General features: G+C 68.3%; 38 protein-coding genes and 6 pseudogenes (2 of these 44 cut by a window edge). 19 read left to right on the top strand and 25 right to left on the bottom strand.

The window, feature by feature from the left end; all coding sequences use genetic code 11:
* The 3 genes from ACNPQM_RS09785 to ACNPQM_RS09795 all read left to right on the top strand — a co-directional run.
* Nucleotides 1-47, top strand: partial view of a DEAD/DEAH box helicase gene (locus tag ACNPQM_RS09785; RefSeq protein WP_418083705.1) — the final stretch only. The gene continues 6,661 nt to the left of window position 1, outside the view; 47 of the gene's 6,708 nt are visible here — the last part of the coding sequence; its start codon lies off the left edge, out of view; its stop codon occupies nt 45-47.
* Nucleotides 44-2,353, top strand: a complete 2,310-nt coding sequence (locus ACNPQM_RS09790; RefSeq protein WP_418083706.1) for a UvrD-helicase domain-containing protein — start codon at nt 44-46, stop codon at nt 2,351-2,353. The genes ACNPQM_RS09785 and ACNPQM_RS09790 overlap by 4 nt, the downstream gene beginning before the upstream one ends.
* 158 nt (nt 2,354-2,511) lie before the next feature.
* Nucleotides 2,512-2,685 (top strand): helix-turn-helix domain-containing protein, encoded by a 174-nt coding sequence (locus ACNPQM_RS09795; protein ID WP_418083707.1) that lies wholly within the window; start codon nt 2,512-2,514, stop codon nt 2,683-2,685.
* Nucleotides 2,686-2,726: 41 nt separating this feature from the next.
* On the opposite strand, the gene ACNPQM_RS09800 is transcribed toward ACNPQM_RS09795, so the two are convergent.
* On the bottom strand, nt 2,727-3,851 hold the full coding sequence (locus ACNPQM_RS09800) for a tyrosine-type recombinase/integrase (protein ID WP_418083708.1): 1,125 nt from the start codon (nt 3,849-3,851) through the stop codon (nt 2,727-2,729).
* A 577-nt stretch (nt 3,852-4,428) separates the two neighbouring features.
* On the opposite strand from ACNPQM_RS09800, the gene ACNPQM_RS09805 reads away from it, so the two are divergent.
* A complete protein-coding gene (locus ACNPQM_RS09805) occupies nt 4,429-6,195 on the top strand; it encodes an FUSC family protein (protein ID WP_418083709.1) in 1,767 nt (588 codons plus the stop codon).
* 36 nt (nt 6,196-6,231) lie between these two features.
* Here ACNPQM_RS09805 and ACNPQM_RS09810 read toward each other — a convergent pair whose 3' ends face one another.
* Entirely contained in the window at nt 6,232-8,565 is a 2,334-nt protein-coding gene (locus tag ACNPQM_RS09810; RefSeq protein WP_418083710.1) for an FdhF/YdeP family oxidoreductase, read from the bottom strand.
* Between the two features lie 144 nt (nt 8,566-8,709).
* Here ACNPQM_RS09810 and ACNPQM_RS09815 point away from each other — a divergent pair.
* Both ACNPQM_RS09815 and ACNPQM_RS09820 read left to right on the top strand, forming a co-directional pair.
* A pseudogene (locus tag ACNPQM_RS09815) lies at nt 8,710-8,880 on the top strand (bacteriocin); the annotation flags it as partial.
* 41 nt (nt 8,881-8,921) lie between these two features.
* Nucleotides 8,922-9,557, top strand: a complete 636-nt coding sequence (locus ACNPQM_RS09820; protein WP_358860250.1) for a DUF1345 domain-containing protein — start codon at nt 8,922-8,924, stop codon at nt 9,555-9,557.
* A 195-nt stretch (nt 9,558-9,752) separates the two neighbouring features.
* On the opposite strand, the gene ACNPQM_RS09825 is transcribed toward ACNPQM_RS09820, so the two are convergent.
* From ACNPQM_RS09825 to ACNPQM_RS09860, 8 genes and pseudogenes are all read right to left on the bottom strand, one after another.
* Nucleotides 9,753-10,751: a helix-turn-helix domain-containing protein gene (locus tag ACNPQM_RS09825; protein WP_418083711.1), complete on the bottom strand. Its 999-nt coding sequence runs from the start codon at nt 10,749-10,751 to the stop codon at nt 9,753-9,755.
* Between the two features lie 323 nt (nt 10,752-11,074).
* On the bottom strand, nt 11,075-11,710 hold the full coding sequence (locus ACNPQM_RS09830) for a hypothetical protein (protein ID WP_358860252.1): 636 nt from the start codon (nt 11,708-11,710) through the stop codon (nt 11,075-11,077).
* Nucleotides 11,710-15,384, bottom strand: coding sequence for a S8 family peptidase (locus ACNPQM_RS09835; protein WP_418083712.1), 3,675 nt, complete (start codon nt 15,382-15,384; stop codon nt 11,710-11,712). Before ACNPQM_RS09835 ends, ACNPQM_RS09830 begins: the two co-directional genes overlap by 1 nt.
* Nucleotides 15,385-15,857: 473 nt before the next feature.
* Nucleotides 15,858-19,607, bottom strand: coding sequence for a S8 family serine peptidase (locus ACNPQM_RS09840; RefSeq protein ID WP_418083713.1), 3,750 nt, complete (start codon nt 19,605-19,607; stop codon nt 15,858-15,860).
* A 468-nt stretch (nt 19,608-20,075) separates the two neighbouring features.
* Nucleotides 20,076-23,024 carry an AAA family ATPase gene (locus ACNPQM_RS09845; RefSeq protein ID WP_418083714.1) on the bottom strand — a complete coding sequence of 983 codons (2,949 nt, stop codon included), beginning with the start codon at nt 23,022-23,024 and terminating at the stop codon, nt 20,076-20,078.
* A gap of 326 nt (nt 23,025-23,350) precedes the next feature.
* Complete coding sequence (locus tag ACNPQM_RS09850) at nt 23,351-27,091, bottom strand: S8 family serine peptidase (RefSeq protein ID WP_418083715.1); 3,741 nt, start codon at nt 27,089-27,091, stop codon at nt 23,351-23,353.
* A 399-nt stretch (nt 27,092-27,490) separates the two neighbouring features.
* Nucleotides 27,491-28,201, bottom strand: a pseudogene (locus tag ACNPQM_RS09855) (response regulator); the annotation flags it as partial.
* Entirely contained in the window at nt 28,198-29,460 is a 1,263-nt protein-coding gene (locus tag ACNPQM_RS09860; protein WP_358860257.1) for a sensor histidine kinase, read from the bottom strand. The gene ACNPQM_RS09860 and the pseudogene ACNPQM_RS09855, both read right to left, overlap by 4 nt.
* 327 nt (nt 29,461-29,787) lie before the next feature.
* Between ACNPQM_RS09860 and ACNPQM_RS09865 the strand changes: the two are divergent.
* Nucleotides 29,788-29,925 (top strand): annotated as a pseudogene (locus ACNPQM_RS09865) (IS5/IS1182 family transposase); the annotation flags it as partial.
* Between the two features lie 48 nt (nt 29,926-29,973).
* Here ACNPQM_RS09865 and ACNPQM_RS09870 read toward each other — a convergent pair.
* On the bottom strand, nt 29,974-30,738 hold the full coding sequence (locus ACNPQM_RS09870) for a GNAT family N-acetyltransferase (RefSeq protein WP_418083748.1): 765 nt from the start codon (nt 30,736-30,738) through the stop codon (nt 29,974-29,976).
* Between the two features lie 502 nt (nt 30,739-31,240).
* Here ACNPQM_RS09870 and ACNPQM_RS09875 point away from each other — a divergent pair.
* Nucleotides 31,241-31,501 carry a hypothetical protein gene (locus ACNPQM_RS09875; protein WP_358860258.1) on the top strand — a complete coding sequence of 87 codons (261 nt, stop codon included), beginning with the start codon at nt 31,241-31,243 and terminating at the stop codon, nt 31,499-31,501.
* 24 nt (nt 31,502-31,525) lie between these two features.
* Here the strand turns inward: ACNPQM_RS09875 and ACNPQM_RS09880 are convergent.
* Both ACNPQM_RS09880 and ACNPQM_RS09885 read right to left on the bottom strand, forming a co-directional pair.
* Nucleotides 31,526-31,630, bottom strand: a pseudogene (locus ACNPQM_RS09880) (IS5/IS1182 family transposase); the annotation flags it as partial.
* Between the two features lie 150 nt (nt 31,631-31,780).
* On the bottom strand, nt 31,781-33,007 hold the full coding sequence (locus ACNPQM_RS09885) for a cytochrome P450 family protein (RefSeq protein ID WP_418083716.1): 1,227 nt from the start codon (nt 33,005-33,007) through the stop codon (nt 31,781-31,783).
* A gap of 107 nt (nt 33,008-33,114) precedes the next feature.
* Between ACNPQM_RS09885 and ACNPQM_RS09890 the strand changes: the two genes are divergently transcribed.
* On the top strand, nt 33,115-34,347 hold the full coding sequence (locus ACNPQM_RS09890) for an FAD-dependent oxidoreductase (RefSeq protein WP_358860260.1): 1,233 nt from the start codon (nt 33,115-33,117) through the stop codon (nt 34,345-34,347).
* Nucleotides 34,348-34,584: 237 nt separating this feature from the next.
* Here ACNPQM_RS09890 and ACNPQM_RS09895 read toward each other — a convergent pair.
* A pseudogene (locus tag ACNPQM_RS09895) lies at nt 34,585-34,857 on the bottom strand (ABC transporter ATP-binding protein); the annotation flags it as partial.
* Nucleotides 34,858-35,107: 250 nt separating this feature from the next.
* Here ACNPQM_RS09895 and ACNPQM_RS09900 point away from each other — a divergent pair.
* Entirely contained in the window at nt 35,108-35,536 is a 429-nt protein-coding gene (locus ACNPQM_RS09900; protein WP_358860261.1) for a VOC family protein, read from the top strand.
* A 416-nt stretch (nt 35,537-35,952) separates the two neighbouring features.
* On the opposite strand, the gene ACNPQM_RS09905 is transcribed toward ACNPQM_RS09900, so the two are convergent.
* Complete coding sequence (locus ACNPQM_RS09905) at nt 35,953-36,966, bottom strand: helix-turn-helix transcriptional regulator (RefSeq protein WP_418083717.1); 1,014 nt, start codon at nt 36,964-36,966, stop codon at nt 35,953-35,955.
* A 150-nt stretch (nt 36,967-37,116) separates the two neighbouring features.
* Between ACNPQM_RS09905 and ACNPQM_RS09910 the strand changes: the two genes are divergently transcribed.
* Entirely contained in the window at nt 37,117-37,803 is a 687-nt protein-coding gene (locus tag ACNPQM_RS09910) for an alpha/beta fold hydrolase (protein ID WP_418083718.1), read from the top strand.
* A gap of 97 nt (nt 37,804-37,900) precedes the next feature.
* Nucleotides 37,901-38,083, top strand: a pseudogene (locus ACNPQM_RS09915) (IS5/IS1182 family transposase); the annotation flags it as partial.
* Nucleotides 38,084-38,099: 16 nt separating this feature from the next.
* Here the strand turns inward: ACNPQM_RS09915 and ACNPQM_RS09920 are convergent.
* Nucleotides 38,100-38,687 carry a histidine phosphatase family protein gene (locus tag ACNPQM_RS09920; protein ID WP_418083719.1) on the bottom strand — a complete coding sequence of 196 codons (588 nt, stop codon included), beginning with the start codon at nt 38,685-38,687 and terminating at the stop codon, nt 38,100-38,102.
* Between the two features lie 215 nt (nt 38,688-38,902).
* On the bottom strand, nt 38,903-39,631 hold the full coding sequence (locus tag ACNPQM_RS09925; protein ID WP_418083749.1) for an SDR family oxidoreductase: 729 nt from the start codon (nt 39,629-39,631) through the stop codon (nt 38,903-38,905).
* A gap of 1,762 nt (nt 39,632-41,393) precedes the next feature.
* On the opposite strand from ACNPQM_RS09925, the gene ACNPQM_RS09930 reads away from it, so the two are divergent.
* Complete coding sequence (locus tag ACNPQM_RS09930; RefSeq protein WP_418083720.1) at nt 41,394-42,221, top strand: hypothetical protein; 828 nt, start codon at nt 41,394-41,396, stop codon at nt 42,219-42,221.
* 199 nt (nt 42,222-42,420) lie between these two features.
* Here the strand turns inward: ACNPQM_RS09930 and ACNPQM_RS09935 are convergent, their stop codons facing one another.
* Nucleotides 42,421-42,876 carry a MarR family winged helix-turn-helix transcriptional regulator gene (locus ACNPQM_RS09935; RefSeq protein ID WP_358861464.1) on the bottom strand — a complete coding sequence of 152 codons (456 nt, stop codon included), beginning with the start codon at nt 42,874-42,876 and terminating at the stop codon, nt 42,421-42,423.
* A 157-nt stretch (nt 42,877-43,033) separates the two neighbouring features.
* Between ACNPQM_RS09935 and ACNPQM_RS09940 the strand changes: the two genes are divergently transcribed.
* On the top strand, nt 43,034-44,491 hold the full coding sequence (locus ACNPQM_RS09940) for an MFS transporter (RefSeq protein ID WP_418083721.1): 1,458 nt from the start codon (nt 43,034-43,036) through the stop codon (nt 44,489-44,491).
* Between the two features lie 93 nt (nt 44,492-44,584).
* Here ACNPQM_RS09940 and ACNPQM_RS09945 read toward each other — a convergent pair whose 3' ends face one another.
* A complete protein-coding gene (locus tag ACNPQM_RS09945) occupies nt 44,585-45,727 on the bottom strand; it encodes a site-2 protease family protein (protein ID WP_418083750.1) in 1,143 nt (380 codons plus the stop codon).
* Between the two features lie 303 nt (nt 45,728-46,030).
* Here ACNPQM_RS09945 and cpt point away from each other — a divergent pair, with 303 nt between their 5' ends.
* Together cpt and ACNPQM_RS09955 are read left to right on the top strand one after the other, a co-directional pair.
* Nucleotides 46,031-46,564: a chloramphenicol phosphotransferase CPT gene (cpt, locus tag ACNPQM_RS09950; RefSeq protein ID WP_358861462.1), complete on the top strand. Its 534-nt coding sequence runs from the start codon at nt 46,031-46,033 to the stop codon at nt 46,562-46,564.
* Between the two features lie 233 nt (nt 46,565-46,797).
* On the top strand, nt 46,798-46,974 hold the full coding sequence (locus tag ACNPQM_RS09955) for a CsbD family protein (RefSeq protein WP_418083722.1): 177 nt from the start codon (nt 46,798-46,800) through the stop codon (nt 46,972-46,974).
* A 401-nt stretch (nt 46,975-47,375) separates the two neighbouring features.
* Here the strand turns inward: ACNPQM_RS09955 and ACNPQM_RS09960 are convergent, their stop codons facing one another.
* The gene (locus tag ACNPQM_RS09960; RefSeq protein ID WP_358861460.1) at nt 47,376-47,783 is read right to left on the bottom strand and encodes a DUF2795 domain-containing protein; all 408 of its coding nucleotides are present in this window, start codon (nt 47,781-47,783) and stop codon (nt 47,376-47,378) included.
* Nucleotides 47,784-48,466: 683 nt separating this feature from the next.
* On the opposite strand from ACNPQM_RS09960, the gene ACNPQM_RS09965 reads away from it, so the two are divergent.
* The 3 genes from ACNPQM_RS09965 to ACNPQM_RS09975 all read left to right on the top strand — a co-directional run bounded on the left by ACNPQM_RS09965 (nt 48,467) and on the right by ACNPQM_RS09975 (nt 51,145).
* A complete protein-coding gene (locus ACNPQM_RS09965) occupies nt 48,467-48,598 on the top strand; it encodes a hypothetical protein (RefSeq protein WP_358861459.1) in 132 nt (43 codons plus the stop codon).
* Nucleotides 48,599-49,048: 450 nt separating this feature from the next.
* On the top strand, nt 49,049-50,125 hold the full coding sequence (locus ACNPQM_RS09970) for a glycerophosphodiester phosphodiesterase family protein (RefSeq protein ID WP_418083723.1): 1,077 nt from the start codon (nt 49,049-49,051) through the stop codon (nt 50,123-50,125).
* 492 nt (nt 50,126-50,617) lie between these two features.
* Nucleotides 50,618-51,145 carry a hypothetical protein gene (locus ACNPQM_RS09975; RefSeq protein ID WP_418083724.1) on the top strand — a complete coding sequence of 176 codons (528 nt, stop codon included), beginning with the start codon at nt 50,618-50,620 and terminating at the stop codon, nt 51,143-51,145.
* A 509-nt stretch (nt 51,146-51,654) separates the two neighbouring features.
* Here the strand turns inward: ACNPQM_RS09975 and ACNPQM_RS09980 are convergent.
* The 5 genes from ACNPQM_RS09980 to ACNPQM_RS10000 all read right to left on the bottom strand — a co-directional run.
* Nucleotides 51,655-52,578, bottom strand: coding sequence for an RNA polymerase sigma-70 factor (locus ACNPQM_RS09980; RefSeq protein WP_418083725.1), 924 nt, complete (start codon nt 52,576-52,578; stop codon nt 51,655-51,657).
* Between the two features lie 153 nt (nt 52,579-52,731).
* The gene (locus tag ACNPQM_RS09985) at nt 52,732-53,205 is read right to left on the bottom strand and encodes a carboxymuconolactone decarboxylase family protein (RefSeq protein ID WP_358861455.1); all 474 of its coding nucleotides are present in this window, start codon (nt 53,203-53,205) and stop codon (nt 52,732-52,734) included.
* A gap of 781 nt (nt 53,206-53,986) precedes the next feature.
* Nucleotides 53,987-56,359 carry a SpoIIE family protein phosphatase gene (locus ACNPQM_RS09990; protein WP_418083726.1) on the bottom strand — a complete coding sequence of 791 codons (2,373 nt, stop codon included), beginning with the start codon at nt 56,357-56,359 and terminating at the stop codon, nt 53,987-53,989.
* 719 nt (nt 56,360-57,078) lie between these two features.
* On the bottom strand, nt 57,079-57,336 hold the full coding sequence (locus tag ACNPQM_RS09995; protein ID WP_418083727.1) for a hypothetical protein: 258 nt from the start codon (nt 57,334-57,336) through the stop codon (nt 57,079-57,081).
* Between the two features lie 99 nt (nt 57,337-57,435).
* Nucleotides 57,436-57,671, bottom strand: partial view of an alpha/beta fold hydrolase gene (locus ACNPQM_RS10000; RefSeq protein ID WP_418083728.1) — the final stretch only. It continues 601 nt past the right edge of the window; the window shows 236 of its 837 coding nt (coding positions 602-837); its start codon lies off the right edge, out of view — the gene reads right to left on this strand; its stop codon occupies nt 57,436-57,438.

The following is a 57,671-nucleotide window of genomic DNA, read 5'->3' on the forward strand; positions in this document are numbered from 1 at the left end:
ACGCCACCACCCGCCCCGACTCCGAAGAACAGGGTGCCGCACGATGACCGCACGCCTCAGCCTCTACCAGAAGGCCGAAAACGAGCTCTACAAGATGGAGTCGTCGGTCAAGACGAAGTTCTACGACTTCTGCCACCAATTCCGCCTCGACCCCGACCACCCCAGCCTCGACCTCAAGCCCCTCAAGGGCGACGGCCGGATCTTCCGCGCCAAGATCGACCGTTCGTACCGGGCGCTTCTCGCCCGGGCCGGTGTCGGCGCCGATGGCATCCCGCAGTGGCTGATCGTCGCCGTCCGCCACCGCAAGGACGTCTACGAGGAACTCACCGTCGCCATCAACCGGATCACCGGTGAGATCGAGTTCGTCGACCTCGGCGTCGTCGGTCAGAGCGTTCTGCAACGCGCGGGACTCCTGCTCACCCCGGCTCCGGATGATCAGGCCGTGCCGGCCGAGCCCACGCCTGCACCCGTCGTGATGCCGGAACCGGCCGTCCCTGCCGAACCGCTCCTCGCCGGCTGCACCCCCGAAGACCTGCGCCGGCTCGGTGTCGCCGACGCGCTCATCGACCTCGCCCTCACCGTCACGATCGACGAGGAACTCGACCAGCTCATCGCCGGCGCCCCGCGCTTGACCGCCGAGGTCCTCACCGGCCTCGGCTCCGGCATGTCCGTGGACGAGGTCGAGCGTGAGATCACCCAGCCCGCCGCCACCGAACTCGAGCCGGGCTTTGAGGACGACATGGCGGCGGCCCTCACCCGCACCGCGGTCACCACGGTCGACGACGACATCCGTAACGTCCTTGCCGAGGGCGACTTCCGCGCCTGGAAGGTCTACCTCCACCCTACTCAGCGCAAAATCGTCGAGCGGAACTACGGCGGTCCCGCCCGCGTCAGCGGCGGCCCCGGCACCGGCAAGACCATCGTCGCCCTGCACCGCGTGGCCCGTCTCGCCGCCGCCCTGCCGCCCGGCCACAACAAGCCGATCCTGCTGACCACGTACACCAAGAACCTCACGGCCGACCTGCGCTCCCGACTCACCTCGCTCATGGACCCGGCACTGCTTGGCCGCGTCGACATCAAGCACATCGACCAGCTCGCGCAGAGCGTCCTCAACGAGAACACCGCTCCCGGCTCGCAGCGCAGCCTGATCACCGACGACCGGGCCCTGGATGTCCTGCGCGAAGTCCTCTTTGAGCACGACGAGCAGCGCTGGGGCGCCGAGTTCCTCTTCGACGAATGGGAACAGATCGTCCTCGGCCAGTCCCTCGCGACCCGCCAGGACTACTTCAAGGCCCGCCGTGCCGGCATGGGGCGGGCCCTGAGCCGCCCCGAACGTGCCGCCATCTGGAAGCTGCTCGACCAGTTCACCCTGCGTCTCAACGGCCTGGGCCGGGAGACCTGGGCACAGGCCGCCGAACGGGCGGCCCGCTATGAGATGGAACGCGCCCACAAGATCAAGATCCGTGCCGAGCGCAAGGCGGACATCGGCGGCGGCGACCTGGTCCACCTCGATGACAACAGCTCCGCCATGCGCTACCTGCGTCATCGCTACCAGCACATCGTCGTCGACGAGGCCCAGGACCTCAGTCCCACCCACTGGAAGATGCTGCGCGCCATGGTCGCGTCCGGTGAGGGCGACCTCTTCATCGCCAGCGACACCCACCAGCGGATCTACGACCGGCAGGTCACCCTCTCCACCGTCGGCGTCCACATCCGCGGCCGCGCCTCGAAGCTGACACTCAGCTACCGCACCACCCAGGAGATCCTCGACCAGGCCGCCAAGGTCGTCCGCGGGGCCACCTATGACGACCTCGACGACGGCACCGACACCCTCGACGGCTACCACTCCCTGCTGCACGGCCCGGCTCCCGAGTACGTGGCCTGCGCCGACTGGACCGACGAGATCGCACAGCTCGCCGAGGCTCTCAAGCAGTGGCGCGCGGACATCACCCAGCCCGCCGCGGACGGCACCGTACGCGACCCTAGCGGCACCATGGCTGTCTGCGTCGCCGACGGCGAGATGGCCGGCCGCGTCGCGGCGGACCTGGAGATGAAGCACGGCATCACCACCGCCACCCTCACCAAGGACGGCCCGCAGGGTGGCGGCGAGGTCCACATCGGCACGATGCACCGGTTCAAGGGACTCGAATACCAGAAGCTCGCGATCATTGGTGCGAGCGACGGCATTCTTCCGCGCACCGCCCTCGTCGAGCAGTACGAGAAGACCGACCCCACGCAGTACGAACGCGAGCTCAAGAAGAGCCGCAACCAGCTCTTCGTCGCCACCACCCGGGCCCGCGACGCGTTGCGCATCTCCTGGCACGGCAAGCCCAGCCCGTTTCTCCCCCTGTAGCCGGCCACGACGATTCTGTCCCGCAGCTGATCGCTTACCGCGGGGCAGAGCACCGAAAGTCGACACGAAGGGCACGTTACGACTGTCTTCCGTATTAGGGGCGGCCGCTTTAGCTCCTTACCATCGGGGCCGAAAACCGGTGAGAGATGAGGTGCCCTATGAGTCGTCGGTTCCTTGGGATCGTTGAAGCGGCCGAGTATCTGGATATGTCCCAGCGCTGGATGTACCGAGATTCGCAGAGGTACGGAATCCCTCGCTACTACTTCGGAGGGCGCCTCAAGTTCAAGGTGGGGGACCTTGAACGGTGGGCGCAGCAGCAGAGGGTTTCGTGAAGAAGGGGCCGGGTCGCAGACCCGGCCCCTTCCGGCTTCTGTTACAGCCCGGCCTCAAGGGCCTTGGCTGCACGGCCGATTGACGCCGGCATCAGGTGGCGGTAGATGCGGTACGTCATGTTGATGTTCGAATGTCCCATCCACTCGGCTACGTCGGTGATGGGGATTCCTTTGGACAGGCAGTTCGAGGCGAAGAAGTGGCGTAGGGAGTACGGGTTCAGCTTCCGTGTGATGCCAGCCCGCTTCCTGGCCGCGCTCCACTGGTACTCGAGCGTCGTGTGCAACCAGTAGGGGCTGCGCTGGGTGCGCAGCAGGAAGCCGTTATGGTCCGCGCCGACGTTGTGTGCGTACCTGAGCAGGGACTCCCGGACCGTGGCGGGCATGGGGACCTCACGGAAGTCGCCAGGCCTGCGGTGCTTGAGCGGGGCGCGCTGACGGGTCTTCCCTTCGATCTGCTCGGTGATGCGGTACACGTCGTCCGCGACCATCCCTTCGATGTTGGCTGCGTACGCCTCTCCGTTCCGGTGTCCACACCCCGACATCAGATCGATGATGACGGCGAGCGACTCGGAGGCAACCGCCTTCAACGCGTGGATCTCCTCCAGCGTGGGGATGGTGATCCGGTTGGGGATGTACTCCGGTGGGACAACACTCTGGAAGGGGTCGTGGGCTATCCCGCCCCTGCGGTGGGCGTCCCGGAGGATCTTCTTGAGGGTGTCGAAGGCGTTCTGCTGTGTGGCCAGCCCGACCTTGCGCTCCTCCATCGACATGATGAAGTCGTCGACGACAGTCGGCGAGAAGCTGTTGATCCGACGGGACTCGAGGGCCGGGAGTATCTGGCGGTCGAGCAATTGCTTGACCGTCCGTACCGTGCCGGGTGCGAAGTGGCGCTGGCGCGGCAGCCAGGCGCCTGCGTACTCGCCGAAACGCTGCTTGCCCAGCGTTCGTTTGATCTCGGACTGCTGCACGGGAGTGCTGCGCTTCTCCCGGTAGACCTGCGTGAGACGGTCGAGGGCGTCGTCCTGCGTCGGGTAGCCCGACTCTTCGCACTGCCTCCCCGTTCCGTCACGGAACCGGATAGCGTAGGGGTGCGCGCATCCGCCCTGCCGTTTGCAGCTGCAGGTCTTGAAGAAACTGCCCATCCCACGGATGAGTTTGGTCGCCACGTACACCGCTCCTGACTCATGCTGGGAGTTTGCTGACCAACGGCTCCACAGCATGGCCCTGACCTGCGGCCGCACCAAATTAGGGCACGTTGATCAGCATCCTCATGGGTACCTCCCGGTGAGATTGACAGGCAAACCGTTCAGCAGGTTTCTTGCAGGTCAGAGCGAAATTCTGGGAATTGTTGATCTCGGTGGTGCGGGACGGTTCCGTGCGGTACCGATGCTGACTCCATGCTGATTCTTCTGGCGATGCGTCAGATAGTCATGGATTCGCCGAGTTTTGCGGGTGCGCATCATGCCGCAATTATCGACACAAGGTCGCGGGCGCGCACGGGTGACGGAGCGGTGGGTTCTCGGGGGCAGGTGCCGCGGCGGCTCCGGCGGCAAGGCGAGGAAAGTGCGCCACACTCCGAGTGGAACGCCTGAAGAAGGCCATCGAGAACGTCCGGGCGGCGAGCGGCGGCTTCATCCTCTTCATCGATGAACTCCACGTGGCCGCCGGCGCGGACCCCCGGCACCCGTGCCTTCAGCGCTCCGTGACCCGCCCGGCACCGGACGCAGGTGATATACACCGCGTATGCCCCGTTTGCGTCTTCTGTTCACTGCTGTGATCGGGAGTAGCCCGAGGCGTTCGGCAGCCCGTGTGGGGCGCGCGCTCTCCCCGCGCGGCGCGCTCGCCCTGCAGAGCGTGGACGGTGCCCTGTCCTTCGCCCTGCGTGCCGCGCTGGCGATGGCGCTGCCCGCGCTGCCCATGGCACTGGCCGGGCGGGCCGACCAGGCTGTCTACGCCATGCTGGGCTCGTTCACCACCACGTTCGGCCGCAACCTGCCCTACGCGCGCCGTGCCCGTGTACTTGCGCTGGTCGCGGCGGCCATGACGGCGTGCGTGGGCTGTGGTTCGGCTCTCGCCGCGTGGGCCCATCCACGGGACGGGGGAGCCGCCGCCGTGGTGGTCGCGGCCATGGCCGCGGTGGCCGGGATCGCGAAACTCGCCTGTGACGCGGCGCGCCTGAGCGGGTTGGGCGCGGTGCTGCTGCTCTTCTCCTTCGCCGTGGCGGCCAATGGTGCGCCGGCCCCTGCGGACGTCCTTCCCCATACCGCCCTGGCCGCTTTGGGGGCGGCGGTGGCCTGGGTACTGGCCGTGTCGGGCTGGTTCGTGCACCCGGATCGCCCACGGCGTTTCGCGGTGGCCGCGGCTCTGCGTGAGCTCGCGGACCTGGTGGAGGCAACCGGCGCGGGGAACGGAAGCAAGCTCGTCCGGCACCGGGCGACGGCCGCTGTTCTACAGGCGTATCGGACTCTGGGTCTCCTGCCTCCGACAGCCGCGGAGCAGGGCGGCCGGGGCGGCACGTGCGTCCGTCTGACCGACCTCTCCTGGTCGCTGCTGATCGGTGCCGCCCGCCGGCCGACGGATGACCCGACCCGCCTGGCGCGGGACCTGCGCCGCCAGGTTCGCCTGCTTGTGAGCAGTCGCCACCGGGTTCCGCGACTCCTGCCCGAGCTGTCGCTCCCGTCCCTGGTTGCCCAGGTCGGCCTGGTATCCGAGCCGGTTCCGGCCGATCCGACGGCCCGGCGCGCCGCCGAACTGCGCGCCGCGGAACTGGTGACGGGGCGGCGTCCCGGCGGCCCCCGCCACGTGTCGGTCCTGGTCGTTCCCGCCCTGCGGATGGTCATCGGCACCGGTCTTGCCGGATGGACGGCTCTTCTTCTGGGCCTCGGCCACGGCTACTGGGCGGCGATCTCCGCCGCCGCGGTGCTGCATTCGATCAACGTCCGCACGGCGGCACAGCGCGCCGTCCAGCGTACTTTGGGAACGGTCGCCGGACTGATGCTCGCGCTCGGTGTGCTGTCCGCGCGCCCCGACCCTGTGGTGCTCGTCCTGGTGATCGTGCTCCTGGAGTTCCTGCTGGAGTACGTCGTGGCGCGCAACTACGGGCTCGGCGTCGTCTTCCTCACGCCACTGGCTCTGCTGCTGTCCGACCTGGCCTCTGCCTCACCTGCCGGAGCCCTGGTCGAGGACCGGGCGCTGAGCAGCCTCCTCGGGATCGCCATCGCGCTGGCGTGCGCGCTGGTGGTGGTCCACGACCACGCGGTGGTCCGAGCGGAGCGCGCGCTGGCTGCCTGCACGGAGGCGTCCGAGCGTGCCGAGCAGGTGCTGAACGACCGCTCGGAGCCGTCGTACCCGATCGTCCAGACTTACCTGGCGGCAGCTGTGGTGGAGTTGCGGGAGGCCGACGACGCCGCGGCGGGCGAGCTCTGGCCGGCGGAGATCGATCCCACCGAACTCGCCGCCGCGGAGCAGCGTGCCTACCTGCTCCTGGAGCGGCTCGTCCGGGGAAGGTGATGCCACGTGGAGTGCCGCCCGTGCGTGCTCCTTGATTCAGGCGGCGGGGCCGATGGTGACTTTGATGTGCTTCATGATCGGCTGGTCGCTCTGGGTGCTGTAGTCGCCGAGCGCGCACAGCACGTTCATCTCGGGCATGTAGCCTGCCGCGCAGCCGCGGGGGATGTTGTAGGGGATGGCGAGGTAGCCCCTGAGGGACCGCTGACTCCCGTCCTTCGCGGTGCTTGTGATGTCGACCGGGCCGAGGTCGGCGATGCCGCGTTCGCGCATGTCGGCCCGGTTCATGAAGACGAGCGTGCGCAGGTTCTTGATGCCTCGGTAGCGATCGTTGTCGGAGTAGATGGTGGTGTTCCACTGGTCGTGGGACCGCATGGTGGCCAGCGCCAGGGTGCCGGGAGCCGGTACGACGTCGGGCAGTTCGGCGGTGGAGAATTCGGCGCGTCCGGACGGGGTGAGGAAGACCAGTTCGCGGGCGGGCTGCTTGATGCGGAAGCCGAGGGGCAGGCGCACGCGGCGGTTGAAGTCCTCGAAGCCGTCGAGGACCTTGGCCATGGTGTCGCGGATGCGGTCGTAGTCCTCGATGTACCACTCCCAGGGCGTGGCGCTGTCGGGCAGGGCGGCCCGGGCCATGCCAGCGATGATGGCCGGCTCGGACAGCAGGTTCGAGGAGGCGGGGCGCTTCATCCCGGTCGAGAGGTGGACCATGCTCATCGAGTCCTCGACGGATGTGCTCTGGATACCCTTGCGCTGATGGTCCTTCTCGGTGCGGCCGAGGCACGGCAGGATGAGGGCCCGGCGGCCGTGGACGACGTGGCTTCGGTTCAGCTTGGTGCTCACCTGGACGGTGAGGTCGCAGTTGCGCAGCGCCGCGTAGGTGTACGGGGTGTCCGGCGCCGCGAGGGCGAAGTTGCCGCCCATGCCGACGAACACCTTCACATCGCCGCTGTGTAGCGCCTTGATCGTGTGGACGGTGTCCAGACCGTGCTCACGGGGCGGCTCGATATCGCAGACCTCGGCGAGGCGGTCCAGGAACTCGTCGGTGGGGCGGTGGTCGATGCCGCAGGTGCGGTTGCCCTGGACGTTGCTGTGCCCTCGTACGGGGGAGGGGCCCGCTCCTTCGCGTCCCAGATTGCCCCGGAGCAGGAGCAGGTTGACGATCTCCCGGACGGTGTCGACGCCGTGCTCGTGCTGGCTGATGCCCAGGCACCAGCTGACGATGCTGCGGTCGGCTTCGCTGTACACGCGCGCCGCTTTGAGGACGTCGGCGAGGCTCAGCCCGGACTGATTCTCGATCTCCTCCCACGACGTGACCTCGCACAGCGCACGGTATTCCTCGAAGCCGGCGGTGTGGCGGTCGATGAACTCCCGGTCCAGAGCCCTGGGGTCGGATTCGGATTGCTCCAGGATCGCCTTGGCCATGCCACGCAGCAGAGCCATGTCGCCGCCGATGCGGGGCTGCAGGTTCAGGGTGCTGGTCCGTGTCGCCTTGGAGAGAGCCATGTCTGTGAAGTCGTGCGGGATGATCGTGCGTGTGGCCGCCGCCTCGACGAGCGGATTGATGTGCACGATCTGGGCGCCGCGGTGGTAGGCCTCGGCGAGGGCGGTGAGCATCCGGGGCGCGTTGGAGGCGGCGTTGACTCCCAGGATGAACAGCGCGTCGGCCGCCTCCCAGTCCTTGAGGTCGACGGTTCCCTTGCCGGTACCCAGGGACGCCTGGAGGGCGCGGCCGCTGGCCTCGTGGCACATGTTGGAGCAGTCCGGCAGGTTGTTGGTGCCCAGTTCACGGGCCATCAACTGGTAGAGGAACGTGGCCTCGTTGCCGAGCCGGCCGGAGGTGTAGTACGACGCCTGATTGGGGTCGTCGAGGCCGCGCAGGGCACGGCCGACCACCTCGAACGCGTCCTTCCAGCTGATCGGGACGTAGTGGTCCGTATCGGGGTCGTAGACCATCGGTTCGGTCAACCGCCCCTGGTTCTCCAGGTCGTAGTCGCTCCACCGGGCCAGCTCCGTCACCGAGTGCGCGGCGAAGAACTTGCGCCCGACCCGCTTGCTGGTCATCTCCCAGGTGACGTGCTTGATCCCGTTCTCGCAGATGTCCAGGTGCAGACCCTTGGTGTCGTCCGGCCACGCGCAGCCCGGACAGTCGAACCCGGTGTTCTCGTGGTTCATCCGCATGATCGCCCGCGGCCCGTCCACCAGCGCACCCTCGCGCACCAGGAAACGGGTCACGCTCTTGGCCGCGCCCCAGCCCGCGGCGGGATGGTGGTAGGGGTGGAACTCCGGATCCTCCTCGGGGGTGGGCCCCACGCGAGGTTCCAGGGGTTCCAGTTCGTCAGTGTTGGCGCTCAAGACTCTCAACCCTTCCACCATGCGGGCATGAGTGGATAAAACGGCACTTTCGGGCAGGCTATGCCCGCTGGTACCCGCTCGCCATTCGACTTTTGGGGGACAGGGCGGTGCCGGCAATTCCGCAGGGGTGTGCCGGACGGCGTCCCGGTCTGAGCGTCGGTCCTCAGCGGTGCCTTCGTCCTGTCCGCCCGCGGAGGCCACTTCGAACTGCGCCTTTCGGCGGATGTGGCGATCGGCTGCACCGGGCTCGACGCAAGCGGTATCGATCTGTACGTCCATGAGACGCTGATGTTCCTGACCTGCACGGACGAGACCGTCGTCGTACTGGAAGCCTGAGACCGTTGACCGAGCTGCCGAGGCATCACTCTCGAGGCCCCATGAACCACTGGCTGATGTTTTCCGCCGTTCCCCGACTCGCGGGCGCGGCGGTCGTCGGAGGGGCCGTCGGCGCGGTCGTCGGCGTCCTGACCCACCCACCCCTGGGAATCCTCGCCGGGATCGCCGCGGCGGAAACGTTCTTCGTCGTGACTGGGTGGATCGCCTTGTGGCCCATGGACGCCGCCACCACCCATCGCAACGTCCGGCGCGAGGAGTTCCGGCCCGTCGTCGAGGAACTCGCCGTCGTCGCGGCCGCCGTGTGCGGATTGGTCAGCATCGTGGCGCTGCTCCTGGTCGGCCACTCTGGCCTGAGCCACGTCGCGGCCGCGACGGCGCTCTGCGGAGTCTTCATGGCCTGGGCGGCACTCCACCTGATGTACGCCGCCCGCTACGCGTACATCTATTACCTGCCGCCCGAGGGCGGGATCGACTTCAACACCGACGACTCGCCGCGGTACAGCGACTTCCTCTACTTCAGCTACAACCTCGGCATGACCTACCAGGTCTCCGACACCGACGTCTCTAGTTCCACGATCCGCGCGGTCGCCCTTCGGCACTGCCTGCTCTCCTATGTCTTCGGCGCGAGCATCCTGGCCACCACGATCAACCTCGTCGTCGGAATCGTCACGGGCTGACACGAGGGGGGTGTCCCGTGGTCCCTGGCGGGACACCCCCTTCGTTCGACGCGGCCGACGGCACGACACCGTCGGCCGTGTCCCCGACGGACTCCTGCTCGATCGTCGTCTCGCTCACTTGGCGTCTCTCCGTTGATCAGCAGTTCCGCCGGCGATTGGACACCCCAGCGCGCCTCACGCTCGACCGCCTCGGGTTCACACGCTGGTATTGCCGTCCTGCTCGGCTTCGAGCCAGCCCAGCCGTGCGGCATGGAAGCCCAGCTGCAGGCGATTCTGCACTTTCGCAGTGTCCATCAAGTGCCGGATCCGGCGCTGCACCGTCCGCAGGGAGGTGCGCAGTTGGGTGGCGATCGCCTGTTCGGTGAAGCCGGTCAGCAACAGGCTGAGGATCTGTACCCCCAGATCATCGATGGCTGGTGCCTTCGGCAACGCACCCGCAGAGGTGACGAACTGCGTTGCTTTCTCCCATTCGGACTCGAACAGTGCAATCAACGCGTCGAGCAGGCTGCTTTCGTGCACGAGCAGGGCTCCCGCCTTTGCGGCATGGGCCGAACCGAGGAGTGGAACAATGGCCAACTCGCGGTCCACGATGAAGAGTTTCAGTGGCACCGCGTCGGCGACCCGGACCTCTTCTCCAGCGGACTGCGCCTGGGCGATCTCGTCGAACGACAGGGATCCCCCGTCGAGCATCGCGCGTTCGAGCAGCACGCGGTAGCGGACGCCGCGCGCGATGACCGCGCCGTCGGTCAAGTTGCCGGACGAAAAGAACGGCGCCTTGACGAAGTTCATCACCTCTTTCCGCGCACCGAGTTGTATGTGTCCGACGCGCTCGCGGATGGTCTCGGTGCCGTGGATCACGTCGACGACCTCCGCTGCGCCGCGCCCGAGGGTGGCCGCGCGGTAGATTTCGTCGAGGGAGTCGAGCTCGAGTTCCGCCAGATTGAGTTCGTTCTGCCGCTGGATCAGGAGCGCCCGCAGCGCCGCCGCCGGTGGGGAGGCGACGAACCGAGTGGTGTCGCCGACACTGCGCGCGGCGAGCCCCTGGCCTTCGAGCCTGCCCAGGATGCGCACCACCAGGAGGGGGTTGAGGCCGACGAGTTCGGCGAGTTCGGCAGGGGTGGCGGAGGCTACCGAGACCAGGGTGCGGTAGGTGTCTGCCTCTTCGGGGGTGAGTCCCAGCACGTCTGACAGCATGATGCTCCTACGCCTGTCTTTCGGTACTTCGGTCGGGCGTTTGTGTCGTGGAAGGAGCCCCCCGCCCTCGATGTGTCACCAAGGGCGAGGCCACCGGAATGTGGACCCGGGCATGCCGCAATCCGGTGCAAGGTGGCACCGGCCCAACGGCCTGACCAAGCGGTGCGTGTGCGGATCAGTTACTCGCAGACGGTCTGCGATCGTCGACCCTGTCCGCATTCGGCGAGGGCTTCGCCGAAAACGCGAGAGAGGGCCGGGGCGAAACTCATGTCTCGCCCCGGCCGTGACCCCTCAGGGTCGGTTCACCGTTTCAGCGGTTCACCTCAGTGCAGTCGGTAGGCCTTGGGAATGGTCTGCTTGACGGTGTTGCCCGCACTGTCGGTCGCGGTAATCCGCAGTGCGACTCCTCCAGGAGCCTGGTCACGCTTCGGCTGCTCGATGCGCGTGGTGAAGGTGTTCTTCCCGTCGGCCTGGGTGCTCGCCGGCTGCCAGGTCTTGCCGCCGTCGAAGCTGGCCTCCGCCCGCAACTCGGTCACGGTCGGCGGCGTGCTGAGCCGATCCTGGTAGTAGCCGGTGACGGTGATGGGGTGGACCCCGCCGGCCTTTACAGTGTTGTCCAGGTCCAGGCCCAGGTCGTACCGCAGGAAGATGAGCGGCTCCGGACGGCACGGACCGGTTTCCTTGAGAACGACGTCCGCGATGCACGGCTGTGACGTCGGCGTGTCGGGCTTGGTCGGCCGGTCGGACGTGTACTCCCACGCGGTCTTGACCCCGTTGGTCTCCGCCTGGAATGTGTAGCGGGCTGATTCCGCAGGCAGGTCGTACGCGATGACGTCGGCCTTGCACCCCACCAGCGCGAGCATCGCTACGGCTGCCGACGCCGCCAGGTTCACCTTCCGGCGCCACCTCGATGGCTCGGCCGCGTTCATCGGAGCAGTCTCCTTTCCCATTTCGGTCATCACCGCCCGCTCCTCGACATCAGGTCCGACGCGTTGCCGGGCTCGCCGAGCTGGAAGACGAACTCGGCCGGGTGGAGCTTTTGCTGGAGTTCGTGGCCGGCGTCGTCGAAGAGGCTTACCTTGCAGGCGGGGGGCTCACAGGCCGGGATCCCGTAGATCAAATTGGCGATACCCGTGTCGTTGAGCATGCCCATCATGGCCTGGCGACCGCCACCGCTGCTGGTCTGGTACAGGGTGGGCCAGAAGCGGTCGCCCTCCCGGCAGCCGGCGCACGGCAGACCGGTGTCGGCGGTGAAGCCCGACTTGGTGCGGACCTGGGGCGCCGCGCCGGGAAGCGACGGACCCGCGTTCCAGGCGATCGTGTTCTTCTTGCCGAGTGCCAGGTCCTGAGTTTCGACCGGGCCCGACGGACTTGCCACGGACGGCGCGAGATAGTCCCTGACGGACATCTCGAAGCGGTCGATCGCGTTGTCGTTCCGCGGCCCGACCAACGTGGTGAACTGCCGCTGACTGTCCGGCTTGGGCAGCATGCTTTCCTCTGTCACCGGGCCGGACTCCGTCATCCGGTTCCAGCTGAAGTGGGGAATCGCGCCGGGCTGGTCGGCGTGGAAACGGTGATCGACGCGGTCGAGATCCCGGGACTGGACCTGGTACGGCAGGTTGCCGGGAATCCGACCGGGGGAGTCGAAGGCCAGAGCGTAGGCCTTGGACACTTCGCGGTTGCCGCCGAGTTCGATCTGGACGCCGGACTTCGCTCCGCCCTTGATCCGCTGGATCAGCGTGGCGGCCTGGGCCGGGGGTACGGTCACGATCGGCAGCGCTGCGTACGGGTCGACCGGCGGGCAACTGTCGGGACCGTCGCACTTGTACTGCCGGAACGACTCGTACTTCAGCAGGGCGACCCGATCGGTTTCGCCGGTCACCAGCACCCCGACCGCGCCCGCGGCGGCAGCCGCCGCCACTCGCGTGCGCAGTGCGGTGAAGTCGCAGGTCTTCCCACAGACGTCGGTCGGCTTCAGCAGCACCAGCGCACCCTTGGCATCGACCTTGGCGAGTTCCTCGGCCGAGCCGGTGCCCGCGTAGACGACGGGCTTTTGCCCGTTGACGGGCAGTCGGGGAATCGTCGACCGCACGAGGGTGGTTACGGGCTTCCCGTCCTTCGTCCACCTCTGGTTTCCGCCGTTGATGGTGGTGTCCGGTGTCGCGTAGCGGGCGTCCAGGCCGAAGGAGTCGCCGTTCCCCGTGACCTTCATCGTCACTGACGGCGGTACCAGGACATGCCGGCTGAAGAAGTCGAGCGTGCCGAGGCTGACCTCACCGGTGGTCGGCAGTGCCCACCAGTTCGGCTCACCGGGACCGTATTCGGCGGCCAACGACGCCGTGATCCCCCAGTCTCCGTCCACGGAGGTCCGCTGGGTCTTAAAGGTTGCCGCGTATGTCTCGGTCGGCTCAGGGGTGTTCACACGGACGGGCTTGAGCTTCCGAAGGTCCAGCTCCACCGTGGTCGCCCCGGTGACCTCCACCTCCGGCACCATCGGTGCGGCCTTCTGCAGCTCGCCGGCCGCGTCCCGCCACGTCACCGCGAGGGCCGCCGTGACAGTGCCGCTGAAAACCCGTGCCTTGATCGTCTCGCCGCCCGGTACCGTCAGCGGCTTTTCGTACAGGTTCAGCTTGTCCTCGTCGACCGGGACGATTATCGCGCTGCCGTACGAGACATCGGTGGCGCCGGCCGGAGGAATGATCTTGATGTTCAGGTCGTGGCGGATCGGCTCCACATAGGTCGAGATCCGCGATGATCCGAACACTGCCCCCGCGCTGTCCTTGGCGGTCAGGACGCCGGTGTATGCGCCGTACTGCCCGGAACTGTCCACCACCCTGCCGTCCATGGTCACCGTCACATCGGCCGTGCCCTTGGCGGGCACGGTGACCTGGTCGGCGCTGAGCGTGAAGAGCCCCTCCGGTGCGGGCTTGCCCGCCTGGGAAGCCGAGGCGGAGAGCGTAAGAGTGATCGGCTCGTCGGTCCAGTTGGTGTAGGTGACCGTCCTGGACACCGGCGAGTGCGGGTATGCGGCTCGGCCGAAGCTCAGGTTTGCTTCGGCGGTGATCCTCGGATCGACCGCACGGGCCACGTCCACCCGGCCGGCGCCCTGCGCGAACAGGTCGTGCCCGAGGTCCTTGGAGGTCGCCATCAGCAGCGACTTGATCTGCCGCCCGGTGAAGTCCGGGTGCTGCTGGGCGATGATCGCCGCGGCACCGGCCATATGGGGCGTGGCCATGGAGGTGCCGCTGGCGGACGTGTAGTAATCGTCCACGGGCTTGCCCATTGCGGTGCCCTTGGCCCGGGCCGCGACGATGGCGACGCCCGGCGCCGAGATGTCCGGCTTGACCGCGCCGTCCCCGACGCGGGGTCCGCGGCTGGAGAAGGAGGCCATCTTGTCGCTCTTGTCCACGGCCGCAACGGTCAGCGCCTCGTCGGCGGCACCTGGCGACCCGACCGTCTCGGAGCCCGGGCCGGCGTTCCCCGCCGCGATGACGAACAGGGTGCCGTAGGTGCGGCTGAGCGTGTTGACCGTTTGGCTCAGGATGTCCTTCCCGTCGGAGGGCGCGCCGCCGAGGCTCATGTTCACCACGTCGGCACCGGACTTGGCGGCCCACTCCATGCCGGCGATGACCGCGGAGCCGGCGCACGAGCCGTCCGGACCGCAGACTCTGCCGATGGAGAGCTTCGCACCGGGCGCCACACCGCGGCGCAGCCCGTTGGAGGCCTGTCCGGTGCCGGCGATCGTGGACGCCACATGGGTACCGTGTCCGTGTTGGTCCACCGTACCGCTCGGGCTGTTGGTGAAGTCGACCGCCTCGGCGATCCGGCCGGCGAGATCGGGGTGGGTGGCATCGACGCCACTGTCCAGCACCGTGACCTTCACGTTCGAACCGTCGTAGCCACGTTCCCATGCGGCGGGCGCGCCGATCTGCGGTACGGACTGCTCAAGCTGCAGCTTCGTCAGCTCGTCCAGCCACACCTTCCCCACCCCGGCCAGCGGGCCGGAGGCCCGGGAGGCGGCGGCGGACTTGCCGGTGGTCTTCTCCCGCACCTCTCGCCACCACTGGCCGTTGCCCTTGATGCTCATCGAGCGGGCGTTGATGCTCGGCAGGACGGTCTTGGCGGTCGTACCGCCGGCGGTCGCCGCTGTCCGGGCACTGGCCTTTCCGCTGTACGCGGTGATCACCGGGACTTCACCGGTTCTGCCCTCGGCCGCCCAATCGGCCAGCTTGGCGAGGTTGAAGAGCTCCCAGTCCAGCACGTCGGCACGGAGCAGCGACAACGCGTCTTCCGGTACGACGTAGACCTGGTCGTTCCTGGTGACGGTGTGAAAGAGAACCGACTCGTTCCCGGGCCGCGTCGCGGGCACGATCTCACGGACGACCGGCTTCCGGTCCTCGGTTATGCCGATCTGCACCTTGTCGCCGGTCACCAGCGTCAGCGAGAGGTTGGCCCGTTTTCCGGCGGCAGCCTGGACAAGGCTGTCGCTGACCGAAGCCGGCAGGTTGAGGGAAGTAAGGGAAGACGGAGCCGGAGTTGGGTTGGAGGCAATCGCCGCGGTGCTCGACATGACCGTCCCGAGGGCGGTGATGCCTGCGGCCGCGATGGACAGCCGTCGCCCGAAACGCCTCATCGTGAGGCCTCCTGAGATGTCGCTCTTTCGGGATCGCCGTGAAAATGGCGCGGGGGATGCATGAGTGTCTCCTGCTCATCATGAGGAAGAAGTTCTTGCTGCATTCGGCAGATACTTTCGGGCTCTTCACGGACCGAGGCAACCGATGGGCACTGGCGGATTTCTTCCATGTCGGAGACCCGCCACGACATTCGGCCGGGAGACCGGCGGAGGAACGCCAAAGTGCTCGTGGGCGAGGAAAACTGCCGGCGCCGCGCTCGGGAATGCGGAGACGTGCCGATGATGCGGTGCATCAGGCGGGCTGGTGTGGACGTCAGAACTCTCGGATATGTCCGGTCTTTTCGAGGATGCTGCTGATTTCGGCAATGCGGAGGAACGGCAAGGTATTTGATTGCCAATACAACGGGGTGCGCCCCTGGCGCAAGGGCGTTCCTTGTGCCAGGGGTGCGGTCGGGAAAGGGCTGTCGTGAAGGTCAGCGAATGGCGTAGGCCTTGATCAGGGTCTGCTCGATCTTGCTGCCGTTGGTGTCCTGTGCCTTGATGCGCAGGGACACATGGCCCTTTGCCGGGTTGTTCACGGACACCTTGTAGCTGCCGTCGCTCTTGCTCTTGACCGTCGCGGGCTGCCAGGTGGCACCGTCGTCGGAGGACGCCTCCACCTCGACTCCGTCGATGTCCGGGGTGGCGCCGTTCTGGAGGAGGAACGACAGGTCGAACTGGTAGGTGCTGCCGCCCTGGGTGGTGTTCTCCGCATCCAGGCCCAGGCCGTACCTCGGCCACAGCAGCGCCAGGTCCTCCTTGCCGCTCGCCGGCCGGGCGGACTTGAACGTCCACGCGGTGCTGGTCTTCGTGGACAGCGGGAACCACTCCCGGTGCTCGGTGTCCATGGTGATCCGGTAGGTCGCCGGGTCAGGGCTGACCGGCAGCGTCGTGAGCGTGAACCAGCCCTGTTCCTTAAGGAGTTTGCCGTCCTGGTACAGCCGCACCGTCGACGTGCTGCCGTTGTCGCCCTGGAAGTATTCGTAGTGTCCGGGCTGGCTGTCGCTCATCGCCTGCATGTTGAGGGTGACCTTGTCCCCGTCGCGGAACGCGAGGGCGGTCTCCGGTCCGGGCGGGCCGTTCACCGCGCCCAGCCAGGTCTCCTCGCGCTGCTCGCCCGGGCTGTAGTTGCGGATGAGGTCCCTCATGGTGGTGATGATGTCCTTGCGGTCCGGGTAGACCGTGTGCCACCACCCCATGTCCTTCATCGTCGGCCACTTGCTGCCGGTGGAGTACCACTCCTCCCGGTCCACCGGCGCGTCGTGGAAGTCCACGAGCTGGGTGATGAAGGATTCTCCCGGGCGGATCGCCGAGGTGGTGTCGCCGATCAGAGTGCCCTTGGTGCCGCGGTAGTGGGACTGCACCACGGCCGAGTTCTCCGTGGTGACCGCGTCGGTGGGGTCGGCCGGGATTCCACCGGGAACCATCAGCGCGATGTTGTACACGGAGGGGTGGTTCCCGATGCCCTGCAGGTTGATCTGCGTGGGACCGTCGGCCATCCGGCCGAAGAGCACCGCGCCCTCGTCCTGAGTGAGGGTCCAGGCTGGGATGGCAGTGCCGGTGACGCGCGGCACGCTGGTGGCGTAGAGGCCGGGCCGGTCGTTGACGATGATCGCTGCCTTCGCGCCGGCACCGGCCACTGCGGCGATCTGGTCGACGATCTTCCGGGTGGCATCGCGGGTGACGACCGCGAGCTTGCCGCCGAGGTTCTTGCCGGCCAGGTCCTCCGGCCGTCCCGTGCCGGCGTCGACCGCCTGGAGCGTGCTGGGGCCGTACAACCGGGCCGCATAGGTCACCGGCTTGAGCGGGAGCGCGCCGGCCTGCCCTGCAATGGACGCCTTGATCACCGGCGAGTACCTGCGGTCCTGGAAGTTGAACTCGAAGGTGCCGTCCGTCACCGGCGCGGTGGGCACCACATAGGCGTGCTTCGCGAACAGGCTCGACGTACCCTTCATGTAGTCGATCCCGCGCTTGCCGGGGAGGCTCTGGCGGTACCCGAGCTTGTACTGGCTCGACTCGGACTCCTTGGGCGTCGAGACCTTGACCTCCTTGCCCAGCCGGGCGTCCATCGTGATCGTCCGGTCCGCCTTCAGATCCACCACGGGCTCACCGGCAAGCGTGTTGCTCACGGCCAGGCCCGTGGCCTTGTCCTTCGTGTACACCAAGCCCATGACGGAGTAGCGACCCTGCGACACCGCGACGGTCTTGGTTCCGCCCTGGGGGAAGACCTCCTGGGCGACGCCGTTGTCCAGGTCGAACACCACGAGTTCGCCGGACGCCGGGTCTCCGTTCCGGTCAATCGTGTTGAGAGTGAGGTCGACGGTGGGCACGTCCTTCGTGGCGCCGACGGTGGTGCGGATCGCGGTGCCGTCGGCCGCGGTGGCGGTGATGATGCCGGTGTAGTCGCCCACGGCGCCGAGCTCGGGGTGGTAGGTCACCGTCACGCTCGCGGTGGAGTTCGCCGGGACCGTCACGCTGTTGGCGCTGAGCGTGAACATACCGTCCGGCGGGGGTGCCGTCTCTCCGGCGCTGAACAGGCGGAGCGACAGCGTGGTGTCCGTCGCGGAGGTGTTGACGTAGTTGATCGTCTTGGTGACCGGCGCGCTCTCGGCCGACTTCTTGCCCATGCTGACGACGGCGGGGCTGGAGTAGACCTCGGCGTTGATCGCCTTGGGCACGTCGACGCGGCCGTTACCGCCCTGGTAGGCGTTGTACGAGCCCTGCTTGGCGGTGCTGACCAGCACCTGCTTGAGCCGGTCGGCGGTCCAGTCGGGGTGGCGCTGGACGAGGATCGCGGCGGCGCCGGACACGTGCGGGGTGGCCATCGAGGTGCCGTTGGCCGCGGTGTAGTTGGCGTCGACGGGGGTGCCCATCCTGGTGCCGGCGGCGCGGGCGGCGACGATGCCCACGCCCGGTGCGGTGATCTCCGGCTTGACCGCGAAGGTTTCCTTGACCGGGCCGCGGCTGGAGAAGTTCGCGAGCTGGTCCTGCTTGGACACCGCGCCGACGGTCAGTGCGTCCTGGGCGGCACCGGGCGAGCTCACGGTGCCCTTGCCCGGACCCTCGTTGCCGGCCGCGATGACGAACAGCGACCCGGAGGACGCGGTGAGCTGGTTGACGGCCTGGCTGATCGGGTCGGTGCCATCGCTGGGGACCGAACCGCCCAGGCTCATGCTGATGACGTCCGCGCCCTGGGCCGCAGCCCACTCCATACCGCCGATGACCCCCGACTCTGAGCCCGAACCGGCCGTGTTGAGGACCTTGCCGATGTACAGGTCGGCGCCCGGCGCCACACCCTTGAGCCTGCCGCCCGACGCGGCACCCGAGCCGGCGATGGTCGAGGCGACATGAGTGCCGTGGCCGTGGTGGTCGACCGCATCGGGGTCGTCGGTGAAGTTCTGCGCCTTCTTCACCCGCCCCGCCACATCGGGGTGGTTGGGGTCGATACCGGTGTCGAGGATGGCCACCTTGGTGCCGGTGCCGTCGTAGCCGGCCGCCCACGCGTCCGGGGCACCGATCTGCGGCACACTCTGGTCCAGAGCGACGTGCACCGGCTTGTCGAGCCAGAGCTTCTTGATGCCGCCGGCGAGCTTCGGTGCCTTCGTCGCGGCGGCGCTGTCGTCGTCGATGGCCTCCCAGAACGTCGCCGCCTTCTTCTTGCCGGCGTGCAGCGCCACCGCGTTGGCGCTGGGCAGCTCGTCCTTCTTCACCGAGCCGGCCGGCGCGGCCTGGTCGAGTGCCTTGCCGGCCTTGCCCGGCGCGCCCCCGTAGGTCGCGATCAGCGGTACGGCGGGGCGGTGCGCGTCGTCGTAGCCGTACTCGACGAGCTTGCTGACGTTGAACAGCTCGCGGTCGAGCTCGTTCGCGGCGAGGTAGGGCTGTGCCTTGTCAGGGATGACGTAAACCTCGTCGCCCACCTTCATGGTGGTGAACGCCGCCGGGGTGCCGTCGGCCGCGGGCTCGACCGTCGCCGCCTGGAAGCCGTTGGCGTGACGCTCCAGCGTCACCACCTCGCCCGTGACGAGGGTGAGCTTGTGCGTGGCGACAACGGGGCTGTTCTGCTGCGACTGGCTCGCTCGGGTGGCCGGCGTTTCGGCGGCGGCGATGGCGGGGATGCCGAGCGTCCCGGCCACGCAGGCCGTGGCCAGCAGCGCCGTGAGCGCGCGATGTGAACGGTGTGGCAAGCGCCGGAGTATGGGGATGGTCAGGTGGACCGGGAGCCTGGATGCCCCGGCCGGTGGTGACTGTCTCATGCGGCAATGACCTTTTCTGAGGGGAGAATGCGCGCGGATACCGCGCGGTTGCGGGGATTGCGCATAGCGCCGAATGGCTGCGATGCATGTGGTGGGTGCCGCCAGTGTTGCTTCGGGCGGATCGGTACAGCGGCGAGCGGCGAACGGCGCGTCCCGCTGTCGCGGCAGTGACCTGGCACCGGTCGGTCGGCCCGCGGGGTTCGTCCCGGAACCTGGCCTCGTCGGGAAACCGGGGCCGGTCGAGGCGATCCGTCAGATGTGACCGTGCGGCACAAGACTTGCGAACGCGGGGGGACGAGTGGCGACAGGCGGAGGTACGGATTCCATGACGCTGAGTGTTGTTCACGCACCGGCCAACGGACGACTGGGCAGATGACCCAATTTTGCTGCCGCGCCCGCCTAACGGTGCGTGCCGGCCGCGCTGTCGACGACGACGCCGGCTTCGACGACCTTCACGGCCAGCGCCGTCCGGGACGAGACCTCGAGCTTGCGCATCGCTGTCTCCACGTGCCGTGCGACCGTCTTCGGCGACAGGATGAGGGATCCGGCGATCTCCCGGTTGGTCCGGCCTCCGACGAGCAGCCGGACTACGTCGAGCTCACGTGGAGACAGTTGATCGCCGTAGCTTCGTCGTCCACCGCGCCACGACGGGCGCTTCACCCCGACACCGGATGCACGCAGTGTGTGCATGACGCGCTCGGCGTCGCCACGAGCGCCGAGGGTGGACAACCCCTGGAAAGTTTCCGTAAGGAGGGAGAGAGCCGCATCGGACTGGTTCGCACGAACCAGACAACGGGCCTGTCGCTCACGGTTGAGCAGGGCGTCGTACGGCTGCGGAAGGCCCTGCCACGCGTCGGCCGCACGCGCGAACAGTTCGGCGGCGCTGAGGGGATCGTCCTGATGCTGGGCCAGAATCGCCCTGCAGGTCGACAAGGCGGCGTGCGGCCGAGGTGCGCGGCGATCACGCACTCCCGCTGCGAATGCGTCGACCAAGTCGCCGGCCTCGTCGATGCGGCCGGCCATGAGTAGTGCCTCGGCCCGGACCGGGGCGAGTTCGCTGGCCCAGATCCACGTGCCCTTGCGTTCCAGGAACCGGATCGGCCCGTCGGTCAACCGCAGCACGTCGTCGACCCGCCCGGCGCCGAGCCGGAGCCTGGCCAGGGCGCCGGCAGGTTCGACGGAATACTCCGCACCGCCATGTCGGTCCGCCTGTTCAAGGACGCGCCGCAGGCACTCGTCCGCTCTGTCCTGGTCGCCGCGGGCCGCATACAGCAAGCCGGTGACCACGGCCGGCGCCAGGCGGCTCACCGGCTGCAGGAGTTCCTCGTCACCGGCCAGCGACAGGGCCCGGTCGGCCAGCCCGTCCCAGGCTCCGGTGAGCCAGTCGAGCTGAGCCAGCGTCACCTGCCCCTTCCTGTGGAGCTTCTGGTACTGATACGTGTCGGTCATTCCTGCGGCCAGCGTGAGCGCCCGCCTCGCCTCCGGGTACCTCCCCCAGATCAGCGCCATGTGCCCGACGTTGTGACGGCCGACCGTGATCTGCTGCCTTTCCGCGGAGGTGGACGCGTCATCGGCGATCAATGCCGCCTCGGCCCACCCCTCCTCCTCACCGAGCAGCAAAAGCCCACTCGCCCGTCCGACCCGGATAGGCAGCCGGTCCATCGGCGCGATCGAGACCGGCACCTGCGCCACGCGCCGCAGCCACCTGAGGTGTTCGGCCGCCGGTGTCGTCGTCCCGTACGGCAGGCCGAGAAACATCATGGCGCGAACTGACTTCGCCGGGTCGTGCCCGAGGTCGGGCAGCGCGCGTTCCATCTCGATCCGGGACTGCTCGAACGACTCCGTCTGCTGCAGCAGCCGGGCGACATGGAAGCGGATCTCCGCCGCCTCGCTCGGCGTCGGCCCGCCGGCGTCCAGCACGAGGCGGAGGGCGTCCATCAGTTCGCGGTAGCGTTCGTGCCCGCTGAGCAGATGAAATGGAATCTTGCCGGTCAGCCGGACCACGTCGGCGGGCGGCAGGCCGGCGTTGGTGAGCAGATCGTGCAGCAGAGTGACCGCCGTCGCATCGTCACCCGAGGCGAGGGCCAGGTCGGCAGACTGTTCCGTGTACCGGCACCACGCCGTCGTGTCGCCGGCCTCCCGGAAGTGGCGCGCGAGCTGGGCGACCGGGGACGGGGTGGTGTCTTCGAGAACGTGTGCGGCACGCAGGTGCATCGCCCGCCGCTGCGGCACAGGAATCGTCTCGTACACCGCGCGGCACGCCAGCTTGTGCCGGTACGAGACCAGCCCGCGCTGGTCCTCCCTCAGCAGCCCCGAACCCACTGCCTCCGCCAGGCCTGCCAGCCTGCTCGCCGGATCGCCTTCCGGAGCCATCACCTCGACGACGGCCTCCTCGGGGGCGGGGTCGGCGAGTACGGCGGCCGCGCGCAACGCAGCCTGCGCCGCCGGGCCGAGCCGTGCGCTGCGTTCCAGTACGACGTCCCGCACTGTCGGCGGTACGTCGATCTCACTCAGTCGCTGCCGCACCCAGGAATCACCCCGCCGGGTCATATCAGCGCGGTTCCACATCAGCCGGACGGACTCCTCGACCGCGAGCGGAAGCCCGTCGGTCCGGTCGTGGAGGATGGTCGCGAACTCGTCGGAAACCCGTTCCCCACCCAGCATGGAGGACACCATCGCGGCAGTCCCGGGGACATCCAACGGCTCCAACGACAGCCGCAGCCGCGCCGCCCCCGCCGGCTGCCGCGACGACAACCGCAGCAGCAGAGAGTCCGGCGCGATTTCCTCCGGGCGGTAGCTCACCAGCAGACTGACCTGTTGTTGCGGACGTGATGTCAGAAACAGCAGAAACTCCAGGGTGGCCTCATCCGCCCAGTGCACGTCCTCAACCGCGAGCAACCCGATCTCGAGCCGTACGAGCATCTCCTCGATGGCCCGGAACAGCCGGTGTCGTGCCGCTGCCGCGTCTTCGGCCAAGTCGGGTGCCGGTGGCAGCGCCGATGCCCACTCGGGGAACAACGGCCGGAGCGCGCCCGCCAACCCGCTCAGGCCGAGCCGGGCGACATCCTCGGTGGCCGGCCGGATCGCGTCCACCACCGGCCCGAGCGTAAAAGGCTGCCGAACAGCCGGACATGCCGCCAGCAGCACCCGCTGCCGGGCCGGAGCAGGCGCCGCGAGCAGCTCATGGACCAGTCGGCTCTTACCGATGCCGGCCTCGCCCTCGATCAGTACGACCACCGGTGGGTCGGACAATGAGGCTTTCAAGGCGGCGAGTTCGCGCTCGCGTCCGACCAAACCGGGTGATGCGATCGCCGGCAGGTCGCGTGTGTCGCAATCGCTGGTAGACATTCGCCCCACCGTAGGAGACAGACGACGGCGTGCCGAACCGTCGTCTTCCGTGAACAATATGATCAGAGGTTACAAGGCGGGGTGGCAGGGGGGTAGGCCACGTTCAGTGGCGTGGTGCAGAAGGCGATCACTGTGGAGTTTCGGGGCTGAGGTCTGTGCTGCCATCGCGCCCGCCCGGGGGCAGAGACCTCATTTCGAGAATGCTGCTGATTTCGGCAATGCGGAGGAACGGCAAGGTATTTGATTGCCAATACAACGGGGTGCGCCCCTGGCGCAAGGGCGTTCCTTGTGCCAGGGGTGCGGTCGGGAAAGGGCTGTCGTGAAGGTCAGCGAATGGCGTAGGCCTTGATCAGGGTCTGCTCGATCTTGCTGCCGTGGGTGTCCTGTGCCTTGACGCGCAGGGAGACATAGCCCTTTGCCGGGTTGTTCACGGACACCTTGTAGCTGCCGTTGCTCTTGCTCTTGACCTTCGCGGGCTGCCAGGTGGCACCGTCGTCGGAGGACGCCTCCACCTCGACCCCGTCGATGTCCGGGGTGGCGCCGTTCTGGAGGGCGAACGCCAGGTCGAAGTAGTAGGTGTTGCCGCCCTGGGTGGCGTTCTGCGCATCCAGGTTCAGGTTGTACCTCGGCCAGAGCAGCGCCAGGTCCTCCTCGCCGTTCGCCGGCCGGGCGGACTTGAACGTCCACGCGGTGCTGGTCTCGGTGGACAGCGGGAACCACGCCGGGTGCGAGGTGTCCATGGTGATCCGGTAGGTCGCCGGGCCAGGGCTGGCCGACAGCATCATCATCGCGCGCGTCGTCTCGGCGAGGAGCTTTCCGTCCTGGTACACCCGTACCTTCGCCTTGTCGGCGTCCGCGCCGAACCAGCCGAAGTGCTCCGGTGCGCTGTCGCCCATTTCCGGCACGACGAGGGTCATGTCGTTGCCCTCGCGGACCGCGAGGGTGTTCGCCGGGCCGGCCGGGCCGTTCGCGGCGCCCAGCCAGGTCTCCTCATGCCGCTCGCCCGGGCTGTAGGTGCGGAGTACGTCATCCATGCGGCGACTGATGTTGGGGGCGTTCGGGAAGACCGCGCGGGACCAGCGCATGTCCTTCAGAGTCGGCCACTTGCTGCCGGTGGAGTACCACTCCTCCCGGTCCAGCGGCCCGTCGACGAACTCCACCACCTGGATGATGAGACGCTCCCTCGGGCGGACCACCGATCCGGTCTCGCCGAGTCTGGCGCCCTTGGTGCCGCGGTAGTGGGACTTCACCACGGCCGAGTTCTCCGCGGTGACGGCGTCAACGGGGTCGGCCGGAATTCCACCGGGAACCATCAGTGCGATGTTGTACACATACGGGCTGCTGGCGATGCCGTGCAGGTTGACCTGCGTGGGACCGCCGGCCATCCGGTCGAAGAGGACCGCGCCTTCGTCCTGGTTGAGGGTCCAGGCCGGGATGGCCGTGCGGGCGGCGAACGGCACACTGGCGTTGAAGGTACCCGGCTGGTCGCCGACGATGATCACTGCCTTCGCGCCGGCCTCGGCCATGGCGGCGATCTGGTCGGCAGTCGTCCGGGTGGCATCGTTGGTGACGACCGCGAGCTTGCCACTGACGTCCTTGCCGGCCAGGTCCTCGGGCCGTCCCTTGCCGGCGTCGACCGCCCGGAGCGTGCCGGGGCCGTCCAACCGGGCCGCATTGAACACCAGCTCAAGCGGGAGCGTGCCGCCCTGCCCGGCAATGGACGCCCGGATCGCCGGGGCGTACCTGCGCTGCTGGAAGTGGAACTCGAATGTGCCGAGCTTCACCGGCTCGGTGGGCACCACGTAGGCATGGTCCCAGATCGGGCTGAACATGAACTTCATGAAGTCGATCCCGTAATTGCCGGGGAGCTGCTGGCGGTACCCGAGCTTGTAGCCGTTCGGCTCGGACTCCTTGGGCGTCGCGACCTTCACCTCCTTGCCCAGCCGGGCATCGAGCGTGATCGTCTTGTCCGCCTTCAGCTCCACCATGGGATCGCCGGCGAGGGTACCGTTCAGGATCTCGACTCCGGCCTTGTCCCGCGTGTAGACGACACCCATGACCGAGTAGCGTCCCAGCGGCACTGCGACGGTCGTCGTGCCGTCCCGGAGGTAGGGCTGGATGACCTCGTCCTGGTCCAGGTCGAACACGGTCACGTCGGCGTTCTGCGCCGGGTTTCCGTTCCGGTCGATCGCGTTGACGGTGAGGTCGACGGTGGGTACCCCCTTCGTCGCGCCGACGGTGGTGTGGATCGCGGTGCCGTCGGGCGCGGTGGCGGTGATGACACCGGTGTAGTCGCCCAGGGCGCAGAGTTCGGGGTGGTAGGTCACCGTCACGCTCGCGGTGGAGTTCGCCGGGACCGTCACGCTGGTCGCGCTGAGCGTGAACGTGCCGTCCGGTGCGGGCCCGGTCTCCCCGGAGGCGGCCAGGCGGAGCGACAGCGTGGTGTCCGTTGCGGAGGTGTTGACGTAGCTGACCGTCTTGGTGCCCGGCGCGCTCTCGGCCGTCGACTTGCCCATGCTGACGACGGCGGGGCTGGAGTAGACGGTGGCGTCGATCGCCTTGGGCACGTCGACCCGGCCGCCGCCCTGCTGGTAGGCGGTGTACGCGCCCTGCTTGGCGGTGCTGACCAGCACCTGCTTGAGCCGGTCGGCGGTCCAGTCCGGATGGCGCTGAGCGAGGATCGCCGCGGCGCCGGCCATGTGCGGGGTGGCCATCGAGGTGCCGCTGGCCGAGGTGTAGTTGGCGTCGGCCGGGAGCCCCATCGAGGTGCCGGCGGCGCGCGCGGCGACGATTCCCACGCCCGGTGCGGTGATCTCCGGCTTGACCGCGAAGTCGCCCTTGCGCGGGCCGCGGCTGGAGAAGCCCGCGAGCAGCTCCGACTTGGACACCGCGCCGACCGTCAGCGCGGCGTCGGCGGCACCCGGCGAACCTACGGTCGACTTGTCCGAGCCTTCGTTGCCGGCCGCGATGACGAACAGCGTACCGGAGGACTCGGTGAGCTGGTTGACTGCCTGGCTCAACGGGTCGGTGCCGTCGCTGGGCGCGTCCGAACCCAGGCTCATGTTGACAACGTCCGCGCCCTCGGCGACCGCCCATTCCATGCTGGCGATGACCCCCGACTCGAGGCCGACACCGGCCTTGTTGAGGACCTTGCCGATGTACAGGTCGGCGCCCGGTGCCACACCCTTGTACTTGCCGCCCGATGCGGCACCCGAGCCGGCGACGGTCGAGGCGACATGTGTGCCGTGACCGTGGTGGTCGACCGCGTCGGGGTCGTCGGTGAAGTTCTTCATCGTCTTCACCCGGCCTACCAGGTCGGGGTGGTTCGGGTCGACGCCGGTGTCGAGGACGGCCACCTTGGTGCCGGTGCCGTCGTAGCCGGCCTTCCACGCACTCGGCGCGCCGATCTGCGGCACACTCCGGTCCAGCGTCGCCTTGACCGGCCGGTCGAGCCAGAGCTTCTTGATGCCGTCGGCAAGCTTCGGTGCCTTCGTCGAGGCGGCGCTGTCGTCGTCGACCGCCTCCCAGAAGGTCGCCGTCTTCTTCTTGCTCGCGTGCAGCGCCACCGAGTTGGCGCTGGGCAGCTCGCCGGCCTTGACCGAACCGGCCGGCGCGGCCTGCTTCAGCGCCTTCCCAGCCTTGCCCGGCGCGCCGGTATAGGTGGCGATCAGCGGCACGGCGGGGCGGTGCGCGTCGTCGTAGCCGTACTCGACCAGCTTGGTGACGTTGAACAGCTCGCGATCGAGCTCGTTCGCGGCGAGGTAGGGCTGAGCCTTGTCGGGGATGACATAGAGCTCATCGCGCAGCCGCAAGGTGGAGAACGCCGCCGGGGTGCCGTCAGGCGTGGGCGCGACCGTCGCAGCCTGGACGCCGTTGGCGTGGCGCTCCAGCGTCACCACCTCACCCGTGACGAGGGTGAGCTTGTGCGTGGCGACAACCGGGCCGTCCTGCCGTGGCTGGGCAGCCTGAGCGACCGACGCGGCTGGTTTTGCAGCAGCGGCGGCCGGCAGAGCGACGAGCGTGCCGGCCACACAGGCCGCGGTGAGCATCCCCAGGGCCGTGCGCACTGGACGGCGTGTCAGCCGGTAGGCTATGGGGGCGGTCGGGCTGACTGAGGATCTGGTCGATCCAGCCGGTTGTGACTGTCTCATTAAGGCGTTGACCTTCTCTGAGGGGGAATGAAGGCGCGCGAAAGCCACACGGTCGCGGGAATTCGGCGCCGCGTCGGATCACTGCGTTGGTTGTGGTGTGTCGTTGTGCTGCACTTTCAGGTGTGAGCGGTGCAGCAGTACCAGGACGGCGGACCACGCGCCGCATTGATGCGGCATCCGCGTGCCGTCGGTATGTCAGGCACGGGGTCCTCGATGGGCTGTGGGATCCGGAAACACGGGTCGGTCGGACGCGTTGGGCGGGTCCGCGGGATTCGGTCGTACGGGCGGCAGCGCGGGGCCGGGCAGCGGTTCGGGAATCAGGCCACGGCCCAGTGCCGCCGTCACGGCGCCGGTGCGGCTGTCCACCCCGAGCTTGGCGAAGACACGGACCAGGTGGGTCTTCACTGTTGCTTCGCTGATGAACAGCGCGCGTGACACCTGACGGTTCGACAGTCCCTTCGCGAGCAGGACGAGAATCTCTGTCTCGCGTGGGGTCAGTGTGGACTGCGGTGCACGCATGCGGCCGAGCAGCCGAGTGGCGACGGGCGGAGCCAGCACGGTCTCGCCGGCCGCGACGGCGTGCACTGCGGAGATCAGGTCCTCGACCGGCGCGTCCTTGAGGAGGTAGCCAGTCGCACCCGCCTCGACGGCGGCAAGGATCTCGGCGTCGGTTCTGTAGGTGGTGAGGACCAGTACCCGGGGCGGGGCCGGCAGGGCCCTGATCCGGCGGGTGGCCTCGACACCGTCCATGCGCTCGCCGCCGCCTCGCCCGCTGCCGGTCGCATCGGTGGCGACGTCTGACATCTCGTCGGTACCGCCGCCCATGCGCAGGTCCATGAGGACCACGTCGACCTCCGTCGACCCCGCGACCATGCGCAGCGCCTCGGCGCCGTCCCCCGCCTCACCGGCCACCACGACCTCGGGCACGTCATCGAGCAGCGCACGCAGGCCACGGCGCACGACAGGGTGGTCGTCGACGATCAGCACGCGCACCTGCGCGACGGAGGCGGTCTGTGGCGCGGTCATGACGTCACCTCATTCGGAATCGGCAGACTGGCGGCGACCGCAGTTCCCTCGCCGATCGCGGACTCGACGGTGAGTGCGCCGTCCAGCTCCTCTATCCGCTGGCGCATCCCGAAGAGCCCGAAGCCGCCACAGGAGTCCTGTCGGGGCAGCTCCGGATCGAAGCCCTTGCCGTCGTCGAAGACATCAAGCGTCACCCGGTCGTCCAGATAGCACAGGCTCACCACGCACCTCTCGGCGTGCGCGTGTGCGCGCACATTGGCCAGCGCCTCCTGGGTCAGCCGCAGCAGCGCCACATCGCACTCGGCGCCCAGCGGGTACGGTTCCCCGTGCAGATGGAAAGCAGTGCTGAGACCGTCCTCGGCACTCCGGTCGACCAATCGGCGCAACGCCTCGGGCAGAGGCGTCTCGACCAGGGGCGGCGGGCTCAGTTCGTACAGGAAGCGCCGGCACTCGGCGAGGTTCTCCGTGGCGACCTCGGTGGCCGCCGCGGTCCGCTCCTGCGCCAGGGATGCGTTCGGCGGCAGCGCGGCGTCGGTGGCGCGCAACAGCATGATCACGCTCGAGAGGCCCTGCGCGACCGTGTCGTGTATCTCCCGGGCCAGCCGCTGGCGTTCGGCGAGCCGGCCGGCCTCCCGCTGCGACTCCGCCAGCGCGTCCCGGGTGACGACCAGCTCAGCGATGAGCGCCTTGCGGGCCTGGCTCTCCCGGTAAAGCGACTGGTACCCGAGCAGCGTCAGCGTCGAGACCAGCGCGCCCAGCAGCGGTCCCGCCACCTGGGGGATCCCCAGCGTGCCGGCTTCCGCTCCCTTGGCGGCGACCACGATGGCGGTCCCCAGAGCGACGGCCACGACCGACAGCCGCAGCGGCAGGTGCAGGACATACAGTGCGAACAGCGGGAACCCCAGCCAGCCGAACCCCGCATTGAACGCCATGAGGCAGGTCCACACCGCGGTCAGCGCGCCAAGCCAGCGCAGCACACGGCCCGGGTTCCCTCCGGTCATGTCGACGGACTCGGTGGGCTCCTCGCGACGTCGGGAGTCGGCAGGCCTGGCAGGGCCGGCGAATCCCACCGCGTACGTGGCGGCGAGGAGCACGGACAGGGCAGCCATGATGGACGTGTCCTGGCTCGACACAGCCGTGCCCGGACCGATCACGATCAGGAGGGCGGCGACGAGCGAGGAAACGAACAAGCCGTTCAGCGCATGCCGCAGCGTCGGCGGCATGGCGCACGCCGCCCCTCTGGGCTGCCCAATCCTCATCCGCGCCTCACTCCTGGTTCACTTCAGGCGGTCAGCGCTGAGACTAAGCCGTGCACCGCTTCGGGTCGTGTCCATCGTTCGGTTGACTTGGGAGGGTGCTTGATCCTCGATCGCCCTTGAATGCAACGGTTCTCGAGGCGGATGGCGGCTGCAGAGAAGTGGCCTGCCGGGGCTGATGTGCTAGCGCGTGTGTCGAAAGTAGCGTCGTCCGGCCGCCCGGCAGGCGGGACTTTCGAAACACGCCCCAGTGCCGTGACCGGCGATGTCTCGTGGCACACGGCGATCTGACGGATGCACAGTGGGCCACCGTCTGCCGGGCCCATCAGGACCTATCGCGAGCGCCACGCGGTCGAGTGCGGCATCAATCGTCCCAAGAGGCACCGGGCGGTTGCCACGAGGTATGACAAGCTCGCGGTCCGCTACGAGGCGACCGTTCTCGTCGCGGCCAGCAACGAGTGGCTGTGACCAGGATCGTTGTGAAAGTGGGCAGATGGCTGGTGAAGTTCGGGGTGTTCAGGGGGTGATGGTGTGTTCGGTGAACTGGCCGCAGGAGCGGAATCCCAGGCGGCGGTAGACGGGCTCGCCGTCGGTGGACGCCTGCAGGACCGCGATGTGGTGGTTTTGGTCGCGGGCCGTGTGGAGTGCGGCGAGTGTGATGGCACCGCCGTAGCCGCGTCGGCGGTGGGCGGCCAGGGTGCAGATGTTGTAGATCCCGGCAACCCCCGCGTGATGAAACACTTCCGCCGAGCAGACCGGACGGCCGTCCACGTAGCCGACCAGGTAACGGGCTGGACAGTGGGCGGCCAGGGCCTGCGGGGCGGCTTGAGCGAAGAAGCGGCGGACGGTGTCAGCGGGCGGGGTCCAGTTCGCGGCGAGAACCGCGGCGTAGTCGACGAGCTGTTCGGGCGTGGCCACCGTCTGGATGTCCAGTCCCGGGGCGGCGGGCAGCGGCAGGGTCTCGTCCAGCTCGGCCCACATCGCCGTTTCGCGTTCGGATGCTGGTAGACCAGCCGCCGTCAGGCGTGCGGTGAGGTCCGCTGGCCTCGAGGCGGGTCCCACCCACCAGGAGAAGCGGCGGCCGGTGCGAGCCAGTGTCCGGGCGGTCTCGTTGATACGTGCCGTAGCGGTAGTGACGGTGAAGCGGGCCCCGGCAACGATGTTGAAAGTGTCGTCGTCCAGGCTGCTGTCGGCGACCAGGAGGTCATCAGTCTCTGCAACGGCCGCTCCGCTCATGCTCCGATGCAGGTGACAGGCATGTTCCGCCAGATTCTGTTCCATCCTGTCCGTCAAGTCGGCGTCATTGAGAAAATGGATATTCATAACGAATGATCCCAGCATGACTGGGCGCAGGTTGCACGTGATTTTGGATCGCTCGCCGACAGCGTCACGTCGGCGACCAGCACATTCGATACACGCCCAAAGGGCTGTCCCGTACTCCCTGGCGGGCGCACGACGACAGCTGCGGCACCTCGCTGCGTTGTCGGAACGCCCGAATACACTCAGTATGAGGACGCCCCTCCGCCTTGCGATGCACCACATCTGACACCGCGCGCCGATCCGCCAGGGATTAGGGGGCAATCCTTGGACGAGGGAGAGAACCGTCGCCGCCTCGCCGGCGACCTCCAGCTGCCGTCCTCGCGCTGACCGCGTGTGCGGTGCCGCCGGGGCGACCTCGCTGCTGGCGGTCGGCGAGTGGATCGCGGGCAGGTCGTACTTCTTCGCCGTATTCCACCGTCTGAAATCCGCCTTTTGACTCAGGCCTGCTGGAAGGATTCCGGCCATGACTGACAGCGCCCCGGGCCGACAGGCACGCGAATTGCTCACCAAGGCATCCCAGCACCCGATCGCCAGCCCTCAGCGCGACGCTCTGGTGGCCGAAGCAGCCGTGTGGGCACGGCTGGAGCACGCAGCCAGCATGGACAAATACACGGCCGCAGCAGTTGATATGGAGTCCGCGCTGGCCTCCCTCGCCGCCCCTGTGCAGAAACTCGGCAGCGAGGTCGGTGACCTGACCGAACGCATCAAGCTCGGCCAGAAGTGAGCGCCTGCGCCGTCAAGAGACAGCGGCGCGGTGTCTTTTGAGACGATTGATGCCGCACTCGACCGTGTGCCGAGCCTTGTAGTCCTGCGGGTCGAACTTCGGCGGCAGGCCACCCCGCGAGCCGCACTTCTTGCGGTTGCGGGCCTGGTCGGCCTGGTCCAGGGTGACCCAGCGGCGGGCTTTCTGCCTGTGCTGACGTCATCGGCGGAGTACCTGCCGGGTGCGGTCGCAGCCGGAGGCGTTCCGCCAGTTGCGCGCGCCGGGCCGGCGTTCGCTTGCTCAGTTCGGGTCGGCCGACGTGAAGGTGACGGGCAGCCGCTCGGGACCGCGCAGCCCGCCGGGCCGCCACTGCAGCTCGCCGGGCGGCACGGCCAGGGTGAGGTGGTGGAGGCGACGCAGGACGGTGCCGATGGCGATCTGTCCCTCGAGCCGGGCCAGTGGCGCTCCCAGGCAGTAGTGGATGCCGTGCCCGAACGCGAGGTGAGTGTTGTCCTGTCGGGTGATGTCCAGGTGATCGGGGTCGGAGAACCGTGCCGGGTCGCGGTCGGCGATGGCGGAGGCGACCAGCACGGTTGCGCCGCGTGGGACGGCCACGCCCGCGATGGTGACGTCCTCGCGTGCGAACCGGGCGATCCCGGGGCTGACCGGTCCGTCGTAGCGGAGGAACTCCTCGATCGCGCCCGGCAGAAGCGCCGGATCTTCGCGCAGCATCTGAAGCTGGTCGGGGTGGGCGAGCAGCGCCGCGATGCCGCTGCCGATCAGGTTGACCGTGGTGATGTATCCGGCCGCCAACAGCAGGAAGGCCATGGCGATCAGTTCGTCCTCGTCCAGCCGGTGCTCCTCGTCCCCGGTGGTGATCAGGGCACTGAGCAGGTCGTCCCCGGGCTGGGCGCGTTTGGCCTCCAGGAGTTTGGTCAGGTACGAGCGCATCTGCTGCCACACCGCATCCACCTGGGCCGGATCCGGCGGGGCCATCCCCTGGAGGATCATCTCGTCGGTCAACTGTTGGAAGTCGTGCCGGTCTGCCACGGGTACCCCGAGCAATTCGCTGATCACCGTGACCGGAAGCGGCAGCGCGAAGTCCTTGACCAGGTCGGCGTGGCCGACCGGCAGGATCGCGTCGAGCAGTCGGTCGGCGATGACCTGGACGCGGGGTTGCAGCTCGGCCACTCTGCGCGCTGTGAACGCTTTGGAGACCAGACGGCGCAGGCGGGTGTGGTCGGGCGGGTCGGCGCGGAGCATGTTGCGCAGCATGGACTCGCGTTCCGTCGCGGGCAGCCGCTGAATGAGCTGTGGATCCGACGCGTCACGGATGTCACTGCTCAGCCGCGGGTCGGACAGGGCCACGAGGCCGTCTTCGTAGCGCGTGACGAGCCAGGCTTCCAGGCCACCGGCGATGACGACGCGCCGTACCGGGCCGTCCTCGCGCAGCCGTCGGTAGAGCGGGAAGGGGTCTGCCACGAAGGCCGGGTCGGCGTAGGGCAGAAGGACCGGCTGCTGGCTCATCATGCCTCCCAGAAGGATCCGCGAATCTTCGCGGGTGATTTACAGGTTTTGATGGTATATGTCCCATCGTGACGGATGCCGGGATTTCACCGAGGGCAGGGGCTGCGATGGAACGGACCACGTGCTGTGTCGTGGGCGGCGGCCCCGCCGGGATGGTCCTCGGTCTGCTGCTGGCCCGGGCCGGAGTGGCGGTCACGGTTTTGGAGAAGCACGGCGACTTCCTGCGCGACTTCCGCGGCGACACGGTGCATCCGTCCACCCTGGCGCTGCTGGACGACCTCGGCCTGGCGGAGCGGTTTGCCCGTCTGCCGCAGCGTCGGGTGACGACGGTGCAGTTGCCGCTCGGCCCTGACCGTTCGCTGGTCACCGTCGGAGACATCGGCGCGCTGCGGGGCCCGTACAACTACGTGGCGATGGTGCCGCAGTGGGACCTGCTCGACCTCCTCGCGGACGAGGCCGGTCGGGAGCCGTCGTTCTCCGTGCGGATGAGCACCGAGGCGACTTCCTTCCTGGTGGAGCGCGGACGGGTCATGGGGGTGCGGTACCGCACGTCCGACGGCCGCACCGGTGAACTGCGGGCCACCCTCACGGTGGCCTGCGACGGCCGGAGCTCGCTGGCCCGCTCTCGGCCCGAACTGGCCCTGCGGAGATTCGCCTGCCCCATGGACGCGTGGTGGTTCCGGCTGCCACGGCGGGAAGGCGATCCGCACGGGCTCGTGGGAGGCGTCGGCGACCGGTTCCTCACCGCCATGATCGACCGCGGGGACTACTGGCAGTGCGCGGCGCTGATCCCCAAGGGGACCGATGCCGAGCGCCGTGCCGCCGGTCTCGAGCGGTTCATGGCCGACTTCTCGGCCGCCGTCCCCTGGCTCGCGGACCGGGTGCACGCGCTGCGGTCGTGGGACGAGGTGAAGATGCTCGACGTACGGCTCGACCGCCTCCGACGCTGGCACCGCCCGGGACTGCTGTGCATCGGTGACGCGGCGCACGCGATGTCGCCGGTCTTCGGCATCGGCATCAATCTTGCTGTCGAAGACGCCGTCGCCACCGCCCGGTATCTCGTCGAGCCGTTGCGCAGGGGTGCGGTCGGCCTGGGGGACGTACGCGCCGTACAGCGCCGCCGGTGGCCGACCACAGCCGCGACGCAGGCGTTGCAGCGATTCGCCCATGCGCGGGTCATCGCACCCGTACTGGCGGGCCGACCGCCCTTCGGGAACCCCGAGCGGTCGCAGCGGATGACCGAACTGCTCACCACCTCGCGGTGGCTCAAGCGTGTGCCGGCGTACTTCATCGCCTACGGCGCGGTACGCGAACGCCCGCCCGCCGCGTCCATGCGGTGATACCCGGCTCCCGGCCCTCGCCGCTGGCTGGGGCCCCACAACACGCCCGCCGCCCGACCACCGCAGGTCCGGCCGGCACCGACGACGGCGCGATCGCCCGCGTCCCGGGAGCGCCGCCTGTCCTGGTCGCCCGAGTGCCTCTTGCTGCGGCGCGCGGCAGCACGAGGCACCGGCGCAGTTCTGCCGAGTACCGGGGGAGGGCGTCAGGCGGTCGGTCTGCCGGGTCAGGAGTGGTCCCGGGACGGGCGGGGTGCTGGGGTTCGGCACCTGGGCGCGGGAATTCGGCGTGTACTGGGCGGCCTGGGTGTGGAACATGGCTGCGTACCGTCCGTCTGCGGCGATCAGTTCATCGTGGGTGCCGTGCTCGCTCAGGCGTCCCTGGGTGAGGACGCAGATGGTGTCGGCGTGGCGGACACCGGACATGCGGTGGGTGACCAGGACCACCGTCCGGTGTGGCCCGGCGAGTTGACGGATGCGGTTGAAGGCATCGATCTCTGCTTCGGGGTCGAGGTTTGTCTATGACTGTCAACTAACTGTCCGCGTCGGATGGCAGGGCTGCCCTCAGGCACGTCAGTCACGACCCCGGAGCAGGTGGAAAATTGGTTGAGCCGAGAGTGATCATGTGGCAGGCTCGCCAGCCTTGACCGAGATCACCAAGTTTCACGACAACGGGGTGGACATCGATGCATCCCTGGTGGTGCGTCTGCTCGCCACACGGCGATGACGTCCGGGGTTTCGGTGAACAGCACGTGGAGGGCTGATGGCATCGATCAAGCAGTTCCAGGTCACCTTCGACTGCGCAGAACCTGAGCGCCTCGCTCGTTTCTGGTGCGAGGTGTTGGGGTACGTCGTACCGCCGCCACCGGAGGGGTTTGCCACTTGGGACGATTTCAAGCGCTCGCAGCCACCTGAGCAGCGGGATTCATGGTTCGCCTGCAGTGATCCCTCAGGTGTGGGCCCGCGACTGTACTTCCAGCGCGTCCCCGAAGGGAAGGCCGCCAAGAACCGGCTGCATCTCGACGTGCGGGTCGGCACCGGACTCGTAGGTGAAGAGCGCCTCGCCGCACTTGAGGCCGAATGCGCGCGACTTGTCCCGCTCGGCGCGGTACACGTGCGTACGCTGTATGACGGCAATGATTCGTGCATCCCGATGCAGGACATCGAGGGCAACGAGTTCTGTATCGACTGAGGGGCCGCGAACGCGTCTTCGCTCTGCTCCCATGGACCAAGACGAAGAACCGTCCCCGACCTGGCAGGGCGCTGCAGCGGCTCCCGGACCGTCCGGCGGGCGCCCGGACACCCGTGCCCTCAAGCCGCGCGTCCCGCCGGATCGCGGCGAACATCTCCACCTTGGTCATCCGCGCCATCTGTGCTCCTTGAACTCGGAGCACAGATGGCGTCCCACTGTCCCTCCGGTGGGACCAACTCGGGTCCTCAGTACTCCAGCCGTAGATCATGATCTTGCTGGCCAGGGCCGATGCGGAGACGGCTGCGGCCACCGTTGATCATCCTGAGTTGTGTCGACAAATGAAGATCACGCGTGCCGAACCGGACGTCGTGCAGGCATGCGGTGAAGGTAGACCTCCGCCAGAGCCACCAGGGAGTTCACTCGCCACCGACTCCTTGGCGCCAACCCTGTCCCGCCCCCGATGCCGGTTCGGACACGGCCGCGCCAAGGCGGGACGCCAGGTTGGCGACCGCATCCCGAAGCTCCGTCCCGCCCACGACATGGAAGGCGTAAGGGACCGCCGCCAGCCACTCCTGCGCGTACATCGCCGGGTTGCGGGTACTGCCGACGAGCACGCAGTGCTCTCCGGCCGCCCCGACGGGTTCGAGCCGTCCCATCGACGGCCCGACCCACGGGACGACCCGCTCCACCGGTGCGTCGAAGAGCACCCGCGTGAGATAGGCCCATCCGGTGCCGAGGTTCTCCTCCAGCACCGTGACCGGGTCGAGGTCCTCCGGCATCCGGAACCCGACCGCACTCTCCTCGGCCACCAGTACCCGATCGACCCGGTAGGTGCGCACGGCGTCCACGCGATGGGAATGGCAGAGCAGGTACCAGCGCGCCCGGCGTACGACGACCGCCCACGGGTCCACCTCCGCCTGCCACTGGTTGCCGGCCTCGCTCCGGTAGGTGATCACCACACGCCGCCTGGACGCGATCGCGTCCACCAGGGCGCTCGTGACGGCGGGATCGGCGTAGGCCGCACTCGGATCGGGCGCGGCAGCGGCATGCTCGCGCAGCGCGGCCGCCTGACGCCCGATCCCCTCGGGCAGCGCGTGGATGACCTTGCCGAGGGCGGAGCCGACGAGGTCCCCGGGGTCGGTGGCGGCGGGCCTGCCGTCGAGCACCGCCATGACCAGGCTGAGCGCTTCGCTCTGGGTGAAGCTCACCGGCGGCAGCCTGGTCCCGCGCCGCAACTGGTAGCCGCCGTGCGGGCCGCGCACGGAATCCACGGGGATGCCGGCCTCCCGGAGGATCGCGACGTAGCGACGTGCGGCGCGATCGGTCACCCCGAGTCGCTCCGCGAGCTGCTCGGCCGTCGTGCCGGGGCGGGTCCGCAGGATCTCAAGGGTGCGCAGCGCGCGGGCGGTGGGGCTCGTTCCGGTCTCCACCTCGGACAGCGTAGGCGGCTTCCTGACAATCAGGAAGCAGATCGTCCTGAACCCCTCCTAGCATGGCAAAGCCCGGTCGGGCAGGCCGCGTCCACTCGACGCTTTCGGCTGCTGTCTTTACTCCAACCTCGACGGAAAGTTGATCTCACTGTGGAAATCCTGCTCATCGGTGGTCTGTGGCTGGACGGCACCGCATGGGACGCGGTGACACCGACCCTTGAGACGCTCGGACACCGCCCGCGGCCGGTGACCCTTCCGGGCCAGGGCGACGGACGCTCGTCCGCCACGCTCGACGAGCAGCTGGCGACGGTCCTCGCCGCCGTCGATGCAACGGTGGAAAAGCCCCTGCTCGTGGCGCACTCGGCCGCCTGCACCCTCGGCTGGCTGGCCGCTGACGCGCGCCCGGAGCGGGTGGCCAAGCTGGCGCTGATCGGCGGCTTCCCCAACGAGGACGGCCAGCCGTACGCCGACTTCTTCGAGACGCGCGACGGCGCCATGCCCTTCCCCGGCTGGGGCCCGTTCGAGGGTGCGGACAGCGCCGACCTCGACGAGGAACTGCGGCGGCGCATCGAAGCCGATGCCATCCCCGTCCCCGAGCAGGTGGCCAGGGGCGTGGTCCGGCTGTCGGACGAGCGCCGCTATGAGGTTCCGGTCGTGGTGGTCTGCCCGGAGTTCACCCCGGAGCAGGCCCGCGAATGGATCGCTGCCGGCGAGGCGCCGGAGCTCACCAGGGCCAAGCAGGTCGAGTTCGTCGACATCGACTCCGGCCACTGGCCGATGTTCACCAAGCCGGCCGAGCTCGCCCGCCTCCTCGGGGCAGTGGCAGCCGGGCACTGACTGAACGGGGCTTTGACCGTGGATTACATCGTCCGCCAGCTGAACGCCTCGACCTGGGACGCGTTCGCCGAACTCGTTGACGCATCGCCTGGCCTGACGGGGCGTCGAGTCCTCCACCCACTTGGGCCGCCACTGCTGGGTTGTCGAGCGGTCCGTGGCCTGGCTCGCCGGATGCCGCAGGCTCCACCGCCGCTACGAACGCAAGGCCGACCACTTCCTTGCCCTCGCCGGCATCGCCGCGGCGCTCATCTGCTTCCGGCGCCTCGCAAGTCAGCTGTGAGGCAGCGGGCCTCACGCTACGGAACGTTCCAGGCCGAGATGAACGGCTGCCCGTCCTCAGTGGCCAGAAAGCTGAGAGTGCCTGGATGCGGGTGACCGAGCAGTCGGCTCGCCGGCGCGTCCAGGCCGAGCCAGCGCACGGTGAGCACGCGGGCCAGGTGACCGTGCGCAACGACGGCAACATCGCCGTCGGTCAGCAGCGGACGAATGCGGTCCAGTACCGCGTCCGTGCGCGCGGCCACCTCCTGGAGCTGCTCGCCGGGGTGATCGGCGTCGCCAGGAATGACGCCGTCTCGCCACAGGTCCCAGCCCGGCCGCGACTCGCGGATCTGCTCGGCGGTCAGGCCCTCGTAGCCGCCGTAGTCCCACTCCAACAGGTCGGGATCGGGCTTGGCTCCGGTCAGGCCGGCGAGCTCTGCCGTCCGCATGGCGCGGCTCAGCGGACTGCTGAACACGGCCACCAGACGGCGGTTGGCCAACCTCGGGGCGAGCGCCCTGGCCGCTGCCTCACCCGCGTCGGTCAGCCGAACGTCGGTCCGGCCGGCGTGCTGGCCCGACAAACTCCACTCGGTCTGGCCGTGCCTGATCACTATCAGCTCACCCATGGCTGCGCACGCTATCTGATCTTGTGGCACTCCGAAGGAGGTTCCTCACCTTCGCGATCGTTGCAGGCGCATGGTGGCCACGGCGGCGCGTTTACGCTCGAGGGAGACCTTTAAAGGCGGGCTCGGTATTGGAACTGTCTGAATGCCCCCGGTCCGGGGCCCATGGGCCCCGGACCGCGGTGTGAGTCGCCGTGCGTGGACGTGTCAGGAATCGGTCAGACCTGTTCGAAGTGGAACGCCTTGATGAAGCAGTCGCGGGGCTGGGCGACGGCGAAGAGGATGCACTCCACGAGTGACTGTGCGGTGAGAGCGTCCTTGGCCTCGCGCGGTGTGGTCTCCCATTGCCCGGAGAGCGGGTCAGGGTTTTCGAAGTCGGGCGGGTAGAGAGAGATCACCCGGACTCCCCGGGGCCGCAGGCGCTTGGAGAGGATCTCGGTGAACCCTGCCTGGGCGCTCTTGGCCGCGTAGAAGGCGTCGTGCGCGTCCGAGCGGTGATGACCGGCCGTTCCGCAGGCAGAGACCATGGTCACCACGTCTGGCTTGTCCGAGTTGAGTAGCAGAGGGAGGAAGTTCTTCACGGTCAGGACGGTGCCGGTGGCGCCGGATGCGATGGTGTCGACGACGTCGGCGTCGGATGCGGATTGGAGGTCAGGTCCTTCGAGGTAGCGGGAGCCGTTGTTGATCAGCACGTCAATGCGGTCGGTGTGACGGGCGACGTCGGCAGCGAAGTCGCGGATCGAGGCCGGGTCGGTCAGGTCGCAGGCGAAGGCGTGGACCTGCTGGTGCCCTCGGCCGCGAATCTCGTCGCGGACACGTTCAGCGGCGGCGAGAGTGCGCGCGGAGAGGAAGACCTCGGCGCCGAGGTCCGCGAGACGGATGGCCAGAGTGCGTCCGAAATCGCGGCCGGCGGCGGTAATGACCACACGGTGATCGTCGAATCTCATGTCGGTGCTCCCGGTGCGTAGATCGGAGGTTGTGGTGAAGTGCGGCGGCTGGCCTCGGCGGCGCAGGCGGCCCAGTCTCCCGCAGCGGCTTGCCCGCAGGTGGGACAGGGGGCGCCAGAGCTCGGCGTCCGGTTTGGTGCAGGGACCGCAAACGATGGAGTGAGCTTGGCGTCGGTCGCAGCCGCCGCAGCGGGCCAGGCCGGTGAGCTTCGAGAGCGTGCAGCGTGCGGTGCGGCCGCAGATCGAGCAGAGCAGTATGGGCAGGGGACGGCAGTTCGGACAGACCGGCCCCGCTGCGGTGCGGGAGCTGACCATGCGTGATCCGCCGCAGACGGTGCGGGTCTCCCGGTTCGCGGGATCCCTGACCAGGCAGTTCGCACGCAACGGCCCGTCTTGGGCGTCACGGGTGGCCGGTTCGCGCCGGGCACCACAGCGTGCGGATTCTTCGATGCGGGACTTGGCTTTGCAGTTGCGGCAGACTCGCTGCCCGTTGAGCGGCTTGTCGATGTGGACGACCCGGTGGCAGCGAGGACAGGCGGGCCGGGCGATCCCCGCGACGCCTGCTTCGTGCAGCAGGTCGGCGGAGTGTGCGTACGCGGCGGCCATCGAGGCCGCACCGAAGACTGCGGCTCCCGTGACCCGCATGCGCGGTTGCTGGACGGAGTCGAGTCACTCCTCACTCGGCTTCCGAGTGAGCCTTCGCAGGGGAAGCTCTGACTCGTCAGTGCCACTGCCTGTGGGGTCGCGGCGGCTGGCAGGGCAAAGCTGCTGCGACGACGTGGCCGGTGAGGTGGCACGCGTCTAGAACCGGATGCCCGGGCTTCTCGCCCGGGCCCCCTCCCTGAGCGGGTCCTGGGCCCCCGTCTTGACCGTCCGGCCGTGGCGGCCCTGCTCGAACGTGCGGCTCCCCAGGCAGCTAGGGCGTGTTTCGAAAGTCCCGCCTACCAGGCGGCGTCTGGCACGCCCTACGGGCGGACGACGCTATTTTTGAATGGCGCCCTCGTCGAGGAAGGCAGGACGGCGAGGACCGGTTACCCTGCTGCGGCCCCAGGTCGCGCGCGGCCGAACGTGCTGGCGAAGGCCTACTCGCCGCCTCCGCCTCGCTGTCGCAGCCGGCCTCACGGGCCTACTGCGACAAGAAATGCCGGGAGGGCGAACGCCAGGGCGCGCTTGGCGGGAATTGCCGACTGAAGCGCCAATTTCGCATGCCCCTGACCTGGGCCCGGAGCGGTGTGGTCCACTTCGGTGGCCCAGCTGACCATCTGCGACGGACGGCCCGTGGCGACCAATGTGAGTGCAATCACCGCCAGCCCTGCCGGCCGACCCTCTGCCGGAATGACGCTCGGTCGGTGTCAGTCGGTACAGCCGTGGGCGTGACGCGCCACCCGCTTGCGCCACAGGGCTGAGGGGTCCCGTCCCGCTCGGCGATGATGTGCCTGAGCCGCGCCGTGACCGATGCTCAGGGCGCCCCTTTGCCTCCGGGGGCCGACCCTGGTCTATGCCCTCGCCCTCTACGCGACCGATCGGGTACTGACCGCCATTCAGAGTGCTGCGAAAAAAGGAAAGTGACGGTCATTCAGGTGGAGGTCAACATGACTATTTTTCAAATAGGCGAAGCTTATATGCGTAAATAGCGCAAATTCACTCGATCGGCTGTCAGGTGTCACGCTTTAGAGGTGTCCGATATGACAGATAAAAACATTGTTCAGTACGTTTGTCACGTATCGGCTCGAGCCGATGTGTCTGGGACAGGAGAAGCGATATGACCACGCGAACTGTCGTCGTGACCGCCGCCGTTGTAGGCGCCGCGGCCCTGGCGGCAACCGGTATCAACTACGCCACGGCTGCGGATAGCCCCGCAGCCGCGCCCGTTGTCCAGCAACAGGCCGCCGCTCCCGCCGCGGCTCCGCTGGAAGAGGGCGGCGGGAAGGGTAATGGCAACGGCGGCAACGGCGGCAACGGTGGCGGCTACGGCGGCAACGGTGGCGGCGGCCGAGGTGGCGACAACGGAGGCGGCTACGGCGGCAACGGCGGCAACGGCGGCAACGGTGGCGGCTACGGCGGCAACGGCGGCAACGGCGGCAACGGTGGCGGCTACGGCGGTAACGGTGGCGGCGGCCGAGGTGGCGACAACGGAGGCGGCTACGGCGGCAACGGTGGCGGCTACGGCGGCAACGGTGGCGGCTACGGCGGCAAGGGTGGCGGCGGCCGAGGTGGCGACAACGGAGGCGGCTACGGCGGCAAGGGTGGTGGCGGCTACGGCGGCGGCTACGGCGGCGGCTATGGCGGCGACTACGACAGAGGAAGGATCTTCTTCAACGAGCGGTCCTACTCCGCTCACTCCGACGGCTGCATCACCGTGGTGAGCGGTCTGGGTTCCAGGACTCTCAACGTCCGCAACGACAGCCGCCGGACCGTTGAGGTCTTCCGCGGCGCGACCTGCGACAACGGCTCTCCCGTTGCCACTGTCGGCCCGTGGAGCACCAGCAACGGTGTCACCCCGCGCTTCGTCCACGGCGGCGTGTTTGTCAAGAACGGTGTCGTCGGGAGCTTCCGAGTGATCGAGGACCACTACCGCGACAGGTGGTAACAGCAACGCTCGCACATCATGGAAACCCTGGCCCGCCGGAATCGGGCCAGGGTTTCCGGTCTTCGATCGGCGGTGTGCACCGGGTCGGCGTTGCGAAAGCCGGAGGGTGCGGCCGCACACAGTTGAACGACCGGTATGCAGGCTTCATGGTTACCACACTCCCTGTAGCGGGAGGCCGTTCGGTACCTGTGCTGCCGTGTCACGGCCGCGGCCAGGGCCTGCCGTCCAGGCGCTCGATGTCGGTGTTGAAACGCTTGAGGTAGTCGGCGAAGGCGGCGATGTCCTCGTCGGACCAGTCGGCCATGATCTGTTCCAGGGTATGGATGGTGCCCTCGCGCTCCTCGTCGAGACGCTGCTCGCCTTCCGCGGTGATACGGAACTTGCGCGCCATGCCGCCATCGGGGTCCGGGATGCGCTCGACGAGTCCGGCGCGCATGGCGGCCGCGGTCTGCCGGTTCAGGGTGGATGCGTCGAGGCCGAAGGCGTCACCGAGCTGGCCGATGGACATCGGGCCCTGCACTCGGATGCGGCTGAGCAGGATGTACGCGCTGCGCTCCAGGGTGCTGCCCTTACGCCGCCCCTTCGACTTGTGAAGGTGAAGGTAGCGGCTCTGCAGCATCTGCTCGTACTCCACCTGGCGTGTGGCCCTGGTCATCGGATCTCCTCGACGGTCCCGTGCATGCCGGACGACGCATGCGATGTCGCAATGATCCTGCCCCATGCATGATGCATGCAACATGGTCGATACATGAGATGTGTATGATGCATACTCTCTTCCGGTCTCGAACCCCGAACACGTAGAGGAGCCCTTCATGGACGGCCCCCAGCCAACCCCCCGATCGGGCGGCGTCGTCGGCACGCTCGCGCTTGCCGGCACTGTCGCCGCGATCATGCAGACTCTGGTGACTCCGCTGATCGCGGATCTGCCGCAGATCCTGCACACCACGTCCTCCAATGCCACGTGGGTGATCACCGTCACGCTCCTGTCGGCAGCGGTCTGCGTCCCCGTCGCCGGCCGCCTCGGCGACCTGCTGGGCAAGCGCAAGATGCTGCTCGCCTCCTGTGTGCCGCTGATCGTCGGCTCGGTGGTGTGCGCCCTGACCTCGTCCGCCGGCATGATGATCGTCGGGCGCGGTCTGCAGGGCATGGGCATGGGCGTGGTGCCGCTCGGCATCAGCCTGCTGCGTGACCTGTTGCCGGCCGAAAAGCTCAGCTCTTCCATTGCACTGGTGAGCGCCTCCATGGGCATCGGCGGCGGCCTCGGCCTGCCGATCGCAGCCGCAGTCGCGGAGTACACGAGCTGGCGGGCACTGTTCTGGGGGTCGGCTGTCCTCGCCGCACTGATCGCCGTGATGATCTGGTCCTTCATTCCCAACGTACCGGCCGCAGCGAAGGGGGAGCGCTTCGACCTGGCAGGGGCGCTCGGTCTCGGCGTGGGCCTGGTCTGTCTGCTGCTCGCGATCTCCAAGGGTGCGGACTGGGGCTGGGGCTCGGGCAGCACGCTCGGCCTTTTCGCCGCCGCGGTCGTGGTCCTGCTGGTCTGGGGTTTCTGGGAGATGCGCACCCGCGACCCGCTGATCGACCTGCGCACCACCGCCCGCCCCCGGGTGCTGCTCACCAACGCCGCCTCGATCCTGATCGGCGTCGGCATGTACGCGCAGATGCTGATCGTGCCGCAGCTGCTGCAGTTCCCCAAGGCCACCGGCTACGGCCTCGGCCAGTCGATGCTGGCGATGGGCCTGTGGATGGCGCCCGCCGGCCTCGTCATGATGGTCGTCTCCCCGTTCGGCGGGAAGCTGACCAACGCGCGTGGCCCGAAGTTCACCCTCGTCTCCGGGGCCCTCGTGATTGCGGCCGGCTACGGCCTGTCCATGGCGCTGATGGGCTCGACCTGGGGTCTGCTGATCGTCACCGTCGTGATCAGTGGTGGCGTCGGTCTCGCCTACGGCGCGATGCCCGCCCTGATCATGAGCGCGGTCCCGATGTCCGAGACGGCCGCCGCGAACGGCTTCAACGCGCTGATGCGCTCGCTCGGCACCTCGATCGGCGCCGCGGTGATCGGTGCCGTCCTCTCGCAGATGACGGTCACCATGGGTGGCTTCACGTTCGCCTCCGAGGACGGCTTCCGCGTCGGCCTGCTGATCGGCGGCGGCGTCGCGCTCTTGGCAGCCGCTGTGGCAGCGGTCATCCCGGGCGTTGCCCGGTCCGCCGCTGCGCAGGACGGTGAGACGGGGAACGCCGTTACCACCGAGCCCGCTGTCAAGGCCTGACGGAGGAGCATCGGCAGGGCCGTCCGCTCCGGGGCTTCGGTGTCCCGGGGCGGTCGCGTACCCGCCCACCGCTCGAACAGGCCGTGCCGGAAGTCATCCGTCGGGAGTCGAAGTGGCGTCATCCGGGCCCGCTGCATGCAGCTGGGCGACTCGGTCGATGTCGTGGGCGGTGACGATCCCGTCGAGTCGGCCGCCGTCCGTGACCAGGATGGGCAGCCCGCCGCCTGAGCCGAGACGGTCCAGGACCCCGGTGAGGAGCTCGTCAGGTGTGGCGAGCGTGCACTGCGACAGCGGGGTCGCCACCTCCCGTATACGCAGCGTCTCCCGCTGCTCGGACGGCACGGCACCGAGTCGGCGCAGCCGTACGACGCCGCTGGGACGGCCCTCGAAGTCCACCAATGGCAGGACCGAATGACCTGCCTGTGCGGCAACGTCGGACAGGAAACGGTTCACCGTCAGCCAGTCCGGACCGGTTGCGGCCGGACTGGTCATCGCCTCCCTCACTCGTACACCGCGCAGGACCGTACGGAGCTCGGCCCACCGTCGTTCGGCCGCGGCGGTGAGCGCCACGAACCAGCCGATGACCAGCAGCCACAACCCACCCGGCACCCCCCTCACAAAAGCCAGCCACCCGAGCACAGCGAGACCCATACCGAGGATCTGCCCGCTGCGCCCGGCCGCCCGCCGGGCCCGGTCCTCATCACCCGTACGCCACCACAGCGCGGCCTGCAGAACCCGGCCACCGTCCAAGGGCGCGGCGGGAAGCAGATTGAAGACGCCCAGCAGCAGGTTCGTGCCGCCCAGCCACGCCAGCACAACAGCTGGTATCCGCCAGCCCCCTGCACCGGCCCCGACCGCGACCCCCAGTGCGGCCCCGCCGAGCACCAGGCTGGCGAGCGGCCCGCTCACGGCGACCGCGAGCGCCGCCCGCGCCGTCGCAGGCCGCTCCATCCGGGTTATTCCACCCAGCGCCCACAACGTAATGTCCCGCACAGGGATCGCGGACCTGCGGGCCGTGAGCGCGTGCGCCAGCTCATGTACCACCAGACTCACCAGCAACAGCAGCGCACCGATGACTCCAGCCACCGCGTACACCACCGATGCCAGGCCCGGCACGTACGCAGGCAGTGTGCGGCTGCCCAGACCGTACGCGAAGAGCAGCATGATCAGCGGCACGCTCCAATGCGCACGCAGCTCCAGCCCCCGCACACTCCCGATCCGGATCGAACCCTTCATTGCGATCACCCGCAGACGGAACACGACGCACGGCCGCCGACGGAACTCCGTCCCCTTACATGGTCCGTCAGCCGCCCCAGCGACCGGAACCACTCAACGACCTTGCGTCGGAGTGATGCCGCCTTGTGCCGGCCACAAGACCCAGCAGGAAGCCCCGAGACCGGGGTCACCGTGATCCCGGGGCGTCTTTGCGATTTCGTCTCCTCGGTGCCGCGACCGGGAAGTTCACCGGGTTGCGGCCTGCGGTGTGGTGCTCGCTGAAATCCGTTTCGAGCGTTGTTGCGGTGACGCTACTGTGGCGCGGTGACGACTCAGGTGATCTTTCTCAATGGTGGCTCGAGCTCAGGGAAGTCCGGGATCGTGCGGTGTCTGCAGGCGGTCCTGCCGGGTCCGTGGCTGGCCTTCGGGGTCGACACGCTGGTGGACGCGATGCCCGCGTCCATGCAGGCATCGGATACCGGCATCGAGTTCGCTCCGGACGGTGAGGTGATCGTCGGGCCGGAGTTCCGGACTCTTGAAGCAGCCTGGATTGAGGGAATCGCCGCGATGGCCCGTGCGGGCGCCCGGATCATCATCGACGAGGTCTTCCTCGGTGGCGCGGAATCACAGCAGCGATGGCAGAAGGCTCTGGGCGAACTGCGGGTGCTGTGGGTCGGCGTCCGGTGCGATGGCGTGATTGCCGCAGGCCGTGAGATCGCACGAGGAGATCGGGTCACCGGGATGGCCGTGTCCCAGGCCGATGTGGTCCACCGGGGCATGGTCTACGACCTGGAGGTGGACACCGGGCATGCCGAGTCGATGGAGTGCGCACGGGCCATCGCCGTACATGTCAGGTAAGCGACGGCTCGGTTGTCGGCCGCTGTCACCGTAGCGCCGGGACGGTGTGCGTCAGGCGTGGCCGCTTCCGAGATCACCTGCGCGCGTGACCTCGACGGGCCGAGATGTCCTCTGGCCAGACGTGGTCCCGGCATGCGCGTGCTGGTTTGCAGCACTTCGGTGGCAGAGGCAGGGTGGGATGACAACCCCGCTTACCACAGCCCTGCCGAACGCTCGGAAGGACAGGGATTCTGATGACCAAGGGCACGGCGAAGGCGAAACAGGTCAAGGGCAAGATGAAGGAGACCCTTGGCAAGGCAATCGGCGATAAATCCACGCAGAAGCATGGTCTGGGCGAGCAGCTGCGCGGGAAGGCGCAGGAGATCGCCCACAAGACGGCCGACCAGTACAGGAAGCGGACGGGGCACTGACCTCGACCACTCGGCAGGCGCAGGAGAAGTATCGGTTCTGCCGCTGGCGCCCGTGCGCCATTCTTGCCCGGGCCCGGCGCGCGGGGTGGCTCACGCTGCTCGAAGACACACCGCCCAGGAGCGCACCGAGACCCTTCCGACCCGACCGCCCGTCTCGCGATGCGCGGACGCCTCCGTGCGTCGCCCGCACCCGAGTCGGGACGCTGGAGCAGGGCGCCATGTACGAGGCCGGGCGTACACAACCACCGTGTCCTCCGCCCGCACCATGATTGTCCGGTTCCCGTCGAATGTGGGCTCCTAGCACCATGCCGGCGACTGTCCAGCGGGGGAGGTGCTCGGGCGAGGCGTTGGGACTGAGTGGGCCGGGACAGCGTACGTCGGCTATCCGCCTATGGCCGCCGTCAGGCGTGGGGCCGGTGGCCCAGCGCCCGCACGATCTGCCCCGCGTTCTTGTAGTGCTCGCCCCCGGGCAGTTCACGCACCGCATCGACCAGAGTGTCCGGAGCGTGCTCCTTCGACAAAGTCTGCACGAGTGACGAACGGTCGCCCGGGAAGGCCGTGCGATTCAGGTGGCGCGCCAGATCGGACCTCAGAGTTTCGGCCGCCTTCTCGGCGCGTATCCGGTCCCTTTCCTTGCCTGGTGGGGGGACGGGGCCACCCGGGTCCACTCGCACGTCGTCGTCGGCTGCCGGCTCGGGATCGTAGGTCTCCTCGGCATGGGTGGGGTGGCCGGACCTCAGATAGCCCTGCAGTTCATGCTTCCTCGCATCGTCCTGGTGCGGGCTGACCTGATTGCTTCCTCGTTCCATGGTGGAACACCTTCTCTGTGTGCGGTGATGCTGCCGGACGGTCAGCCGACGGACAGGGCTTCGACAGGCCCTCAACGGCCGGATCGGGCAGCGCCCGGGCGGGCCGGGCCTGCAGTTCACGAGCGGCTGGTGGCTTCCTCAACTATCGGGGCATCGACACATCAGCTGGCGCGCCTCACCGGCCGCCTCTTCGGACGGTTCACGGAGTGCTCCTGCACGCTGCTACGGCCCTGCGTGTGCTGCTGACGGGCAGTCGACGCCTGCGGCTTCAGGTCGAGGTCGTCGTGCCCTTGCTCGCGGGCACGCAGATCGCGCTCTGCCGCCCCCCTTGTGCCTGCTCGCCCCCTCGCCGTGTGGGGGCTGCGATGGCTTCGGCGGTTTGGTCATGTCCTGGCCTCGCTGTCCAGAGTTCATGCTCAGGCGGCTCTCTGCACACTTTTTGAGGGTAGTCGAAATCGCCCATCTGCGCTTATGGGGCCACTCGGGATGCTTTGCACTTCTTTCCCTTGGTGGTGGCCGTTCGGTGGTGGTCGGGCGTATGCGTAGCGGGTGGCGATGCCGCGCCACTGACTGCCCGACAGCCGAGAGGGCTCCTGGTCGGCAAGGCGCCACGAGGACCCTGCCCATGGGCGGCGGACACGAGCCGACCCCGCCGTGGACGTCAGGTCGTACGATGGTCGACCATGGGAGACGCTCGGCACGAGGTCAACGCATGGCGCCAGGGGCGCAACCCGCAGCGTGGGAAAATCGGGGTCCTCGGCTGGACCTTGTTGCTCCTGCTCGTAGTCGCGGTGTTCACCCTGGGGCCACGCTGACCCATGACAGGATCCGGCGCGCCGTGAACCGGGAGAGTGGCTGTGTTGCGGGTGCCGGGACGTGCCCCGGGTTGTATGCGACTGCGTTGATCCCGGCCGGGAGGCGGCGCGCGTACTCATGCACGAGGCGGATGGCGGCCGGTTTGCTCGTCGGGTACGCGGTGCGCCCGTCGGTCGTGGTGTCCGGCTCAGGGAACGCGCCCGCGCGGGCCAGGATGTCCGGGGAAGCCAGGTCGCGCGTCCTGCCCCCATGTTGCGGGTCAGCCGCCGCTCGGGCAGCGGCTTCGGCGAGCGTGGGCAATTTCCCGTGTGGCTGGGCGATTTGCTCCGGTGTCCCGGTGAACAACAGTTCCCGGGCGTTCACGATGTCCTCACGTCCGGGCTTCGTACGGGCTGCAACTGCGGCTTAGCGTCGCAGGGCCCAGTTCGTCCGACGTACATGAGGTTCCCATGTCCCTCCGGCATGCAGTTGCCGCGCTGGCCGTCGTGCCCGCGCTCGTGGTCCCCGCGACGGCCCAGGCGGCCACGGCTCACAACAACCACGTCCCGCCCCAGCAGACCCACTTCGACCTCCAGGCCCACCGCGGTGGCATCGGCATGACCACCGAGGAGTCCCTGGAGGGCTTCGGCAAGGCCCTTCGTCTCGGAGTGACCACCCTGGAGCTGGACACCCACGTCACCAAGGATCAGAAGGTCGTCGTCAACCACGACCGGCAGATCAGCGCCCAGAAGTGCAAGGACACCGGGCCGGTGACGCCGGGCGACCCGATGTACCCGTACGTCGGGAAGTACATCAAGGACCTGACGCTGGCTCAGATCAAGACAATGGACTGCGGTTACCAGCAACTGCCCGGCTTCCCCGAGCAGGAGCAGGTCAAGGGCTTCCGGATGGTGGAGCTCAAGGACGTCCTGAACCTGGTCAAGAGTCACGACGCCAAGCAGGTCAAGCTCAACATCGAGACCAAGGTCGAGGCGGGCGCGCCGGAGCAGACCGCACCGCGCGAGCTGTTCGTCCGCCGCGTCTACGAGGAGATCCACCGCTCGGGGATCGAGCGGCAGGTCACCATCCAGTCCTTCGACTGGGGCGCGCTGAAGGAGATGCACAAGCTCGCGCCGTCCTACCCGCTGGTGGCGCTGACCAACTACGACTTCCTTCAGGTCGGCAAGCCCGGCGCCTCCCCGTGGCTGGGCGGCATCGACGTCGACGACTACGACGGCGACTTCGTCAAGGCTGCCTCCGCTGTCCCAGGTGTCACGGCGCTCTCCCCCAATTACGGCTTCCCGCAGAACGGCACCGTGGCGGACCCGAACTTCCACTTCTACCCCGACGAGAAGATGATCTCCGAGGCCCACGCCCGTGGCCTGAAGGTCATCCCGTGGACCTGTGACGACAACGCCACGGTCGAGGCGCTGATGGACATGGGCGTCGACGGCATCATTACCAACTACCCCAACCACGTGCGGGAGATCATGGCCGAACGCGGCATGCGTCTGCCCAAGGCCTACCCCGCGCCGAACCACCGCTGACGAGCGCCGGCACGGCATAGGCGCGTACGTCCCCGGAGCACCGTTGTTCCGGGGACGTACGCCGTTGCGGGGCGAACGTCGTTACAAGGAGAAGGCGCCGCTGCTCAGCGCAGGGCGGCCACCGCGTCCTGCGCCGGGACCGAGCCTCGGTAAGTGGATTCCTGCGGCGGGTGCTTCCGCGCAATGCCTGTGAGCGGCGCAGGCGGGTCGCGCTGGAACGTCCGTCGGTCCTGATGCCGTTTGCGCCCAGGATGCCGCCGTCAACATCCCGCGACCGCGGATCATCGGTCCCGACGTGACCCCACGACATCGAAGGTCATCCGGCAGAGACTCTAAACGACAGGTGTTGATTAATTCTGGAGGCAAGAGTACGCTTCGGGTGTGGATGAGCGAAGGATGGATACGTCCGACCTCCGAGCCGTGCGGAGCAGGCGCAAGCTGCACGAGGCTGTTCTGCACCTGGCCGCCGGACAACCCATCGAGTCGGTGTCCGTGGCGGAGCTGACCAGGGCGGCTGGGCTCAACCGCACGACGTTCTACAACCACGCATCCAGTCCGCCGGACGCCCTGGAGCAGGCGCTGTTCGGCGAGCTCGACGGCATGCGTGCCGTCCTCTCGGAGAAGGCCGCGAACCTGAGCATGCCGCTCGAACAGGTCTGGGGCGGGGTGACGCGTGATTTCCTCGGCTATCTCGAGCGGTATGAGGACATCTTCACGACCGGGCTGCTCGACGGGCGCAGCCCGATCCTGACCCGCCTGGTCGGCCACCATTTCACGACCGCGATCGTCTTGTTGCTGGATACCCGGCCTTCGCTCGTGCCGCCCGACTTGGCGGGGGACGAGCTGGCCTTGGTGGCCCATAGCCGATTCGTCGGACTCGGCATCATCGGCGTACTCCAGACGTGGCTGGAATCCGCCCCACCCCGTGATCCGGATGCCCTTGCCCGGATCCTCTTGAGTGTCCTGCCGGCATGGCTGAAACAGCCGACGGACGCGCAGCATCCGAAGGAAGAAGCGTAAAGATCACGAAAGCATCCGTCGTCAGCGGCGTCGGTCAGGGTTTCAAGGTCCAGGAAGTCGACATCGCCGACCCCATCGGTCGTGAGGTCCTCATCGATGTGAAGGCGTCCAGGAGGCACTCCGCTGCGGACGCGGAACCCACGGGTACGCCATCACGTATCCGTCGTCCTCGGCGACGCGCGACTCTGCAGGGACGAGCAACCGCGCCAGGTGCGAGTCGTCCCAGACGAAGGGGACCCCGGTCGGCAGATGTGCGGCGCTGAACACCACAGGGGTCCGAGACGATCACATGATGCCCGGTCAGCGCGAAGTCGAGGCTGTACAGCTCTCGTCGCACGATCGTCGCGGCGCCTGTCCTCCATCCAGCCCGCATGCGTAAGGACGCAGGTTGAGTGGAACGCGGATCCACAGGTCCTGACAGTTCCTCCCCTCAACGGGGGCGCGGCGGGGGCGACGAACGGACAGGCGGACAAGTGGCGGCCGGCCCGAGGTGCGGTCGGCTGTTGCGGTTATTCCGTGGGCCGGCGTACCTGTCTTACTTCGCGGTGGATTGCCCAGGCGTCTGCTACTGGGCCCACGTGCCCGAGCTTGTCGGGGTTGATCACCGAGCGGATCGTCTGGATCTGGCCGTCGAGTACGTCGAGGGTCAGAGTGTGGAGCACCTTGTCGTTCCGGTCGCGGAAGATCGCGCCCGGCTGGCAGTTGATCTCGTGCGGCTCGAACGTCACGTCGATCCGGGCCATCCGGGGGAAGACGGAGGCAAGCAGCCGGGCCACGTTCTCGGCGCCGATGACGGCCCTGGCCAGCTGCGGGGCCTTGCCGCCGCCGTCGCCGACCATCGATACGTCGGCGGCGAGCAGTTCCTGCAGGCCGGCGACGTCGCCTTCGCGGAGGGCGTCGAAGAACCGCGACGCCAGTTCCTCCCGCTCGACGCGGACCGCTTCGAAGCGCGGCCGACCGGCCTCCATATGCCGCCGTGCCCGCACCACCAGCTGCCGACACGCCGTCTCCGACCGCCCCACCGCCGCGGCGACCTCGTCGAATCCGAAGCCGAACACGTCCCGCAGCACGAACACCGCCCGCTCCAGCGGGCTGAGCCGCTCCAGCAGCAGCAGCGCCGCCATCGATACCGAGTCGGCCAGCTCCACCGACCGCGCGGGATCCTCATAAGGGTCGGCGAGCAGCGGCTCGGGAAACCACGGGCCCGTGTACTCCTCCCGCCGTACTCGCGCGGAGCGCAGCACATCGATCGAGACCCGCGTCACCGCGGCTGACAGAAAAGCCTTGGTCGACGTGGGCCGGGTCGCCGAGCCGTCAAAGCGCAACCACGTCTCCTGTACCGCATCCTCGGCCTCACCCACACTGCCCAGAATCCGATAGGCAATCGAAAACAGCAGCGGCCGCAGCTCCTCGAACTCCTCGACCTTGCTCACGCCGACTTCCCTCTCCTTGAAGCCCTTCCATCCAGCCGTACTCGGCACAGGCATCTTCTGGTGATCACCGGAACCACCAGCAGGCCAGAGTAAGGCCATCGAGCCCGGGGCCCGGAGCGCACAGCCGGACCCCGAGCCAGTTGCTGATGCCGGTCAGTGGAACTGCCCGGGCTCGTAATTGCCGGCCGGCTGCTGGGCGATGATGTTCAGCCGGTTCACCGTGTTCATAAAGGAGACCAGAACCACCAGGGCGGTGAGCTGCTCCTCGTCGTAGTGCTTGGCGGCGTACGCCCACACCGCGTCGCTGACCCCACCGGCCGCATCCGCGACGCGGGTCCCCTCCTCGGCGAGCTCCAGCGCAGCACGCTCGGCCTCGGTGAAGACCGTGGCCTCCCGCCACGCCGCCACCAAGTTCAGCCGCACCGAGGTCTCGCCGGCAGCGGCGGCCTCTTTGGTGTGCATGTCGATGCAGACGGCGCAACCGTTGATCTGGCTTACGCGAAGCGCCACCAGCTCCTGCGTCGCGGCCGGCAGCGGCGAGTCCTTGAGCGCTTTGCCCGCCGACATGAAGTACTTGAGGGCCTTGCCGGCGGTCGGGCTGGCGAAGTAGTTCAGTCGCGCGTCCATGGTGTGCTCCTCTGTGGTCGTCAGTGGCTACATCCCTGAGACGGGGTAGCCCGGCCCCCTGTGACATAGTCGAATGTGACCTGCGTCTCCCGGTCGTCGGTGTGCGTCAGCCGGCCAAATTCGGTGTCACCTGTTGCAGCTGCACGCACCCAGCCCCGCTCCTTCTCCCACCTCCCATTTGCCGGTCGGTCTTACGGGCGACGAAGCAGCCGCGGCCCGCCAGGTCTTCTGGCGGGCCGCGGTGTCAGTTGCTTGTCAGCTGCAATCCTGTACTTCGAGCAGATGAATGTGTGGGTGCACATCTTTCCCGGTTCGTATGGCCGAGAGTAGGCCCGAGTTCGCCGGAAGAGGGATCTGCGGGGCGCTCGCTCGACGTCGGTCGTGCCTCGTCTAAGGTGCTGGAGTTCGCAGCGAAGTCGACGTCCGCGGTGTTGACCGTGCCCGCGGTCCGGCCGGGAGCCGTGTGGTACTTCCAGTACAGGTTCGTGTGGGCGATGACCTTGTCGGGCGTCGGCGCTCCGTGGTCGGTGACGTCAAAGGCAATCCGGTCACCGAACTCGGCAACACCGCGATTCCGATCCCGCACCCGCAGAACAGCGTGGTGCCGGTCTGCTCACCGTCCGGCCCGGCCCGGAGGCACTGGCTTGCAGGCGGGGCGCCAGTACCGGAAGAGATGCCGTGGATGTCGACCTGTGCAAGTTGCGCTGATTCGTGGCCGAGGAAGTTGCACTTGCCTGTGTCTCCGGACCGATCGGCGCGCCCGCTCACTGGTCCCGGGTGCTTACACGGGAAGGGGTTGCTCGGCCCAGATGGTCTTGCCTGTGCTGGTATGCCGCATTCCCCAGCGCTCGGTGAGCTGGGCGACCAGCATGAGGCCTCGTCCGCCCTCGTCGAAGATGCGGGCACGGCGCAGGTGCGGTGCGGTGCTGCTGGCGTCGGCGACCTCGCAGATCAGTGTCCTTTCTTTGATCAGTCGCAGCTGGATGGGCGCGTCGGCGTAGCGGATCGCGTTGGTCACCAGCTCGCTGACCACGAGTTCGGTGACGTAGGCCAGGTCGTCCAGCCCCCAGGTGTGGAGTTGGGCGGTCGCCTGGGAGCGGGCTTCGGCCACAAAGGCCGGTTCGGCGGGAAGATCCCAGGCGGCGACGTGCCCGCTGTCCAGGGCATGGGTACGGGCGATCAGCAGCGCGACATCATCGGCGGGCCGCTCGGCGAGCAGAGTATCGAGCACGCGGTCGCAGGTGGTCTCCAAGGACGGATCCGCGTCGGCGAGGGCCGTGCGCAGAGCGTGCAAACCGGCGTCGACATCGTGATGGCGCGCCAGGACAAGGCCGTCGGTATAGAGGGACAGGAGGCTGCCTTCGGGCAGTTCGCGTTCGACGGATTCGAATGGCAGCCCGCCCAGGCCGAGCGGCGGGCCGGTGGGCAGTTCGAGGATGTCCACCTTGCCGTCAGGGGTCACCAGAACGGGCCAGAGGTGGCCGGCGCTGGCGAGCGAGCACTTGCGGGAGATGGGGTCGTAGACCGCGTACAGGCAGGTGGCTCCGAGTTCCCCGAAGGGCGCCTCAGCTCCGGACTCGGGCCCGGATCCGAGCCGGACGACCAGATCGTCCAGATGTGCAAGCAGTTCGTCCGGGGCCAGATCGACGTCGGCGAGGGCGCGTACGGCAGTGCGAAGGCGCCCCATGGCGGCGGAGGCATGCATCCCGTGACCGACCACATCGCCGACAACGAGGGCAACGCGGGCGCCGGAGAGCGGGATCACGTCGAACCAGTCACCGCCGACACCGACCTTCGAGTCTGCGGGCAAATAGCGGCTGGCTACGTCGACGGCGGTCTGATCGGGAATCCCCTGCGGCAGAAGGCTGTGCTGGAGGGCCAGAGTCGTGGTGTGTTCGCGCGTGTAGCGGCGGGCGTTGTCGAGGCAGACCGCGGCGCGCGCCACAAGTTCCTCGGCGATCTGCAGGTCGTCCTGCTTGTACGGTGCGGCGGACGGATCCAGACGGATGAAGAGCACGACGCCGAGGTTGGTGCCGCGGCCGCGCAGCGGCACCGCCATCAACGAGTGCGCGCCGTACCGACTCACCCAGGCGGTCCGGTCCGGGGCTTGGGCAAGCCAGTGGGTGATGTCCGGGTCGTCGATCTGGTGCACGGTGCCGCGACCGGTGGCCAGGCAGCGAGCAATCGGCGAAATCTCCGGGTAGTGGGACAACTCGCCGACTGCGATGGCAGCCTTCTCGTGGGGGCAGACGGCCGCGCGCCGCAGCAGCAAGGGACCGTGGATGGGAACCGGCGGAGGCTCGTCGCCGTGCAGCACGGCGTCGAGGAGATCGACAAGGACGAAATCCGCGAGGGCGGGTACGGCCACGTCGGCCAGTTCCTGGGCGGTGCGGGTCACGTCCAGGCTGCTGCCGATACGTCTGCTGGCCTCATCGAGCAGCGCCAGGCGTTCGCGGGCCGCGTACTGCTCGGAGAAGTCGAGGGCGGCCAACTGCACGCCGTGCACCAGCCCGAGGGAGTCCTTCAGCGGGGTGAAGTCGACGATCCAGGCATGCGCTTCTGGCTCTCCTGGCACCTTGACGTTCATCTCGATGTGCTCGGGCTCACCGGTCTGCAATACGCGATCGACGGACTGCTCGGGGGCCCGGAAGGCGGGATCGGGTATGTGCTCGGTGATCCGGAGGCCGCGAAGATCCCGCTCCGAGGCAGCGAGCTGCTTGCTCATGGGCTTGTTGACCCGCAGGAACCGGCCCTCGGAGTCGTAGATCGCCAGGGCGAACGGCGACTGGTCGAACGACCAGCAGAGCAGAGGGTCCGTGGCGCGGTCCGCTTCCTCGTCCGCCGGGACGGCCTCCATCAGCCAACTGGCTCGCCCGTCGCCCATGGGCAGCGGACGCGCCCGCAACCGGCACTCGACCGCGCTGCCGTCCTGGTGGCGGAGTACCACCCGCCCGGTCCAGTCCTCCTGCCGACCCAAACGCTCACGAACGCTGATGGGGAGGGGTGATGCAAGCAGCGCCGCCGCGAGCTGGCCGACGGCCTCACCGGCGGAGTACCCGAGCAACTGTTCCGCACCGGTGCTCCAGCTGGTCAGCGTCCCGTCCGGAGCTGCCACGGCAAGAGCCGCGGCGGAGGTGAGGGAGTCACGAGGCATGCTCGTCGGTGTGTCCATGGCTGATCCACCCGCCTTCGAGTCCACTGCTGATTCAAGGATCTCTCGGTCCTGCTGCCAGATCGCGTTGGACGGGGCCGCACGTGCCGGACGCAGAGAATCGGACTCCGGGGGAACCAGGGAGTCGACGACGGTGACCATCCGTAGCGGTTGCAGGGCAGGCGAGCGACTGCCGGTATCGCGCTGATCAGCACGCAAGCCGATCCGGCGGTGCCACGTCCACTCCAGGGCGCCGGGCAGGACGGCGGGTCGAGCGCCCTTCGCCGTAAGCGTCGGGCTTCCACCCGCCCCGCCTCGCCCACCGCCCGGTCCCGCCCTGCCGATCTTCGTGGGCCCGGAACGCCTGGCACGGCACCTCGCCGCGTTGTCTTCAGTCGCCCGCATACGTCCAGGACGAGGACGACCCTCCGCCTTGCGGTCGCACGCACCAGATGCCGCCTGGCCAGCCCTGCGGCCGGACGACGCTGCTTTCGAAACACGCCCTGGCACGGTGAGCAGGATCCCAGCCGCCCCGGGCGTGAGATCAGCACACCGGCTCGACCGACCGTCCGTTTCGAGAGCAGCGGCATGGTCATCGCTTCGACGGGGGACACGGGGGACCCAGTCATGCTGTGCCCGGCGCCATCGTGCAGGACCGTCCGACACCGACACCGACACCGAGGCGCAGGCAACAGACGGCAGGACCGGCCGCCGGGCTGGGCCTATGAGGCCTCGTCGACATCGGCGACGACGGCCACGCCGTGGTCGCCCCCTTGCGCCGACGATGACCGTGGCCACGATCCTGTGAACGGCTCCAGCCTCCGGCGGGGGCTTTCCCGGTCGGCGAAGAGCAGGTGCCCGGCCCCGATCAGCGTGGGCGCGAGTATGGAGACGTCGGCATCGGCCGCGATGCGGCCCCGCTCACGCTCGATGGTGAGGTAGGAGACGATCATGGCCGTACCTTCCGTCAGGACCGGCATGCCGGTCGGCGTGGCCTGGCGCAGCCGTGCACGGGGTCATCCCGTGAAGTGACGAGGCCGATGATTGCCACGGCGACCGACTCGAACGGGGTTGTCCGCCTACCCCAGGAACGCCTCGGTGATCGCCACGAACCGGTCGGCGTCGTCGAGCCACGGAAAGTGTCCGGCCCCGGCCTGAACGACGAGCTCGGCTTTCGGAAACAGACCGGCGAACTCGGCCATCGTGCGAGGAGGGGCACCCAGATCGACCTCTCCGGCGAGTAGGAGCACCGGCGAAGCGAACCGGGCGAGCGCGGCACGGGTGGCGTCCGGGTCGAAAGCGCCCTCGGCACCGA

The organism is Streptomyces sp. NPDC056231, assembly GCF_048270745.1.
GTDB lineage: Bacteria > Actinomycetota > Actinomycetes > Streptomycetales > Streptomycetaceae > Streptomyces.

Bases quoted from the DNA above. Each gene is read 5' to 3' on its own strand.
- ACNPQM_RS09790 (WP_418083706.1), top strand. From the start codon at position 44: ATGACCGCACGCCTCAGCCTCTACCAGAAGGCCGAAAACGAGCTCTAC.
- ACNPQM_RS09795 (WP_418083707.1), top strand. From the start codon at position 2,512: ATGAGTCGTCGGTTCCTTGGGATCGTTGAAGCGGCCGAGTATCTGGAT.
- ACNPQM_RS09805 (WP_418083709.1), top strand. From the start codon at position 4,429: ATGCCCCGTTTGCGTCTTCTGTTCACTGCTGTGATCGGGAGTAGCCCG.
- ACNPQM_RS09810 (WP_418083710.1), bottom strand. From the start codon at position 8,565: ATGGTGGAAGGGTTGAGAGTCTTGAGCGCCAACACTGACGAACTGGAA.
- ACNPQM_RS09820 (WP_358860250.1), top strand. From the start codon at position 8,922: ATGAACCACTGGCTGATGTTTTCCGCCGTTCCCCGACTCGCGGGCGCG.
- ACNPQM_RS09825 (WP_418083711.1), bottom strand. From the start codon at position 10,751: ATGCTGTCAGACGTGCTGGGACTCACCCCCGAAGAGGCAGACACCTAC.
- ACNPQM_RS09830 (WP_358860252.1), bottom strand. From the start codon at position 11,710: ATGACCGAAATGGGAAAGGAGACTGCTCCGATGAACGCGGCCGAGCCA.
- ACNPQM_RS09835 (WP_418083712.1), bottom strand. From the start codon at position 15,384: ATGAGGCGTTTCGGGCGACGGCTGTCCATCGCGGCCGCAGGCATCACC.
- ACNPQM_RS09845 (WP_418083714.1), bottom strand. From the start codon at position 23,024: ATGTCTACCAGCGATTGCGACACACGCGACCTGCCGGCGATCGCATCA.
- ACNPQM_RS09860 (WP_358860257.1), bottom strand. From the start codon at position 29,460: ATGAGGATTGGGCAGCCCAGAGGGGCGGCGTGCGCCATGCCGCCGACG.
- ACNPQM_RS09870 (WP_418083748.1), bottom strand. From the start codon at position 30,738: ATGGAACAGAATCTGGCGGAACATGCCTGTCACCTGCATCGGAGCATG.
- ACNPQM_RS09875 (WP_358860258.1), top strand. From the start codon at position 31,241: ATGACTGACAGCGCCCCGGGCCGACAGGCACGCGAATTGCTCACCAAG.
- ACNPQM_RS09885 (WP_418083716.1), bottom strand. From the start codon at position 33,007: ATGAGCCAGCAGCCGGTCCTTCTGCCCTACGCCGACCCGGCCTTCGTG.
- ACNPQM_RS09890 (WP_358860260.1), top strand. From the start codon at position 33,115: ATGGAACGGACCACGTGCTGTGTCGTGGGCGGCGGCCCCGCCGGGATG.
- ACNPQM_RS09900 (WP_358860261.1), top strand. From the start codon at position 35,108: ATGGCATCGATCAAGCAGTTCCAGGTCACCTTCGACTGCGCAGAACCT.
- ACNPQM_RS09920 (WP_418083719.1), bottom strand. From the start codon at position 38,687: ATGGGTGAGCTGATAGTGATCAGGCACGGCCAGACCGAGTGGAGTTTG.
- ACNPQM_RS09925 (WP_418083749.1), bottom strand. From the start codon at position 39,631: ATGAGATTCGACGATCACCGTGTGGTCATTACCGCCGCCGGCCGCGAT.
- ACNPQM_RS09930 (WP_418083720.1), top strand. From the start codon at position 41,394: ATGACCACGCGAACTGTCGTCGTGACCGCCGCCGTTGTAGGCGCCGCG.
- ACNPQM_RS09935 (WP_358861464.1), bottom strand. From the start codon at position 42,876: ATGACCAGGGCCACACGCCAGGTGGAGTACGAGCAGATGCTGCAGAGC.
- ACNPQM_RS09940 (WP_418083721.1), top strand. From the start codon at position 43,034: ATGGACGGCCCCCAGCCAACCCCCCGATCGGGCGGCGTCGTCGGCACG.
- ACNPQM_RS09945 (WP_418083750.1), bottom strand. From the start codon at position 45,727: ATGAAGGGTTCGATCCGGATCGGGAGTGTGCGGGGGCTGGAGCTGCGT.
- ACNPQM_RS09955 (WP_418083722.1), top strand. From the start codon at position 46,798: ATGACCAAGGGCACGGCGAAGGCGAAACAGGTCAAGGGCAAGATGAAG.
- ACNPQM_RS09960 (WP_358861460.1), bottom strand. From the start codon at position 47,783: ATGGAACGAGGAAGCAATCAGGTCAGCCCGCACCAGGACGATGCGAGG.
- ACNPQM_RS09965 (WP_358861459.1), top strand. From the start codon at position 48,467: ATGGGAGACGCTCGGCACGAGGTCAACGCATGGCGCCAGGGGCGCAAC.
- ACNPQM_RS09970 (WP_418083723.1), top strand. From the start codon at position 49,049: ATGTCCCTCCGGCATGCAGTTGCCGCGCTGGCCGTCGTGCCCGCGCTC.
- ACNPQM_RS09985 (WP_358861455.1), bottom strand. From the start codon at position 53,205: ATGGACGCGCGACTGAACTACTTCGCCAGCCCGACCGCCGGCAAGGCC.
- ACNPQM_RS09990 (WP_418083726.1), bottom strand. From the start codon at position 56,359: ATGCCTCGTGACTCCCTCACCTCCGCCGCGGCTCTTGCCGTGGCAGCT.
- ACNPQM_RS09995 (WP_418083727.1), bottom strand. From the start codon at position 57,336: ATGCCGGTCCTGACGGAAGGTACGGCCATGATCGTCTCCTACCTCACC.